At 48.3% G+C, this 57,671-nt stretch carries 51 protein-coding genes and 6 tRNA genes (1 of these 57 running past the window's edge); 12 read left to right on the top strand and 45 right to left on the bottom strand.

The genetic code is table 11. The features are described 5' to 3' along the window. Nucleotides 1-2,170, bottom strand: partial view of a glutamate synthase large subunit gene (gene gltB, locus FGB90_RS07425; RefSeq protein ID WP_138810191.1) — the start only. Its footprint begins 2,417 nt before the window's first position; the window shows 2,170 of its 4,587 coding nt (coding positions 1-2,170); the start codon lies at nt 2,168-2,170; the stop codon falls past the left edge of the window. 349 nt (nt 2,171-2,519) lie between these two features. Here gltB and FGB90_RS07420 point away from each other — a divergent pair, with 349 nt between their 5' ends. Continuing rightward, entirely contained in the window at nt 2,520-3,224 is a 705-nt protein-coding gene (locus tag FGB90_RS07420) for a DUF421 domain-containing protein (protein ID WP_138810189.1), read from the top strand. Between the two features lie 125 nt (nt 3,225-3,349). Here the strand turns inward: FGB90_RS07420 and FGB90_RS07415 are convergent, their stop codons facing one another. Further along, nucleotides 3,350-3,586, bottom strand: coding sequence for a glutaredoxin family protein (locus FGB90_RS07415; RefSeq protein ID WP_138810187.1), 237 nt, complete (start codon nt 3,584-3,586; stop codon nt 3,350-3,352). A gap of 217 nt (nt 3,587-3,803) precedes the next feature. Here FGB90_RS07415 and FGB90_RS07410 point away from each other — a divergent pair, with 217 nt between their 5' ends. Next, nucleotides 3,804-4,253, top strand: coding sequence for a hypothetical protein (locus FGB90_RS07410; protein WP_138810185.1), 450 nt, complete (start codon nt 3,804-3,806; stop codon nt 4,251-4,253). Nucleotides 4,254-4,291: 38 nt separating this feature from the next. Next, nucleotides 4,292-5,167: a nuclease-related domain-containing protein gene (locus FGB90_RS07405; RefSeq protein ID WP_171051750.1), complete on the top strand. Its 876-nt coding sequence runs from the start codon at nt 4,292-4,294 to the stop codon at nt 5,165-5,167. 1,299 nt (nt 5,168-6,466) lie between these two features. Here FGB90_RS07405 and FGB90_RS07400 read toward each other — a convergent pair. The 29 genes from FGB90_RS07400 to FGB90_RS07260 form a co-directional block, all read right to left on the bottom strand. Then, nucleotides 6,467-7,987, bottom strand: coding sequence for a malate:quinone oxidoreductase (locus FGB90_RS07400; RefSeq protein WP_138810182.1), 1,521 nt, complete (start codon nt 7,985-7,987; stop codon nt 6,467-6,469). A gap of 293 nt (nt 7,988-8,280) precedes the next feature. Further along, the gene (locus tag FGB90_RS07395) at nt 8,281-8,766 is read right to left on the bottom strand and encodes a peptide-methionine (S)-S-oxide reductase (protein WP_138810180.1); all 486 of its coding nucleotides are present in this window, start codon (nt 8,764-8,766) and stop codon (nt 8,281-8,283) included. 337 nt (nt 8,767-9,103) lie between these two features. Beyond that, the gene (rlmH, locus tag FGB90_RS07390) at nt 9,104-9,583 is read right to left on the bottom strand and encodes a 23S rRNA (pseudouridine(1915)-N(3))-methyltransferase RlmH (RefSeq protein ID WP_138810178.1); all 480 of its coding nucleotides are present in this window, start codon (nt 9,581-9,583) and stop codon (nt 9,104-9,106) included. 69 nt (nt 9,584-9,652) lie between these two features. Continuing rightward, nucleotides 9,653-9,811 carry a CxxH/CxxC protein gene (locus tag FGB90_RS20170; protein WP_138810176.1) on the bottom strand — a complete coding sequence of 53 codons (159 nt, stop codon included), beginning with the start codon at nt 9,809-9,811 and terminating at the stop codon, nt 9,653-9,655. Between the two features lie 492 nt (nt 9,812-10,303). Beyond that, nucleotides 10,304-11,539, bottom strand: a complete 1,236-nt coding sequence (locus tag FGB90_RS07380) for a S1C family serine protease (RefSeq protein WP_138810174.1) — start codon at nt 11,537-11,539, stop codon at nt 10,304-10,306. A 301-nt stretch (nt 11,540-11,840) separates the two neighbouring features. Continuing rightward, on the bottom strand, nt 11,841-12,641 hold the full coding sequence (locus tag FGB90_RS07375; protein ID WP_138810172.1) for an MBL fold metallo-hydrolase: 801 nt from the start codon (nt 12,639-12,641) through the stop codon (nt 11,841-11,843). Between the two features lie 16 nt (nt 12,642-12,657). Next, nucleotides 12,658-13,455, bottom strand: a complete 798-nt coding sequence (locus FGB90_RS07370; RefSeq protein WP_138810170.1) for a two-component system regulatory protein YycI — start codon at nt 13,453-13,455, stop codon at nt 12,658-12,660. Further along, a complete protein-coding gene (locus FGB90_RS07365) occupies nt 13,436-14,815 on the bottom strand; it encodes a YycH family regulatory protein (protein WP_138810169.1) in 1,380 nt (459 codons plus the stop codon). Before FGB90_RS07365 ends, FGB90_RS07370 begins: the two co-directional genes overlap by 20 nt. Further along, nucleotides 14,815-16,632: a cell wall metabolism sensor histidine kinase WalK gene (gene walK, locus FGB90_RS07360; protein ID WP_138810167.1), complete on the bottom strand. Its 1,818-nt coding sequence runs from the start codon at nt 16,630-16,632 to the stop codon at nt 14,815-14,817. Before walK ends, FGB90_RS07365 begins: the two co-directional genes overlap by 1 nt. A 4-nt stretch (nt 16,633-16,636) precedes the next feature. After that, nucleotides 16,637-17,347, bottom strand: coding sequence for a response regulator YycF (gene yycF / locus FGB90_RS07355; RefSeq protein WP_138810165.1), 711 nt, complete (start codon nt 17,345-17,347; stop codon nt 16,637-16,639). Between the two features lie 492 nt (nt 17,348-17,839). Next, entirely contained in the window at nt 17,840-19,282 is a 1,443-nt protein-coding gene (locus tag FGB90_RS07350; RefSeq protein ID WP_138810163.1) for a M23 family metallopeptidase, read from the bottom strand. A gap of 576 nt (nt 19,283-19,858) precedes the next feature. Further along, nucleotides 19,859-19,934: transfer RNA gene (locus FGB90_RS07345), tRNA-Thr, on the bottom strand. A gap of 11 nt (nt 19,935-19,945) precedes the next feature. Beyond that, nucleotides 19,946-20,021, bottom strand: a tRNA-Phe gene (locus FGB90_RS07340). A 4-nt stretch (nt 20,022-20,025) separates the two neighbouring features. Continuing rightward, nucleotides 20,026-20,101 (bottom strand) — tRNA-Asp (locus tag FGB90_RS07335). 85 nt (nt 20,102-20,186) lie between these two features. Further along, nucleotides 20,187-20,263 (bottom strand) — tRNA-Met (locus tag FGB90_RS07330). Nucleotides 20,264-20,389: 126 nt separating this feature from the next. Then, nucleotides 20,390-20,464 (bottom strand) — tRNA-Glu (locus FGB90_RS07325). 13 nt (nt 20,465-20,477) lie between these two features. After that, nucleotides 20,478-20,553: transfer RNA gene (locus FGB90_RS07320), tRNA-Lys, on the bottom strand. 259 nt (nt 20,554-20,812) lie between these two features. Then, entirely contained in the window at nt 20,813-22,099 is a 1,287-nt protein-coding gene (locus FGB90_RS07315) for an adenylosuccinate synthase (protein ID WP_138810161.1), read from the bottom strand. 253 nt (nt 22,100-22,352) lie between these two features. Then, nucleotides 22,353-23,717, bottom strand: coding sequence for a replicative DNA helicase (gene dnaB, locus FGB90_RS07310; protein ID WP_138810159.1), 1,365 nt, complete (start codon nt 23,715-23,717; stop codon nt 22,353-22,355). Nucleotides 23,718-23,828: 111 nt separating this feature from the next. Next, nucleotides 23,829-24,272, bottom strand: a complete 444-nt coding sequence (gene rplI, locus FGB90_RS07305) for a 50S ribosomal protein L9 (protein ID WP_138810157.1) — start codon at nt 24,270-24,272, stop codon at nt 23,829-23,831. Then, on the bottom strand, nt 24,269-26,239 hold the full coding sequence (locus tag FGB90_RS07300; RefSeq protein WP_138810155.1) for a DHH family phosphoesterase: 1,971 nt from the start codon (nt 26,237-26,239) through the stop codon (nt 24,269-24,271). The genes rplI and FGB90_RS07300 overlap by 4 nt, the downstream gene beginning before the upstream one ends. A 12-nt stretch (nt 26,240-26,251) precedes the next feature. Further along, nucleotides 26,252-27,184, bottom strand: a complete 933-nt coding sequence (locus tag FGB90_RS07295; RefSeq protein WP_138810153.1) for a YybS family protein — start codon at nt 27,182-27,184, stop codon at nt 26,252-26,254. 151 nt (nt 27,185-27,335) lie between these two features. Beyond that, the gene (locus tag FGB90_RS07290; protein ID WP_138810151.1) at nt 27,336-28,151 is read right to left on the bottom strand and encodes an undecaprenyl-diphosphate phosphatase; all 816 of its coding nucleotides are present in this window, start codon (nt 28,149-28,151) and stop codon (nt 27,336-27,338) included. A gap of 326 nt (nt 28,152-28,477) precedes the next feature. Continuing rightward, nucleotides 28,478-28,708 carry a 30S ribosomal protein S18 gene (gene rpsR / locus FGB90_RS07285; protein ID WP_138810149.1) on the bottom strand — a complete coding sequence of 77 codons (231 nt, stop codon included), beginning with the start codon at nt 28,706-28,708 and terminating at the stop codon, nt 28,478-28,480. A gap of 50 nt (nt 28,709-28,758) precedes the next feature. Further along, nucleotides 28,759-29,253, bottom strand: a complete 495-nt coding sequence (ssb, locus tag FGB90_RS07280) for a single-stranded DNA-binding protein (protein WP_138810147.1) — start codon at nt 29,251-29,253, stop codon at nt 28,759-28,761. A 28-nt stretch (nt 29,254-29,281) separates the two neighbouring features. Beyond that, the gene (gene rpsF, locus FGB90_RS07275; protein ID WP_138810145.1) at nt 29,282-29,569 is read right to left on the bottom strand and encodes a 30S ribosomal protein S6; all 288 of its coding nucleotides are present in this window, start codon (nt 29,567-29,569) and stop codon (nt 29,282-29,284) included. Between the two features lie 251 nt (nt 29,570-29,820). Then, a complete protein-coding gene (gene ychF, locus FGB90_RS07270; protein ID WP_138810143.1) occupies nt 29,821-30,921 on the bottom strand; it encodes a redox-regulated ATPase YchF in 1,101 nt (366 codons plus the stop codon). A 337-nt stretch (nt 30,922-31,258) separates the two neighbouring features. Then, nucleotides 31,259-31,456: a DUF951 domain-containing protein gene (locus FGB90_RS07265; RefSeq protein WP_138810141.1), complete on the bottom strand. Its 198-nt coding sequence runs from the start codon at nt 31,454-31,456 to the stop codon at nt 31,259-31,261. Nucleotides 31,457-31,548: 92 nt separating this feature from the next. Continuing rightward, nucleotides 31,549-32,577, bottom strand: a complete 1,029-nt coding sequence (locus FGB90_RS07260) for a YkvI family membrane protein (RefSeq protein ID WP_138810139.1) — start codon at nt 32,575-32,577, stop codon at nt 31,549-31,551. Between the two features lie 91 nt (nt 32,578-32,668). On the opposite strand from FGB90_RS07260, the gene yyaC reads away from it, so the two are divergent. Continuing rightward, on the top strand, nt 32,669-33,301 hold the full coding sequence (yyaC, locus tag FGB90_RS07255) for a spore protease YyaC (protein ID WP_138810137.1): 633 nt from the start codon (nt 32,669-32,671) through the stop codon (nt 33,299-33,301). 370 nt (nt 33,302-33,671) lie between these two features. Here the strand turns inward: yyaC and FGB90_RS07250 are convergent, their stop codons facing one another. The 4 genes from FGB90_RS07250 to FGB90_RS07235 form a co-directional block, all read right to left on the bottom strand. Continuing rightward, nucleotides 33,672-34,379 (bottom strand): DUF554 domain-containing protein, encoded by a 708-nt coding sequence (locus FGB90_RS07250; RefSeq protein WP_138810135.1) that lies wholly within the window; start codon nt 34,377-34,379, stop codon nt 33,672-33,674. 11 nt (nt 34,380-34,390) lie between these two features. Continuing rightward, nucleotides 34,391-35,542: an aminotransferase class V-fold PLP-dependent enzyme gene (locus FGB90_RS07245; protein WP_138810134.1), complete on the bottom strand. Its 1,152-nt coding sequence runs from the start codon at nt 35,540-35,542 to the stop codon at nt 34,391-34,393. A gap of 111 nt (nt 35,543-35,653) precedes the next feature. Then, complete coding sequence (locus FGB90_RS07240; RefSeq protein WP_138810132.1) at nt 35,654-36,505, bottom strand: ParB/RepB/Spo0J family partition protein; 852 nt, start codon at nt 36,503-36,505, stop codon at nt 35,654-35,656. After that, complete coding sequence (locus tag FGB90_RS07235) at nt 36,498-37,259, bottom strand: ParA family protein (RefSeq protein WP_138810130.1); 762 nt, start codon at nt 37,257-37,259, stop codon at nt 36,498-36,500. The genes FGB90_RS07240 and FGB90_RS07235 overlap by 8 nt, the downstream gene beginning before the upstream one ends. 167 nt (nt 37,260-37,426) lie before the next feature. On the opposite strand from FGB90_RS07235, the gene FGB90_RS07230 reads away from it, so the two are divergent. After that, the gene (locus tag FGB90_RS07230; protein ID WP_138810129.1) at nt 37,427-37,717 is read left to right on the top strand and encodes a hypothetical protein; all 291 of its coding nucleotides are present in this window, start codon (nt 37,427-37,429) and stop codon (nt 37,715-37,717) included. Nucleotides 37,718-37,763: 46 nt separating this feature from the next. On the opposite strand, the gene noc is transcribed toward FGB90_RS07230, so the two are convergent. From noc to FGB90_RS07180, 10 genes are all read right to left on the bottom strand, one after another. Beyond that, nucleotides 37,764-38,603, bottom strand: coding sequence for a nucleoid occlusion protein (gene noc / locus FGB90_RS07225; protein WP_138810127.1), 840 nt, complete (start codon nt 38,601-38,603; stop codon nt 37,764-37,766). Between the two features lie 147 nt (nt 38,604-38,750). Beyond that, complete coding sequence (gene rsmG, locus FGB90_RS07220) at nt 38,751-39,467, bottom strand: 16S rRNA (guanine(527)-N(7))-methyltransferase RsmG (protein WP_138810125.1); 717 nt, start codon at nt 39,465-39,467, stop codon at nt 38,751-38,753. Nucleotides 39,468-39,493: 26 nt separating this feature from the next. Continuing rightward, nucleotides 39,494-41,401: a tRNA uridine-5-carboxymethylaminomethyl(34) synthesis enzyme MnmG gene (gene mnmG, locus FGB90_RS07215; RefSeq protein ID WP_138810123.1), complete on the bottom strand. Its 1,908-nt coding sequence runs from the start codon at nt 41,399-41,401 to the stop codon at nt 39,494-39,496. Nucleotides 41,402-41,519: 118 nt separating this feature from the next. Further along, on the bottom strand, nt 41,520-42,896 hold the full coding sequence (gene mnmE / locus FGB90_RS07210; protein ID WP_138810122.1) for a tRNA uridine-5-carboxymethylaminomethyl(34) synthesis GTPase MnmE: 1,377 nt from the start codon (nt 42,894-42,896) through the stop codon (nt 41,520-41,522). Nucleotides 42,897-43,507: 611 nt separating this feature from the next. Next, nucleotides 43,508-44,125, bottom strand: coding sequence for an RNA-binding cell elongation regulator Jag/EloR (jag, locus tag FGB90_RS07205; RefSeq protein ID WP_138810120.1), 618 nt, complete (start codon nt 44,123-44,125; stop codon nt 43,508-43,510). Next, the gene (gene spoIIIJ / locus FGB90_RS07200; protein WP_138810118.1) at nt 44,122-44,928 is read right to left on the bottom strand and encodes a YidC family membrane integrase SpoIIIJ; all 807 of its coding nucleotides are present in this window, start codon (nt 44,926-44,928) and stop codon (nt 44,122-44,124) included. Before spoIIIJ ends, jag begins: the two co-directional genes overlap by 4 nt. A gap of 95 nt (nt 44,929-45,023) precedes the next feature. After that, nucleotides 45,024-45,263, bottom strand: a complete 240-nt coding sequence (gene yidD / locus FGB90_RS07195) for a membrane protein insertion efficiency factor YidD (RefSeq protein WP_138810116.1) — start codon at nt 45,261-45,263, stop codon at nt 45,024-45,026. A 33-nt stretch (nt 45,264-45,296) separates the two neighbouring features. Beyond that, complete coding sequence (gene rnpA / locus FGB90_RS07190; RefSeq protein ID WP_138810114.1) at nt 45,297-45,668, bottom strand: ribonuclease P protein component; 372 nt, start codon at nt 45,666-45,668, stop codon at nt 45,297-45,299. A gap of 281 nt (nt 45,669-45,949) precedes the next feature. After that, entirely contained in the window at nt 45,950-46,087 is a 138-nt protein-coding gene (rpmH, locus tag FGB90_RS07185; RefSeq protein ID WP_110521536.1) for a 50S ribosomal protein L34, read from the bottom strand. After that, nucleotides 46,080-46,370 (bottom strand): hypothetical protein, encoded by a 291-nt coding sequence (locus FGB90_RS07180; RefSeq protein WP_138810112.1) that lies wholly within the window; start codon nt 46,368-46,370, stop codon nt 46,080-46,082. The genes rpmH and FGB90_RS07180 overlap by 8 nt, the downstream gene beginning before the upstream one ends. 425 nt (nt 46,371-46,795) lie before the next feature. Between FGB90_RS07180 and dnaA the strand changes: the two genes are divergently transcribed. From dnaA to gyrA, 7 genes are all read left to right on the top strand, one after another. Beyond that, the gene (gene dnaA, locus FGB90_RS07175) at nt 46,796-48,151 is read left to right on the top strand and encodes a chromosomal replication initiator protein DnaA (RefSeq protein WP_138810110.1); all 1,356 of its coding nucleotides are present in this window, start codon (nt 46,796-46,798) and stop codon (nt 48,149-48,151) included. A 198-nt stretch (nt 48,152-48,349) separates the two neighbouring features. After that, the gene (gene dnaN / locus FGB90_RS07170) at nt 48,350-49,492 is read left to right on the top strand and encodes a DNA polymerase III subunit beta (protein WP_138810108.1); all 1,143 of its coding nucleotides are present in this window, start codon (nt 48,350-48,352) and stop codon (nt 49,490-49,492) included. 593 nt (nt 49,493-50,085) lie between these two features. Then, nucleotides 50,086-50,298, top strand: coding sequence for a S4 domain-containing protein YaaA (gene yaaA, locus FGB90_RS07165; protein ID WP_138810107.1), 213 nt, complete (start codon nt 50,086-50,088; stop codon nt 50,296-50,298). A gap of 23 nt (nt 50,299-50,321) precedes the next feature. After that, a complete protein-coding gene (recF, locus tag FGB90_RS07160; protein ID WP_138810105.1) occupies nt 50,322-51,443 on the top strand; it encodes a DNA replication/repair protein RecF in 1,122 nt (373 codons plus the stop codon). 9 nt (nt 51,444-51,452) lie between these two features. Next, nucleotides 51,453-51,737, top strand: coding sequence for an extracellular matrix regulator RemB (gene remB / locus FGB90_RS07155; protein WP_138810103.1), 285 nt, complete (start codon nt 51,453-51,455; stop codon nt 51,735-51,737). Nucleotides 51,738-51,825: 88 nt separating this feature from the next. Next, on the top strand, nt 51,826-53,736 hold the full coding sequence (gyrB, locus tag FGB90_RS07150; protein WP_171051771.1) for a DNA topoisomerase (ATP-hydrolyzing) subunit B: 1,911 nt from the start codon (nt 51,826-51,828) through the stop codon (nt 53,734-53,736). Between the two features lie 254 nt (nt 53,737-53,990). Next, a complete protein-coding gene (gene gyrA, locus FGB90_RS07145) occupies nt 53,991-56,540 on the top strand; it encodes a DNA gyrase subunit A (protein ID WP_138810099.1) in 2,550 nt (849 codons plus the stop codon). Nucleotides 56,541-57,671 lie beyond the last annotated feature (1,131 nt).

Below are 57,671 nucleotides of genomic sequence, written 5' to 3'. Positions count from 1 at the left end.
CTGTCACGGAACCGATGTACTTGTCTACGGCCTCGTCATAGGAGGCGGCTTTAACCTCGCCCCGCTCCCGAAGAGCCTCAAGTGAATCAAACGCAAGGTAAGGGTTCACGGCTTCTGCCCCGTAACCGAGGAGCGTGGCAAAATGGTGCACCTCCCGGGGTTCACCGGACTCAAGCAGGATGCTTACTTTCGTACGTGTCCCCTGACGGATCATGTGATGGTGCAGTCCTGATACGGCGAGAAGGGCCGGAATGGCGGCCTTTTTACGGTCCACGCCCCGGTCTGAAAGAACAATCAGGTTTACCCCGTCCTCATAAGCCTGGTCTGCTTCTTCAAACAGACTTTCGAGGGCTTTTTCCATGTTTGACTCCTTTTTCGCGTCAAACAGGATGGACAGTGTCCGGGAACGGAAACCCTCTCCGTCATAACCCCGCAGTGTTTCCAGCTGTCTGTTGGAAACGACAGGCGTCTTCAGACGGATATGCCGGCAGCTTTCAGGTGTCGGTTTCACCAGGTTGCCTTCAGAACCCAGGGTCGTCTCCGCCATCGTAATGATCTCTTCGCGGATCGCATCGATCGGCGGGTTCGTCACCTGGGCAAACAGCTGCTTAAAGTAGCTGTAAAGGAGCTGCGGTTTTTTGGACAGCACCGCCAGGGGGGAGTCGTAACCCATGGAACCGACCGGATCCTTTCCGTCGGAGACGAGAGGCTTAAGGATTTTACTGAGCTCTTCGTTTGTGTAGCCGAACGCCAGCTGCTGCTCAGCGAGGTTCTCCACCGGCGGTTCTGTCTGTGACGCTTCCGGCAGTTCATCCAGCTCACGGAGATTGTCATCGAGCCACTCCCGGTAAGGCTGTTCACCAGCAATCTCCATCTTAATTTCATCATCGGGAATTATGCGTCCTTTTTCAAGGTCAACAAGCAGCATTTTCCCCGGGTGCAGACGGTCTTTCACGGCAATATCATCGGCAAAAACATCAAGGGCCCCGACCTCTGAACCGAGTACGATCATGCCGTCTTTCGTTACGTAATAGCGGGCAGGTCTGAGACCGTTGCGGTCAAGACAGGCTCCGATCTGTTTGCCGTCTGTATAGACAAGGGCCGCAGGTCCGTCCCACGGCTCCATGAGCGTGCTGTGGTAGTCGTAGAAATCCCGTTTCGTCTCGTTGATGGAATCATCATTTGCCCACGGTTCCGGAACCATCATCATCGCCGTGTGGGCGAGTGACCGGCCGGATAAGTGAAGAAATTCGAAACAGTTATCAAACATCGACGAATCGCTTCCGTTCTTGTCGATGACCGGCAGTACCTTCTGCAGATCTTCTTCACTGAAGTACTCAGATGTGCACAAGGCCTGACGGGCGCGCATCCAGTTCACATTGCCCCGGAGCGTATTGAATTCACCGTTATGGATCGTGTACCTGTTCGGGTGCGACCGTTTCCAGCTTGGGAATGTATTCGTACTGAATCTGGAATGCACCAGCGCCAAAGCGGACTTGAACTCCGGATGGTTCAGGTCGATATAAAAAGAGTCAAGCTGTTCGGGAACAAGCATCCCCTTATAGACGATCGTTCTTGTCGAAAGGCTGCTGATATAAAAATCCGACTGGTCCTTCAAGCCTTTTGAGATGGCAATCTCTGTCCGTTTCCGGATAATGTAGAGGCGCCGTTCAAATTCATCCTGATCACTGATCGTCTGTGATTTGCGGATAAACACCTGGCGGATTGCAGGCTTTGTCTTTTTCGCCTCTTTTCCTACAAACGAGTCGTTTACAGGAACTGTACGCCATCCAAGAAACGACTGGCCTTCCTCTTTAATAATCTGCTCAAAGATCTTTTTGCAGCGGATTCTCGTTTCCTGGTCTTCCGGAAGAAAGACCATGCCGATTCCGTAGTCTCCTTCGTCAGGAAGAACAATGTCCTCCCTGTCGCACTGTTTCACAAAAAAACGGTGCGGAATCTGAGTCAGGATTCCTGCACCATCGCCCGTACTTACATCTGCGGACTGACCTCCCCGGTGTTCCAGGTTACTCAGTATATTAATCGCATTCTGGACGATAGCATGAGACTTGCTTCCATCTATATTCGCAATCATTCCAATTCCGCATGCTTCATGTTCGTTTGCCGGATCATATAATCCCTGTTTTACTGGCAATCCGTGCTTTCTCATGGTAACGCCCTCCTTCAGCATTTTTCATAAAAATTCAGTTAATTAAATATTTTGACTCAGTATATCACAGAATTCGAGAGGGAGAAAACTCAGAACACCGCAGTGACAGCAACGAAAAGGTTTTTGTAAGCGCTTAACCTATCGGTGTATTGGGATATTTTCTGACATATTTTTTTAGTGTAGTTTATGCAGTTTCCGCTCTGATTCGAGGATGTTTTTTCCTTTAATTGGAAGTTTAATCCTTATTCGGGAGATTTCGAAATCAGATATCGAAGATTTTTTGCTGTATGAAAGTTTCCTGCGGGGGCGACAATGGTAGAATACCAGATTCTGCAGGGAGGGGCGTATCGTGGAGCCGCAGTTTACCGATATGACAATAAAGCTGATCCTCGGCTTTTTTATGCTGTTTCTTATTACCCGGATGCTCGGTAAAACGACGATCAACCAGCTGACCCCTTTTGATTTCGTTTCAGCCATCGTGCTTTCCGAACTGCTCGGGAATGCAGTTTTCGAATCTAATGTACCAATCTCATTTATCATCTATTCCATTGTGATCTGGGGTCTGCTGCTCGTGTTAATGGAACGGATCCTCCTCAGGTTCAAAGGTCTCAGGAGTCTGTTTGAAGGCAAACCTTCCATTGTGATCAGGGACGGACAGATAGACAAAAATGAGCTGAAAAAGAACCGGATGAACCTGAATCAGCTGATGTCGCTGTTAAGGCAGAGTGAAACTTTCTCTGTCAGGGAGGTTGCCTATGCAATCCTGGAATCAAACGGTGGCATCAGCGTACTGAAGAAAGCATCATATAAGGAGGTTACACGTGGGGACATAGAGCTCAAGGACAAAAAAATTCACCTTCCGGTCAGCCTCATTCTGGACGGAGAAGTGCTGGTTGATAACCTTGGTGAAACGGGTCACGACCGGACCTGGCTGGATGAAAAGCTGCAGCAGTATGAAATCCACGACGCAAGCGAGATTATGTACGCTGACTATACGGAGGATGACGGGTTGTATATTGTGCCTTACAAACGGCGTGTGGTTCATGAAGGATAGGAGGTTCGGTCCTGTAGTGTGGAGTGTGAGACGTGGGCAGTCTGCGTGGTGTTTCACGTGGAACATCATTTTCCGTTTCATTAAAAAGAAGCCGCCGGTTTGGCAGCTTCTTCTTTTTAATACTTTTATTGCGCTTTTTCGATCAGTTTTTCAAGGTCGGGACTCATGCCTTTTACAGCTTCTCCGTCAACTACAGTTACAGGCACGCCCATAAAGCCGAACGTCTCCACTTCCTTCTGGTAGTCGCGGCTTGTCATCACGTCACGCACTTCATAATCGACCCCTTTGGAGTCGAGCATTTTTTTTACCAGATCGCATTCCACACAGTCCTTTGTAGAGTAGACAATGACCGGTTTTGACATTTGGATCACCTCATTGGTTGATATGGTGTATTTTATCATGTTCACCATAAGTAGTTCCAGAGAGGAATCAGGTGTTATTTCATGAACTCCCCGCCCTGCATAATTCCTTCTCTCTCCAAATGGAAGATTAGACGGGAGCAAACTTCACTATGGCTGTTTCCCTTTTTTCAGGACTAGTATTACGATGACCTTATTATGAACAAAGGAGTGAATGGACTTGGGATCAATTATCTATCATACCGAATGTAAACAGTGTGAAAAAATTGCAGTAAAGGACGATTATTACAAAGAAGATAAGGAAACGTATAATATCTACTGTCCTTACTGCGGCTATACTTATTTTCAGGGCCTTGTGTTCAATGAAGAAATCGAGATTAACGAGTGGAAAGTGAAAGAAGAAATGGGGTGCGGAGTATTCCAGATTTGTAAAACTGATGGAACAAGTACACTGACTCTGCTAAAAACTCCCATAACAGATAAAAGCCTCATCTCCTGCGAAGCGGACTTTCATGCCCCCGAAACAAATCAGAGTGAAAGTTACCTGATTGAATACAAGGAAGGCAAGTTCACGCAGTTCCTCGGCACAGCCAAGCCCCCTTACTTCGAATATTCCTATCAGCAGTATAAAAAAGAAAAGAACCTGACTGCGGAAGATTTCTGGTTTTAGATATGATCATTAAAAATCGTCAGGAATCTTACGATTTAATGGTTCTACGTATGTTAAATAACAGAATGGAACTTCACGAGAAAGAAAAAAATCTTCTGCGGTACCTTATAAAAGGGTATAAGGGTGAATTGCTCTTTGATGAATGGCTGACATTATTCTCAGGTGCCGGACTGATCCTTAACGACCTGCTCTTGGAACACAACAACACTATATTTCAAATTGACACTCTCCTTTTTACATCCAGTACTGTGTATCTGTTCGAAGTGAAAAACTATGAAGGAGATTATCTGATTGAGGGAGACCGATGGTATACAAAGGCAAGACATGAAATTAAGAATCCTCTTCTGCAGCTGAGGAAAAACGACTCTTTGCTGTCTCAGCTCCTGCATAAATCAGGATGCAATTTACCGGTCATAACAAATCTCATTTTTGTTAACCCCGGTTTTCACCTTTACAATGCTCCTTTCACTCTTCCCGCTGTTTTTTCATCTCAGAAAGAAAGATTCATATCAGATCTTTCTGTATTTTCTGACTCACTCTCCCCTTATCAAAAACAGCTTGCCGAAAGACTCTCATGCATGCATCTCAAGAAAAGCCCTTACTTTCGTCTTCCTGAATATAAATATGAGAAACTCAAAAAAGGGATTTGTTGTGCTGAGTGCGGGTCTATCCATACCAGTTTCGGAAATAGAATCTATTTACTTTGCGACTCATGCTCTTTCAGGGAATCTTATGAAAAAGGAATATTACGAAGTATTGGAGAGTTAAAAACACTCTTTCCAGATAAGAAACTGACAACTAATTTAATTCAGGAATGGTGTCAGGTGTTCTCAAAAGTGGCAGTTAGATCTGTACTCGGCAGGAACTTTACTAAATGTGGAAATAAGCGGGGTGCCTACTATGTGGTGAAGTAAATACTATTGTAATTGAGCTGATTTAATATTATCCAGCTTAAGTGTCTTTCTAAACTTACTGTAGTCTCGTAGTCACCATCTAACTGCCTTTTGAGCTCTTCTAATGTTTATACCCCTTTATCTCGTTCCGCTCTCTTTGACACCCTTTTGAGCGTCCTTACGCCCTTGTAATCTTGCTCCGCTCTCTTTGAGCGTCTTTTGAGCACTCCTTACGACCCTGTAATCTCGTTCCCCTCTCTTTGAGCGTCTTTTGAGCGCTCCTTATGACCCTGTAATCTCGTCCCCCTCTCTTGACCGCCTTTTAAGCGCTCCTTATGATCCTGTAATCTCGTTCCCCTCTATTTGACACCCTTTTAAGCGCTTCTTATGGCCCAGTAATCTTGCGCCCCTCTATTTGAGCGTCTTTTGAGCGTTCTTATGACCCTGTAATCTTGTTCCCCTCTATTTGACCGCCTTTTAAGCGCTCCTTACGCCCTTGTAATCTTGCTCCGATCTCTTTGACCGCCTTTTAAGCGCTCCTTATGCCCTTGTAATCTTGCTCCGATTTCTTTGACCGCCTTTTGAGCGTTCTTATGACCCTGTAATCTTGTTCCCCTCTATTTGAGCGTCTTTTGAGCGTTCTTATGACCCTGTAATCTTGTTCCGCTCTCTTTGACACCCTTTTGAGCGTCCTTACGCCCTTGTGATCTTGCTCCGCTCTCTTTGAGCGTCTTTTGAGCACTCCTTACGACCCTGTAATCTCGTTCCCCTCTATTTGACACCCTTTTGAGCGTCCTTACGCCCTTGTGATCTTGCTCCGCTCTCTTTGAGCGTCTTTTGAGCACTCCTTACGACCCTGTAATCTCGTTCCCCTCTATTTGACACCCTTTTGAGCGTCCTTACGCCCTTGTGATCTTGCTCCGCTCTCTTTGAGCGTCTTTTGAGCACTCCTTACGACCCTGTAATCTCGTTCCCCTCTCTTTGATACCCTTTTGAGCGTCCTTATTCCCTTGTAATCTTGCTCCGATCTCTTTGACCGCCTTTTAAGCGCTCCTTATGCCCTTGTAATCTTGCTCCGATTTTTTTGACCGCCTTTTGAGCGCTCCTTATGCCCTTGTAATCTTGCTCCGATTTCTTGGACCGCCTTTTAAGCGCTCCTTACGCCCCTGTAATCTCGTTCCCCTCTCTTTGACACCCTTTTAAGCGCTTTTTAGGCCCATTTAATCTCATCCCCCCTAATTGACCACAATTAAAATTGTAATTACAAAACTAACCCCCAATCCATCCAGGATTGAGGGCTCCAAAACTGACACACGCTATTTAAGTCAATACTTCTTCTCTCACTTCCAGTCCGAGAGTCTCGGATGTGGAGGTGTGAATCTCCTTAAACATTTCAGGGTTGTCCGACAGGTTCACACCGTACGACGGAATCATTTCCTTAATTCTCGGCTCCCACTCGAACATGCGTTCAGGGAAGCAGCGCTCCATCACGTCCAGCATGACGTGAACGGCTGTGGAGGCCCCAGGTGAAGCACCGAGCAGTGCTGCAATTGAGCCGTCCTCGGCGCTGACGACTTCGGTACCGAACTGAAGCGTGCCTTTACCGCCGGCTTCTGTATCCTTAATCACCTGCACACGCTGGCCGGCAGTGACAATCTTCCAGTCTTCGTTACGGGCATTAGGAATAAATTCGCGCAGATCATCCATGCGTTTTTCCTCGGACAGCATTACCTGCTGAATGAGGTATCTGGTCAGCGGCATTTCCTTCATCCCCGCTGCAAGCATGGTCATGACATTGTTCGGCTTAACCGTACCGATCAGATCCAGGTTTGAACCCGTTTTCAAAAACTTCGGCGAGAAGCCGGCAAACGGACCGAACAGCAGTGACTTTTTACCGTCAATGTAGCGTGTATCAAGGTGCGGAACCGACATTGGCGGCGCACCGGCCTTCGCTTTTCCGTAAACTTTTGCATGATGCTGTTCAACTACTTCAGGGTTGCTGCAGACAAGAAACAGCCCGCTTACCGGGAAACCACCGATGTTCCGTGACTCCGGGATCCCGGTTTTCTGAAGAATCGGCAGACTGCCGCCTCCTGCACCGATGAAGACAAATTTTGCCTTATGGTACTCGACATTTCCATTATCCATGTCATTCACTTTTACTTCCCAGCCGCCGTCACTTGTCCGTTTGAGATCCTCCACGCTGTGGCGGTAGTTAATCTCCACGTTTTCCCGCTTCAGGTGATCGAAAAGCGTGCAGGTAAGCGCACCGAAATTCACGTCCGTTCCTGAATCAATCTTTGTAGCCGCAATCGGTTCATTTAACTCGCGGCCATCCATCATAAGCGGCATCCATTCCCTCAGTTTTTCCGGATCATCGGAATATTCCATCTCCTGAAACAGAGGGTTTCCTGACAGCGCTTCCATTCTCCGCTTTAAAAAATCCACGTTCTTTTCGCCCTGGACATAACTCATATGCGGAATCGGCATAATGAAATCCTGAGGTCTGCGGATCAGTCCGCTGTCTACAAGGTAGGACCAGAACTGTCTGGAAATCTGAAAATGCTCATTTACTTTTACCGCTTTCGTAATATCGATGGATCCGTCAGGCTTTTCGGATGTATAGTTCATCTCGCACAGTGCCGCATGCCCCGTTCCTGCGTTGTTCCATACATTGGAGCTCTCTTCCCCTGCTTTGTCGAGCTTTTCAAAGACTTTAATTTCCCAATCCGGTGCCAGCTCCTTTAATAAAGAACCCAGTGTTGCACTCATGACTCCGGCACCGATCAAAATCACGTCTGTCTGTTTCTGTACGCTGCTCATAATACCCTTCCTTATCATCAAGTGTATTTTCCAAAGAAGCAGGCGCTCACTCCTGAACATAACAAAACGAATGGCGCCATCCGTGAACACAACTGCCTTCTATCTTCCAAGCATCATATGCGAGTCTGCCAGTATAGGAATCTATTAAAAAAACTTCTATTTATCTGATAATTATAACCTATTTAAGAGGAATAAAAAAGAGGCTGGCCCTCCTGGTGGATACGTTGACAGAAAATCAGCGGGACAATCCGTTAAGGTGAGCTCATACATCCCCCTGGAAGATTCACCTGCTCTCTAAAGAGAAATTGGGCTTACCTTTCTCCCTGAAACTTATATTTGGTTAACATTTCTGTTGGAATATGACAATAATCATCCGGATATCTGTTTAACCTGTCCTGATGTTCTTCTGCACTTCTTACATAGTTTGTAAGAGGCAGTACTTCAACAGCTATCCGGTCACAATCATTTCTTTTATTAATGAATGCCTTCGCCTCTATTAAATGTTCTGGATTTTCACTGTACACGCCGGTTCTGTATTTTTCCCCGACATCATTTCCCTGCTGATTCAAACTGTACGGATCAATGATTTCAAAGAAATATTCCATTAATCTTTCAAGTGAGACAACCCCTGGATCAAATTCTGTTTTAACACACTCCGCATAGCCGTCATACTCACTCTCAAGTGTATTGCCTGCTCCATTAGCTCTTCCTGCTTCTGTAAACGTCACACCAGGCAGGGTTTTAATAAATGCCTGTACTCCCCAAAGGCACCCGCCTGCAAAATAAACTACTTCCATTTTGCCACCCCTCTTTTGTGGATCAAAAGGAACTGGTGCGCAGAGCCGTCTATTCTTCTGTCGTTGTTAAATCCTGTTGCTGATTTACGCTCACTGCAAGCACTTTCCCCGGTGTTTGAGAACCTACTCGTGGATTGGCAGTCCCTTCTCCTCACCATCTTTTATTGATACGCTGTTAAGAACTGCTAATTACCATGCGTTTTTATCTGTTGTTAACTCATTTACTTAAGCTGTTTTCGGATAGATTGTTGTTTTATTGCGCTGCAGGCGGATGCTTTCCGCGGGCATTGCTTCATAATTAATTTGGTCATCAGCATCAATATTTACGATACAGCCTTTACTTATGGTACGGTTCGCCCCTGTTAATCTTAAACCCGCGGTAAATCTGCTCCACGAGAATCAGGCGCATGAGCTGATGGGGAAACGTCATGTCCGAAAAAGACAGCTTTCCGTCTGCCCGCTGCAGAACGGCATCGCTGAGACCGACCGATCCACCGATTACAAACGCCACCTTGCTTTTGCCGTAGGTCGCCAGCTGGTCCAGCTCACGGGCAAGACGTTCGGAAGACCATTTCCGGCCATCGATGGCGAGGGCAATGACGTGTGAATCGTGGCTGATTTTAGCGAGGATCCGCTCCCCTTCCTTTTCCTTAACCGCGGTCATTTCGGCACCGCTCATGTTTTCCGGTGCCTTTTCGTCAGGAACTTCAACGACTTCCACTTTTGCATAGGCGGAAAGACGCTTCAGATATTCGGCAATTCCCTGCTTTAAATATTTCTCCTTTAATTTACCGACTGTCACAACTGTAATATTCACAGGTGTAAAACTCCTTTTAGAATAGTTTTCCACAATAGTTATCCACATTTCCACAGAAAAGCTGTGGAGTTATTTGTCGACTCGATACAAAGCCTTGTCACTACAGTATTTACATGGTGTGGACAACTGTTCCTCGGCTGTGAGCTTGTCGATTTTTGGCGGAAGAGCGTAGAAATCGACAATATCCTCGATCGCCATATCTATGTGTTCGCTGCAGCAGTAATACATGATGTAGCCCCCCGTCCTGCCTCGTGTTTTTGCATACGTTTTCAGTTACCAACACCCTCGTGTGGATAACTTCACAACCTATTTCCCTTGTGGCTCTTGACCTCCGGCAATTATGGGAAACAATATCCATATAACTTATCCACAAGTGCGAATAATCAGCCACACTCTCCTTATTGTACCCTCAGTGGACTTCAGAACCAACCTTTGCACATAAAAAAGACTTTGTTAAAGTTCGTTGTTGATTTTCGCTCACTGCGCTCCCTTTCCGCGGGCACCACTGCAGCCTCCTCGGGAAAACCGCCCTGCGGGGTCTTCCGTTGCTGCTTCTTCCTCTGCAGGAAAAGCTCCGAAGCAGCCTGCGTCGAAGCAGATGTTCTTTGCTGTTCCCGCTGGAGTGTCGCGCGTTCTCTCCAATCAACTTTTAAAATCAACATTAAAATATAACAGAGCCTAAAAAAACAGGGGATAACTGCTCCCCTGTTTCAAAACCATCTACATCTGCTGTTCCTGAAGCGTCATTTCCACTGTTTCTTCGGTTCCTTCACGGTAAAAAGTAACCGAGACGGTATCACCTATTGATTTTTCCGTGAACAGATACTTCCGGAGATCATGAATATCACGCATTTCCTCACCGTCGAGGGCAGTTATGACATCTCCTTCACGCAGGCCCGCTTCTGCCGCAGGTGAACCCGGCTCGGTATCAGCTACATAAATTCCGCCTGCAATATCCTCTGGAAGTCCAAGCGTCTGGTGCCAGTGGTAGCTTGGAATTTCCTGAAGCGAGCGGATGAACACGCCGAGCTGCGGCCGTCTCACTTCCCCGTACTGCTCCAGGTCTTCAATTACCGGCATGGCAATGGCAGTCGGAATCGCAAAGCCGATTCCCTCCACGGCATTCTGTGCAATCTTCATGGAGTTAATTCCGATAACCTGCCCCTCAATGTTGACGAGGGCTCCGCCGCTGTTACCGGGATTGATCGCTGCATCGGTCTGAAGAACCTCCGCGTTCCAGTCCGGCCGTCCGTCACGGTTCGTGTCTACCGGAATACTCCGCTCAACGGCACTGATAATCCCCAGTGTCACGGACCCTTCAAAGGAGAGCGGATTTCCGATGGCAATCGCCGGTTCCCCTGCCCGGAGCGTATCTGAGTTACCGAATTCAGCAACGGTACCCACTTTTTCTGCATCCACTTCAATTACGGCTAGGTCTGTAAGGGCATCCTCACCTACAAGCTCGGCGGGAATCCGCGCACCGTCGCTTAAAGTCACATCTATGTCCTCTGCATTTTCAATTACGTGCTGGTTTGTCACAATAAAGGCCCTGTCGCCTTCAATCTTGTACACGACGCCGGAACCTGTCCCTTCACCGCCGCCTTCAAAAAGCCCTCCCGAAGCGCCACGGCTGTTCACAACCCCTACAACCGCGTCATTTACTCTCTCAACTGCTTCGATAACTTCGGATGTGACAGCGACGTTAACTCCCTGAAGCTCGGGAATGTCAGCTGCCTCTCCATCGGTGATCGCTTCAAGTGCCTCCTGCTCTGCATCCCCCGCTGATTTCGGGACAACATCATACGGAAGGAAGCCGTTTCCGGCAAGAAGCGGTATGGAAAAAACAACAATCAGCGCACCGATCACCGCTCCCGTAAAAGAGACTGCAGCAGTTTTCTTTGCTGATGACTTTCCTTTCCTGCTCCGCGTCTGAGTATGACTGTCATAATAACCCATTGATAGACCCTCCTTAAAAACAGAACTTTTATGTCTTTAAAAAGCGTTTCGCTGTCTTTCACAGAACGGTGAAAAACGAATCGGATTACAACTGGTTCAACTGATTATATTATAAAAAAACCGGGCTCTTCCGTCTATTTAAATTACTCGTTTTCGATAATTTTCCATATACCCTCCTCCCCCTATACAATGCCCTTTTCAGCTGTTTTTTAGTCAACTATGAACCTGTGAATTAAGCCGTTAATAGACAGAAAAACTCCCCCGGAACCGTCAGACGTTCCGGGAGAGTCCAATATCTGTTCTACACTTTAGTGAGCGGGGTCGGCACAGACGGGTCAGTATCATAAAGCTTCAGGCTGCCGCCGGTTTCGTACCCCCTGGAAGCCAGCGTCTGTTCCACTGTCATACGGGCAAGGTCTTTCATATTGTTATCCTTGCTCAGGTGAGCCAGGTAGATGTTTGCCGCTTTATCGTTTGTATCCAGGAGGTCAGCCATGGCATGGGCTGCATCTTCATTGGATACGTGGCCCACATCACTCAGGATACGCCGTTTGACACTCCACGGATAACGCCCCATCCGGAGCATGTCCATATCATGGTTTGATTCGAATACGTAGGCATCCGCTTCTCCCACAATGCCCTTCATGCGCCCGCTTACGTACCCGGTGTCTGTAATAACAGACAGTTTGCGTCCTCCATGGGTAAACGTATAGAACATAGGCTCCGCTGCATCATGTGAGACGCCGAACGACTGGACATCCATATCACCAAACGTCCTTGTTTCCTCCACTTCAAAGTGGAACTTCTGGTCTGTGGTCAGTGTTCCCAGAGCGCTGTCCATCGCCTTCCACGTCTTTTCGTTTGCATAGATGGGCAGATTGTAGCGCCGGGCGAAAATCCCGGCGCCTTTAATGTGATCACTGTGCTCGTGGGAAATGAGAAGTGCATCGAGCGAGGACGGATCAAGACCGTTCTTCGCGAACAGTTCATCCATCTTTTTGCCGCTCAGCCCCGCATCGATAAGCACTTTCTGACCCGCTGTTTCCACGTAGATCGCATTTCCCGTACTGCCGCTCGCCAGCACGCTGAATTTTAGGCTCATATTGCTGTCACTCCAGTTAATCTGTCCATACTTCGCTGTTGTGGGCATTTACATAAAAGTAATCCCCATCAACAGAAATCCTCCACATCGGCGCATAATATTCCGGTGCATCCATGTTCGCGGGCGTAATATTGTAATGGCCAAGTTCCGCCTCATCTATTACAGCATCAACAATTCCGTATTCGGTCACAACCACTCTCACCGCTTCAATCGGGGTAATGAGCTCAGGAGCAACCTGCGGTGAAAAATTCATATAACGCTGCCTGTATCCTGTTATCAGACCATCATCATTCAGCTCAAGAACCACATGTGCTTCATGATCACGATAGCGGAGCGTTTCACCTTCAAACGTCTGGTAGGCCCTGATGACGCCTCCCCCCTCCTCGTTATCCTCATAGGAGGCAAATTCGTATTCGTCTCCCATGTAGAGGTAATCGGACATGAAGGCTTCTGCGCTGAGTGCTGTATCCAGACCAGTAAGCTCATAGGGCTCATCGAGTTCTGACTCAATCAGCTGTCCGTTTCTTCTGAATTCCACAGTCTGATCATCCAGTTCCTCTGTGATCGCCTGCTGCTGTTCGTCCCCGAATTGTTGTCCGTTACCGCTGATGTAGCGGCTTTCCACGTTCACTTCAGGATCATCGAGCTGGAGTTCAATATTGCGGTGCCCAAGCTGCTGCTGAAAGGAATGGTCGTCCTGAGCCATCACGCTCATGTGATTAACATTTCTTTTTTCAATCAGCTGAAAAATGAGAAACGCGTTCAGACAGAGAAACGTAATAATCAGTATTGTCTTAGCTCTGCTCCAGTCCATCTTCCGATTCACCTCCGGACTCCTGGTCTTCTTCCTCTTCTTCCTTAAGATCACCGAGCATCCTCCACTGGTTGTTATACTCAATAAACCATTCCGGACTGAAGATAATAAGCGCGGCGGTGTCGCTGTCCATATGATAGCCGATCCGGATATCCGTCACTTCCCGCTCTGACATTCCTTCCGCGTTGTCGAGGAATTCCTGAACCTCATCAAGAGATGGGAGCTGAACGGCATCCCCGCCCTCATAACTGTCTTCCTCCAGCCTGAAAAGAGAACGGTCATACCGGGAAATCTGATCGCCGGACCTTTCAACAATTTTCGTGTAGTAAAGCGACTCATCTGATGTACCGCCAAGTACCGGCATCTCGTTCATTGCCAGACGGTAAACTGCTCGCTCACGGTTAAAGTACTCCGTTACGGAGTCGAGATAAAAATGATTGGTAAATCCGCCGTGGCTGTTGAGAAAGTTCAGGCTGTCCGCAGTCATACTTCTCCTGCTCTCACCGGCCTCTCCCGAGGAAGGATGTTCAAATCTCATAATGCCAATCCTCCCCTCGTCGGAAATGGAGAGGAAACGGTTTCCGTCCTGGTACTCCCCCCGCCGGTACAGCAGTACGGTGGAAAGATCGTTAAAGAGGAACTCCTTGAAATCCTCACCATTCACATCGGTATCCGCCGTAACAGTGAACCTCTCAAGCCCTGTCGGATCAACAGGGAGGTAGGTGTACTCTCCTCTGTTAATACTGCCAAACTCGATCGCTTCTGCCAGATGCAACGCATCCTCTTCACTTTCATACAGGGCACTGAAGGCAGACTCCGAGAGACCTGTCTCCGCCTTTAGCACCTCCTCATCCTCCGAAGAGACAAACCTTGCCACAACATCAGACTCAAACTCGTTTCCACTGTCAACGGAAAGGTGGATCCGGTCCACATTTTCAAGAGAAAAGGTTTCATCTTCTTCAAGCTCAAAATCAAACAGCTCTTCCATGAGCCCCGCTGGCATCGGGCTTGAGAAACGATATTCAACGGCTTGTTCATGGCTGTATATAGATGGAATGTTCGCCCGTGATTCGGCAGCCGGCTGGCCGAAGGAAATTTCCCTCAGTGCATTAAACAGGCTGGTGTAGCGCTCCTGTCCCGGCTCCATCCAGTAGCGCTCTGTGCCCTGGTGAACAGTTATGCTTTTTGGAAGCATAATTTCCGCCTGACTCTGCTCTTCGCCGATCTCAGGAAGTTCCACCGGGTCCGATGTGCCAAGAGTGGTGTACTCCGGCTGGTATGTCCAGATGGAGAAGGTAAGTCCTATACTGCTCAGAATCAGAACCCAGAGGCATGCTGTTTTAATATGCTCAATGATCATTATGCTTCTTTAGCCTCCTCAGGGACGGGCAGGCTGAAGGACATTTTTGTACCTTTGCCCCAGTCACTGCTGACCCAGATGTTTCCTCCGTGAGCCTCGATGATTTCCCTTGCAATGGCAAGACCAAGCCCTGTTCCCCCGAGACTCCGGGTTCTTGCCTTATCCACCCGGTAAAAGCGGTCAAATACATGCGGTATACTGTCTTTCGGTATACCGACACCTTCATCCTGAACGCTTATAATGACGCGGCCTTTCTCTTCTTTGATATTGCAGGTAATCGTTCCGCCCTGGGGCGAATACTTCACTGCATTGGAGACGATATTGTCAAGAAGCTGGGTAAGTTTGTCGCGGTCTCCGTAAACAAACAGCGGTTCATCGGGTATTTTTCTCTTAAACGTAATCGCCTGATTTTTTGTGGACATTTCAAAGCGGTCGATCACCTGGTCCACAAATGATGTCAGATTCATGGAGTTCATCGTCATCTGGTAGTCCTTACTGTCCATCTTGGACAGCTGCAGCAGATCATTTACAAGCCGGATCATCCGTTCTGTTTCAGTCTGGGTGACTTTTATAAACCGCGGTGCCACATCCGTATCCAGAGCGCCGTCCGCCAGTGCTTCCAGATAGCTTTTCATCGACGTAAGCGGCGTTCGGAGTTCGTGGGAGACGTTTGCTACGAACTCCCGGCGTTCCTGTTCAATTTTTTCCTGCTCTGTTACATCATGAAGGACGGCAATCAGACCGTTCTGTTCACCATTCTCCTTTGTAATAACGGAGAAATGAGCTTCAAGAAAAGCTTCCTGCTCGAGCCAGTCCAGATCCAGAAGAATTGAATCGCTGTAGCCGTACAGGTCATTCAGCTTCACTGATCCGCTCAGATTCAGCAATTCCGTAAGTTTTTCTCCAAGGGTTTCGCTCTGGCTGCGCTCCAGCATTTCCTCTGCCCGGCGGTTCATCAGAATGACGTGACCTTCTTTGTCTGTGGCCACAACCCCGTCTGTCATGTGCGTCAGGACGGAGGAAAGTTTCCGTCTCTCCCCTTCTGTCGTGGCGTTGGCGTCCTGCAGTTTAATCGTCAGGTCGTTAAAGGCACGGGCAAGCTCGCCGATCTCGTCTGTACCGTACACCGTTACGCTCCGGGTGAAATCCCCTTTCCCCATCGCTTTTGTCTGCTTGCGCATGTCAGCGATCGGCCGGGTGATCGTCTGGGAGAGAAGAACACCGAGAATAGCTGTAATGGCAAGGGCAATAGCTGCGCCGGTCATGAAAATCTGGTTGATCTGCTGCACCTGGGCATGGATGCCTTCCATCGACGCCTCTACATACAAAGCCCCGATCGTTTCTCCTTCTTCATCATTCACACGCTTTGTAATCACGCGGACACGTTCGTTTGTCTGTTCATCCACCATCGGCAGCGACTCTTCGATCCCGATAAAAGTCCGGTTTATATAAACATCTGTTGTGCGCTGGCCAACCAGCTCATTTTCCGTGTGATCGGAAACGCCGATAATCGTATTGTTTACGTCCACGACACGGGCTTTTGCATTTTCAATATCAACCAGGGCGGTAAGGACTTCACCTATTCCCTCGGAAAGCTCGGGATCTTCCTCTCCCCTGTCTGCCAGCATTTCCTGCTGTACATTGTAGCGAAGCAGCTCGGCACGTTCATCCAGCACGTCAACGTGATTATTCACCATCGTATCTTCAAGCTGCTGAGTAAAATATACGCCGATCACCTGCATCGCGATTAAAATCAACAGCACATAAATAATGACATTTTTTACGTGTATTGACTTGTAAAAGCGGATGTTTTTCATTCAATCAACTCTCCTGGTCGGATGCGTTGCGAAGATAATAACCTACTCCGCGACGTGTCACAATCCACACCGGGTGGCTCGGATTATCCTCCACTTTTTCACGCAGACGGCGGACCGTTACGTCAACCGTGCGCACGTCTCCAAAATAATCGTAGCCCCAGACAGCCTGAAGCAGATGCTCTCTTGTCATAACCTGCCCCAGATGCTTGGCAAGGTAATGAACAAGCTCAAATTCCCTGTGCGTCAGTTCAACCGGTTCTCCTCGTTTCGTTACGAGATACGCATCGGGCTGAACGAGGAGAGGTCCCACCTGAATATCCTTGGAATCCTGTGCCGGATCAGCGGATTTCTGGTTTCGGCGAAGGTTTGCCTTCACCCGGGCAATAAGCTCTCTCGTACTGAACGGCTTTGTAACATAATCATCAGCTCCAAGTTCCAGACCAAGTACCTTATCAATCTCGGAATCTTTCGCTGTCAGCATGATAATCGGCATATCGTATGTCTTTCTCACTTCCCTGCATACCTCCATACCGTCCTGATAAGGAAGCATAATATCGAGAAGAATGAGGTCGGGAACATGTTCCTTTACCTTCTCAACCGCCTCGTTGCCATCATAAGCGCAAATAACCTCAAAACCGTCTTTTTCAAGCCCGAACTGCAGAATATCCGCAATCGGCTGTTCATCATCTACAACAAGAATTTTCTGTTTATCCATTTACTCCACCAGCTTCCGTTTAAGAGTGTGTCTGTGTCACGGCGTTACATCATCAACTATGAAAATATCTTTCAGAGGCTCAATGCTTCACACCTTACCCCCCGCTTTTCCCGGCTGTATCTCCGGGTCGGCTGCAGATGTTACACTTCGTCGAATTTTATGGAAAAGCTCTCTTCGGATAGACTGCTGTTTTGTTCCGCTGCAGGCGGACGCTTTCCGCTCCATAGATTATTTTGTGGAAAGCAGCAATTCATCCGAAAACAGTTTATGGAAAATATGCATGCCATGCGGTCCTTCCGGGCGCATACTTGTCTATTCTGTGTAAATCTGTATTGTGCAGGCACTAGTTTACACGTACCTTCTTCTATTCTATCACAGTTGGAATCAGGGATAAAACTGCACAACACTGGTAATTCAGGACCTTTTTCCATAAAAAAGCCGCCCTTCCCCGGAAAGGGAAAAAGCGACTTGTACATTTCTTCTGTTCATAAATTAATAGTCCAGGTAATCCATCGGATCCTTCAGATCTCCATTTTCATAGACTTCAAAATGGAGGTGCACACCGGTAGCTGTACCTGTCTCACCCATAATACCGATTTCCTCCCCTCTGGAAACGGACTGACCGGTATTTACATCGATGCTTTCCAGGTGGGCATAGACAGTTTCCATCCCGCTCCCGTCTTTAATCCGTACCGTATTGCCGTATCCGTTCTCATACCCGGCAGACTCCACGGTACCCCCATGGGCTGCTTTAATTTCGTGACTGGACGGCCGGGCTATATCTATGCCTTTGTGCATTCGGCCCCAGCGCATTCCTTTGTGGCTTGAGATGTAACCTCCCACTGCCGGCCACTCGAGACTGCCACTGTTCGGCGAAGCGGTTCCTTCCAGCACAATCCGCTTTTCCGGCTCCGTAAGGGTCTCTTCATCCAGTGTTTCAGATTCCACTTCTTCTCCGTTCACAATAACAATTCTTTTTTCTTCCACTTTTTCTCCTTCAGTTCCGGCCTGTTCCACTTCGGTTGTGCCTTCCGTTAAGGAGCTGTCTTCTTTGGTTTCTGTGTCAAAGGGAATCTCGGACGTTTCTTTTACAAGCATTTCAACTTCCACTTCCAGCAGAGGCCCTGGTTCTTCCAGAGTGAGCTTCTGCCCCTTGTGAATGAATGAATCCTCATCTTCAAGACTGTCGTTCAGTTTGATGAGGCTGGCCAGGGACACCTCATGGGTACTCGCGATCCTGCCGGGCACATCCCCTTCCTGAACTTCGTATTCCACTTCTTCTGCAGCACCTGTCATCAGTAAGTCTGCAAGCTCCTCTTCATCCAGTACATCCCGGGGGTCAGCAAGGACCCGCTCTGTTTCGATGTCCCCTGAGAACCTGACCTTCTCAAGTGTCGTACTCCCGGAGCCGGTTTCATGCTCCCCTTCCAGATAAGCATCCACCGCTTCTTCATCGGCGATAGTTGAAAGAACGGCTCGTTTTACATCGGAAGGGTCGTCTCCCACATCCGCAAATCCCACTTTTTCCCCGTCCACTGACACTTTTACGGCTTCAGCTTTTATGTGAATTTCGTCCTCCAGCTTTTCCAGTGTCACCTGGTTCAGCGTCCGCACCTGGAATACCCGTTCCGGTATAATGTCAATGTCCTTATATGTAGTTAAAGAGAGATCTTCGTACTCTTCCTCTGCTTCCTCAAACTTATCGGCAATCAGTTTCTCCACCGCTTCCTGATTATCCGTGAAGCCGATGCGCTCATCACCGTAATTTACGTGATAAATCGTCTGAATTCCTTCGTTCTGATCGTCCTCCAGGCTATCATCGTGGTAGGCGCTCACACCGGTATCCGCACTCCTGAACAAAACAGCGGTGAATAAAAGTGCTGCTGCCAACATGACACGGTTACTGCTTTTATATCGTGAAGTTTTTTTCTGCATACTGTTCCTCCTGCTGCATAAATATGGCTGTATTGCTAAATGGTTCTATTGTCCTATTTCATACCGCGGCTATCTTACCATAGGAAAAAGAAGGCGTGTGGAGGGCAGGCACTTTGTAATGCAATTGTAGTAATCGTGGTACCTTCTGCCATGTTTATCGGTGATGAATCTATAAGTGGGAGAGGGCCGGGGGCAGAACTGGGGGAGAATTTCCGGGGCACCGTGCTGGCTGCAATACAGTCCAGTAAGTCCGGTGTAAATAAAAGGCTGTTTTCTGAAAGATTGTTGTTTTTCTACGCTGCAGACCGACGCTTGCCGCGGGGCAGTACCTCAGCCAACAGAGAGGTTATCGTGCTTCTTCCTCTCCCCGAAACGCACCGAAGCGTCTGCGTCGAAGCAGCTCGAAGCGAACTCACGATGTAAACGCTCGTCCCTGCAGGGTCTTCGGCTGTTGCTTTTCCCTCTGGAGTCGCGGCCTTTCGCTCTTAATAATTAATACCAATAGCAACAATCTTTACGAAAAAAGCTAAATAAAAAAACTGTCCTTCTTTTCGAAGAACAGTTTGTCTTTATGTATGGTGCTGGCCAGAGGACTTGAACCCCCAACCTACTGATTACAAGTCAGTTGCTCTACCAATTGAGCTAGGCCAGCGTATAAAAAAATGGTGGCTCGAGACGGAATCGAACCGCCGACACGAGGATTTTCAGTCCTCTGCTCTACCGACTGAGCTATCGAGCCACACTGGCGGTCCCGACCGGGATCGAACCGGCGATCTCCTGCGTGACAGGCAGGCATGTTAACCGCTACACCACGGGACCATACTATGTAAATTCATATTCTATTAAACGAGTGCCTGTCCAGTTTTTTGCAAAAAAAATAACAGGCGCGTCATTTTAAATTAATTGGTTGCGGGAGGAGGATTTGAACCTCCGACCTTCGGGTTATGAGCCCGACGAGCTACCAGACTGCTCCATCCCGCGCCGTTACATAGCATACGGACGATGCTATTCAATGATGTCGTGCAAACCACCGTTACCTCTACAGTATGTGAAGCAACAAAGATAATTATACCTCATGCTTTCTGGAAAAGCAAGTGTAAATTAAAATGGTGACCCGTACGGGATTCGAACCCGTGTTACCGCCGTGAAAGGGCGGTGTCTTAACCACTTGACCAACGGGCCAAAAAGATGAAAATGGTGAGCCATGAAGGACTCGAACCTTCGACCCTCTGATTAAAAGTCAGATGCTCTACCAACTGAGCTAATGGCTCATCTCTTGGCGACAAGGAATATAATATCACCGTTAGAATACATTTGCAATACCTTTTTGAAACTTTTTTTGAAAAACTGAAAGGTTTCTATTTCCTTAATAACCATAACGGATCCCTGCATGAAAATCAAGGCATTACTTCCTGATCTGCAGGTGTATAAAAATTTCATACCCGGAATGCAGACAGGCTAATCCTGAACGGGTCTGTAAATAACAGTACAACCCGGCCATGTCTGACCGGGTCGCAAAAAGTATCCTTATTAGGAAAATACGCCTCTGACAAGGTTCGTCTGGCTGCGGTCGGGACCGACAGAGAACACACTCAGTGGAATACCTGTCAGCTGGGAAATACGCTCTACGTAGTAAAGTGCGTTTTTCGGCAGCTCATGAAGGGATTTGACACCGGTAATGTCCTCATCCCAGCCATCGAGCTCCTCATAAACCGGTTCGCATTCAGCAAGCACTTTAAGAGAAGCCGGGAACTCGTCGATGATTTCCCCTTTGTATTTGTAAGCCACGCAGATCTTCAGCTTTTTAATGCCTGAAAGCACGTCAATGGAGTTAAGTGAAAGATCGGTAATCCCGCTCACCCTGCGTGCGTGGCGGACAACAACGCTGTCGAACCATCCTACACGGCGGGGACGCCCTGTTGTAGTACCGTATTCATTTCCTACGTCACGGATGCGGTCTCCAATTTCATCTGACAGCTCAGTTGGAAACGGGCCGTCACCCACCCGGGTTGTGTAGGCTTTGGACACACCGACCACGTGATTGATTTTTGATGGACCTACTCCGGAACCAATCGTAACGCCACCCGCAATCGGGTTTGAAGAGGTGACAAACGGGTATGTACCCTGATCGATATCGAGCATGACACCCTGGGCCCCTTCAAAAAGAACACGTTTCCCTGCATCAAGGGCATCGTTTAGAACCACAGACGTATCCGTTACATACTTGGCAATCTGCTGGCCGTATTCGTAGTATTCCTCAAGGATTTCCTCTTTTGTAAAACCATTTGTCTCATAGACTTTCTCCAGAAGACGATTTTTATCGCGGAGGTTGATCTCAAGTTTCTCCTCAAACGATTCCTTATCGAGAAGATCGGCAATACGGATCCCTGTCCGGGCCGCTTTATCCATATAGGCAGGGCCGATTCCCTTTTTCGTCGTTCCGATTTTGTTGGCACCTTTACTCTCTTCCTCCACCGCATCCAGCTTCAGGTGGTAGGGAAGGATAATGTGGGCACGGTTGCTGATCCGCAGGTTGCTCGTATCCACGCCCTTATCGTGAAGGTAGGCAAGTTCCTCCACGATGGCTTTTGGGTCAATCACCATTCCATTACCAATTACACACGTTTTGTCACTGTAAAAAATACCTGAAGGAATCAGATGCAGCTTGTATTTAACACCATCAAACACGATCGTGTGACCGGCGTTGTTTCCTCCCTGATAACGGGCAACAAGCTCCGCCTGCTCAGACAGATAATCCGTAATTTTTCCTTTTCCTTCGTCTCCCCATTGCGTTCCTACGACTACAACCGATGGCATGGTTGAGCACCTCCGCTTTTCGTTCGTTTATCATGTATTACATAACGTTCCCTGAACGCTTTTTTTCATGAAACCAGTGTAAGTTTATCAGCAGTTTTAATGAAGGTCAACTGAAAGACGAACATTTTCAAAATACATCATATTTTTCGTTCGTAATTGACACGCTCGGTAGAGCGAAACATGTGCATCTGCGATAAGTCTTTCCCGGACATTGAAAAAACCGCCCTTTCCGGAGAAAAGACGGCAGTCCTTATTATGCCCCCGGCGGAATATTATCCTCGTCATACCGCCGTTCAAGATTTACGAATTTGTTGTATTCCTTTACGAATGCAAGCTCCACCGTTCCCACCGGACCGTTACGCTGTTTGGCAATAATAATTTCAATGATGTCCTTGTTTTCGGATTCCTGATCGTAATAATCGTCCCGGTACAGGAAGGCAACGATATCGGCGTCCTGCTCGATACTTCCGGATTCACGGATATCACTCATCATCGGTCGTTTGTCCTGTCGGGATTCCACTCCACGGGACAGCTGGGAAAGAGCGATAACAGGCACTTCCAGCTCACGGGCAAGACCCTTGAGGGAACGGGAGATTTCACTGACCTCCTGCTGTCGTCCTTCCCCGCTCCGGGCATCTCCCTGAATGAGCTGAAGGTAGTCAATCATAATCATGCCGAGCCCTTTTTCCTGCTTAAGGCGCCGGCACTTGGCCCGGATATCGTTCACTCTTACACCAGGTGTGTCATCAATATAGATTCCGGCTTTGGAGAGGCTTCCCATGGCCATCGTCAGCTTCTGCCAGTCCTCATCGTCGAGTTTTCCCGTCCGGAGACGCTGGGCATCAATATTTCCCTCAGCACAGAGCATACGCATGATCAGCTGTTCTGCGCCCATCTCAAGGCTGAAAATCGCCACGTTTTCGTCTGTCCTGGTGGCGACGTTCTGGCTGATATTCAGGGCAAATGCCGTCTTACCTACGGATGGACGGGCAGCTACAATAATCAGGTCATTTCGCTGAAATCCGGCAGTCATCCGGTCCAGCTCGTTAAAGCCAGTCGGCACACCGGTAATTTCCCCGCTGTGATGCTGCAGATGCTCAATGTTATCATAAGCCTCCACAAGGACATCCTTAATGTCCTTGAAAGCACTTGTATTCTTTTTGTGTGAAACTTCGAGAATGGTCTTCTCAGCTTCGTTCAGGATGGCATCCACTTCATCTTCTGCCGCGTAGCCGTCAGCAGCGATGTTGGTGGCGACACGGATCAGGCGTCTCAGGAGAGACTTCTCCTCAACCATCTGGCTGTAGTACTCCACGTTGGCCGCAGTAGGAACTGCGTTGGCCAGATCACTTAAATACGACACACCGCCAATTTCCTCGAGCCATTTTCTCGTTTGCAGTTCGGACGTACACGTGACGAGGTCCACCGGCTCTCCTTTTTCGGAAAGTGCGAGCATGACGGTATAGATCCGCTGGTGCGCGGCACGGTAAAAATCGTCCGGAACAAGACGTTCAGAAGCCGTGACAATGGCTTCATCATCAATAAAGATGGCACCAAGCACGGCTTGTTCGGCTTCGATATTCTGAGGCGGGGTGCGGTCGGCAAATAAATCGCTCATACGTCACTCCCCCTTTATTACTATCCTGTTATTAGAGTTACTTTGAACAAAAAAAAGCTCCGTTAATTGTCATTCGCCCGCATTCCGCGGCGATGCCGGTTAACTTTCAACTTACTCTTCCGTCACATGCACTTTTACAGTGGCGGTTACTTTAGGGTGAACTTTAATGTCCACGTTTCTGTAACCGAGTGCGCGGATCGGCTCATCGAGCTCTATTTTGCGTTTATCGACTTTCATTTTCATCTTCTTGAGTGTTTCGGCAATCTGCTTGCTCGTAACAGCTCCGAACAGTCTGCCACCCTCACCGGCTTTGGCTTTCAGCTCCACCGTAGTATTTTCGAGCTTTTCCTTGAAAGCTTCGGCATCCTTTAATTCCTGTTCGGCTTTTTTGTTCTGGCTTTCCTTTTTCATTTCAAGATCTTTCATATTCCCCTTGCTGGCTTCCACGGCAAGATTGTTTTTCAGGAGGTAGTTGCGGGCGTAGCCTTCTGCCACGTTTTTTACTTCTCCTTTTTTACCTTTACCTTTTACGTCCTGCAGAAAAATTACTTTCATGACGTTTCTCCCCCTTCAAAATAATCATCGATTTTTTCCTTCAGCAGTTCTTCTGCTTCTGACAGGCTCATGCCGGTCAGCTGGGTGGCGGCGTTTGTCAGGTGGCCGCCGCCATTCATATTTTCCATAATCACCTGTACGTTTACATCACCGAGTGAGCGTGCACTGATACTGATCCGCCCGTCGTCCAGCTCGGAAATGACGAATGAGGCTACAACGTTATTCATTGTAAGCAGGGTGTCAGCAGCCTGGGCAATGAGAACCTGGTTGTAGGACTGGTTCTCTTCCCCTACCGCTATGGCTGTTCCTGCTGTATAAATACTGGCACTTTCCACAAGTTTCGCCCTGCGCACATAATGATCAAGATCCTCTTTCATGAGCCTCTGAACAAGCGTTGTATCCGCCCCCTGTGCTTTAAGGTAGCTCGCTGCATCAAAAGTACGGGATCCTGTACGGATCGCAAAACTTTTCGTATCCACTATAATTCCTGACAGAAGAGCTGTGGCTTCCAGCACATCCAGCTTCGGGTGGTTAGGCTGGTATTCCAGAAGCTCTGTTACAAGTTCCGCTGTTGAGGAAGCATAAGGCTCCATATACACGAGTACAGCGTCCTCAATGAACTCCTCGCCCCTTCTGTGATGGTCGATTACAATGACTCTCTCAACCCGGTCAAGAAGCTTGGCATCGATACAGAGGCTTGGCTTGTGTGTATCCACAACAACAAGGAGCGTATCCTCTGTCATCTCCTCCCTGGCTTCCTCGGGGGTAATAAAGTTGGCCCAGAGATCGTCATGATCCTGAATCGCCTCAAGAAGCTTATGAACACTGTGGTTAACGTTATCCGGATCCAGAACGATAAACGCATCCTTATTGTTCACCTGGGCAATCTTCAGCATGCCGATGGCCGCCCCGATGGCATCCATATCGGGATTTTTATGCCCCATCACAATGACACGGTCACTTTCCTTTACAAAATCACGGATGGCGTGGGAAATAACCCTGGCCCTGACGCGGGTCCGCTTTTCGACAGCATTGGATTTCCCACCGTAAAAACGGACTTTTCCGTTAGCCTGTTTGATGGCAACCTGGTCCCCTCCCCGGCCGAGGGCAAGATCAAGACTGGACTGGGCCAGTGCGCCCAGCTCCCGGGGGGACGAGTGTCCGCTCCCGATCCCTATACTGAGTGTCAGGGAGACTTTTTCACGGGCTGTCACGTCACGAACTTCATCAAGAAGGGTAAAACGGGACTGCTCCAGATTATACAGTGCATCTTCATTAAAAATGGCAATAAAACGATCCGAATTAATGCGCCTGAGGAAAATGTCCTGCTCCCTGGACCATGAGTTGAGTACGTCTGTCACTTTTGTTAGAAGACGGCTTCTCAGCTGATCTTCCATCCCCTGTGTGACTTCGTCGTAATTGTCGAGGAAAACGAGCCCGATTACGGTTTTATCCCGCTCGAAAAGCTCCTTTATTTCCTGTTCTTCCGTTGCATTGAAGAAGTAAAGCAGCCGCTCGTTCCTTTCACTTACAACGCGGTACTTCCTTGAACCGAGTGTAAGAAGGAATTCCTGCTCATCTTCCTCCATCATTTCGGACAGGTCTTCCGAAATAACACTCAGCGGCTCCCCCAGCGTTTCATTGGCCATTAGGGCCGCCATGTAGGGATTTACCCATTGTATAATTCCTTCTTCATTATAGAGAACCATCCCGATCGGCAGTCTGGTAACCGCCTCTTCTCCTGCTTTATTCACCCTGTAAGTCAGCGTATTCACATAGTCTGTGAGCTCTTTTTCAAACCGGGCTCTTGCCTGGACAGCATAAAAAACTGCTCCTCCGGTCAGGAGAAATCCGGCAGCACCGAGCTGCCACTGGTAATATGTCAGAATCCCCGATAACAGGATTGCTATTGCGAGCAGGACAACGGCATGATAGCCATACCACCGTCTTGTCAGGAAATTAGGCATTCGTCACAACTCCTACCTCTTTGAGTCCAGTCGTTTCCGCAGGTCAAATCCTAAATCAATTATACCTAAGATGCGTACGAGATACAGTATAAACGGAAAAACCAGGGCGCCAATAAGAATCATGACCGGCAGCGCCATCGTAATCTTTTTTGAGTGGAAAAAGTAAAATATAAAAGCAAATCCCTGGATAATCATTACCGTCTCAAGGATCGGACGCAGGTTCTGCAGCACGGTATCCACAGCCGTTCCTGCTTCAACTCCAATTAACGTGACGATAATCATAAGAAGATAATACCAGATAAAAGCCTTCGGAAAACTCCATTCCCTGAGTGGCGGGAACGTACTCACCTCTTCTTTCATTTTCCGGATCACGAGAGACCCGAGCCACTGAGTGGTAAAAGCGAGGCCAACCCCAATAAAAATAATAAGCGCCGGTGTAAGAAGAGGCAGATTTTCAATAACGGCCATCGCCTCACCAAGGGCATCCCCCTGATCGCCGAAAATCCCCATCATTTCTTCAGTTGTTTCCATGGACTCACGAAGGACATTCTGCAGGGCGTAAACAGGATGAATATCCAGGATCGTAACACTTCCGGCAAAATTCAGGAGCAGTGCTGCTGTAAACGTCAGTGAACCACCAAGAAGAACGGTAAAGGCGTCTTTCCCTCTCCTGTAAAGCTCACCAATCACCACCCCGGAAGCGGCAAATGTAATCGTGGTCACCACCGCAAGAGGCAGCGCCAGAATCAGCAGAATCACAAAACTGACAGTGAGCAGAAAAGTGCCTGCCCCAAGGCCGTGACGTTTCGTAAAAATAATAAAAGGAACCGGCAGCAGCACAAGACTGAGCAGCCCCATTACCGGTACAAAAAGTGAAATAAGAATCAGGCCAATGTAGATCCCCAGATATATCGATCCGTCCCTTAACGGATTTTTTTCTTTCATTACAATGTTCCCTCGTTTCAAGAATAGTTTCCATCAGTACCGAATCCTATTGTAGCACGACAAAAGTAAAGAACAAAGATGCCCGTATGCAGGAAGACCGCCCCCAAAAGCATATGGTGAGATACTTTCGGGAACGGCCTTTATAAAAATATCAGATCATCTGGCTGATAATAAGAATACCTGCCATTACAAAACAGTAGATTGCAAAATAAAGCAGTTTACCCCTGGTGACCATGTTAATCAGCAGTTTAATCGCAAAAATGGACACAATAAGCGCCACAGTGAACGCCACGATGTAGTATGCGACCATACCGGGAGTAGTGATCGCTTCATAAATCCTTCTCAGATCAAACACCAGACTTCCAATACTTACCGGAATGGAGAGGAAGAAGCTGAACTTCAGCGCTGTTTCCGGCTCAATTTTACGGGCCAGTGCGGCAACAATGGTTGCTCCGGAGCGGCTGATCCCCGGTGCCAGGGCCAGTGTCTGGGCAAGACCGATAATAATCGTATCAAACACCGTAATCTGCGGCTCTTTTTTGTGACCGCGAAGATTTCTGATGAGCCAGAGGGCCACACCGGTAATCAGGAGGGCAAAACCGACATTGCGGATGTGTGTAAGCTCCCCGCCGATAAAGTCATAAAGGAACAGTCCACCGATTACAGCCGGAATCGTACCGAGAATGAGAAGGAGCGTAAACCGGAACGGTTCCTTATCGTATTCCTTCGGCTTTCTCACATAGTTAATCGCACCCGCAGCAAGCTCGATCAGATCCTTACGGTAAATGATAAATACCGCCACGAGGGATGCGCCGTTCACAAAGATTTCAAAATGAAGATCCGGAACATCCAGACCGAAAAAGTAGGACACAATCCTTAAGTGCCCGCTCGATGAAACAGGAAGGGGCTCGGTTGCTCCCTGAATAATACCGAGAATAATATATTTAAGCAGTTCAAAAAACTCCATGTTACAGGACTCCTCATGTATGCAGATAAAATAGCCCACCACTGCAAGGCCAATAGTAGTAATTTTACCTTTCACCCATGAAACAAGCAACACGTATTTTGTAAAGTTCTGTTTAAAATTCTGATTTTTGTGCTGAAGAATGTCAAAAAGAGAGATGCCAGGCTGCCTGGTTTGCTTCCGGCGGAGAGGAAAGAACTGGATACCCGCGAGGCACCCCGCTCCTGTCCATCTGATTTCTGTTCTTTCGGCTTAAAAGCGGCTAAAATCAAAATACTCTTTAGGCAAAAAAAACCTGCAGCAACGGGCTGCAGGTTTTTTTGAGAGACTTATTCTCCTGTCACGTATGGCAGAAGAGCCATCTGACGGGAGCGCTTGATTGCGCGAGTCAGCTGACGCTGATACTTGGCAGATGTTCCAGTCACACGGCGAGGAAGGATTTTTCCACGCTCGGAGATGAAACGCTTAAGAAGATCAGTGTCTTTGTAGTCGATTTTCGTAATTTTGTTTACAGTGAAGAAACAAACCTTACGGCGTTTTGGACGTCCACGACGGGCCATTGAGATCACTCCTTATCATATATTTTTTATATCAGAACGTTTGTGTCAGTTTAGAACGGCAGATCGTCATCATTGATGTCGATCGGTTTGCCGTCGTTTGCAAATGGGTCATCTGAGAAGTCGGATTTACCGCGGCCGCTGCTCTGCTGCCCCGGATTATTCTGGTAACCGTCGTTTGGCTGACCGTAGTTTCCACCGGACTGTTCCCGGCTTCCGCCACCGCCGCCTCTCGTTTCGAGAAACTGCACGCTGTCTGCCACAACTTCTGTCATAAACACACGGCGTCCTTCATTATTTTCATAGCTGCGGCTCTGCAGTCGGCCGTCAATACCGGCCATACTTCCTTTTTTCAGGTAGTTGGCTACGTTTTCCGCCTGCTTTCTCCAGACCACAATGTTCAGAAAGTCCGCCTCACGGTTTCCCTGCTGATTTGAGAAAGGCCTGTTTACAGCGAGCGTGAACGTGGCTACTGCAATTCCGTTAGCTGTATATCGTAATTCAGGATCTTTTGTCAGTCTTCCCACGAGCACTGTACGGTTAATCATCCGAACTCCTCCCCATTTTTAAAAAGTTCTATTCGTCGTCGCGTACCGCGATGTTACGCATAACGTTTTCGTTGATCTTAACAAGACGATCAAACTCAGAAATGGCTTCAGGGTTTGAGTTTACGTTAAGAATCACGTAGTAACCCTCTGTGAAGTCATCGATTTCGTAAGCAAGACGCTTCTTACCTACTTCCTCAACCTTTTCCACTTCTGCGCCGTTATCAGTCAGTACCTTGTTGTAACGCTCAACGATCTCTTTTGTCTGAGCTTCTTCAAGGTTCGGACGTACAATGTACATAATTTCATACTTGCGCATGGTTTTCCACCTCCTTTTGGTCTAAGCGGCTCCCCGGTTTCAGGGAGCAAGGAGCAAGCAGATTTCTCTTTTGCTCGCAATTGTCAATTATAGCAGTAGAGCAGCAGAAACACAAGAGGGGTGCCGGAGAATTGTCCGACTGTCTGCTGAAGTCTTTCCCTGTGCTGCCCCGGCTGTCCCTGCGTTCAGGAGAACATGAACTTCTATCAACTGAAAAAGAGCCCCGTCCCCGGAGCTCTTTCAAACGGTTGTTATACGTTAAAACGGAAGTGGACAACGTCCCCGTCCTGCACGATGTAGTCTTTACCTTCCAGTCTCACTTTTCCTTTTTCCCTGGCGGTATTCATGCTTCCTGCCTCCGTAAGATCCTCGTAGGAAACCACTTCGGCGCGGATGAACCCTCGCTCAAAGTCCGTGTGAATAACGCCTGCCGCCTGGGGAGCCTTCGTACCGTGCTTGATTGTCCAGGCACGGACTTCCTGCTTCCCTGCTGTAAAGTACGTTTCAAGACCAAGAAGATTGTATGCTGCTTTAATAAGCTGATCCAGCCCGGATTCTTCAATGCCGAGGTCGTCGAGAAATTCCTGCTTCTCTTCACCTTCAAGCTCAGCAATCTCGGACTCAATCTTCGCACAGACTACGATTACTTCGGAATTCTCCTCTGCAGCAAACTCACGCACACGCTGGACGTTCGGGTTGCTGTCTGCATCGAGAATCTCCTCTTCACTCACGTTCGCCGCATAAAGAACCGGCTTCATTGTGAGAAGGTGCATGCCTTTTGCAAACTTTGCCTGCTCCTCTGTGAGAGAAACACTCCGTGCCGGCTTTTCATTTTCAAAAGCATCCTTGAATTTTTCCAGAATTTCAAGCTCATACATGGCTTCCTTGTCTTTCTGGCGTGCCATTTTCTCCACTTTTGCCAGGCGCTTTTCCACCGTTTCCATGTCTGCAAGAATCAGCTCAAGATTGATCACTTCAATGTCACGGATCGGATCGACGCTCCCGGACACATGGGTAATGTTGTCATCACTGAAACAGCGGACGACGTGAGAGATCGCATCCACCTGGCGGATGTGGGAAAGAAACTTGTTACCGAGTCCCTCCCCTTTGCTGGCACCTTCCACAATTCCTGCGATATCGGTAAATTCAAAGGCGGTCGGAACGGTTTTGTCCGGATCGACCATTTCTGTCAGTTTTGTGAGCCGCTCGTCAGGTACTTCAACAATCCCGACGTTCGGGTCAATCGTACAGAACGGATAGTTTGCAGATTCCGCACCTGCCTGTGTAATTGCATTAAAAAGAGTCGACTTCCCGACGTTTGGGAGTCCGACGATTCCGGTTGTTAATGCCATATTGCATACCCCTTTATTTAAGGTGTTTCCGGTCTTCCGGATCCACTGATATTAGTCCAAACTTCATCCTTCACAATTATAGTGATTTCATGCGGAAAAGACAAGCGCTCCCCGTCACTCACAGACATCCCTGTAAAAGATGTGAGTGGTGATTGACGATGCTGCAGGCGGACGCTTTCCGCAGGCAGCGCCTCAGCATCCTCGGGAAAACCACCCTGCGGGGTCCCCGATTGCTGCTTTTCCTGTCGGAGTTTTCGCCTTTCGTGAAAAAAACCGCAGCAATCAGCCAAAACAAAAAGTGCTCCGGACCTGGCCGCAGCCCTCCCGGAACACTCCTTTATTCCCCGCTGTGCTCAAGCACTTTTTTCAATTTCTTCGCAAATTCCCTGCGTGGAAGCATAACGCTGTGATCACATCCAAGGCATTTGATCCGAATATCCATTCCCATCCGGATGATTTTCCATCTGTTTTCCCCGCATGGATGAGGCTTTTTCATTTCCACGACATCATGCAGGCCAAACTGTTTCTTTTCCACTCCTGTCACCTCACCGTTACACGTTTTCCTTATCCCATTATACATGAGCCGGCTGTCCAGCGTAAATGCCGGCTGCGGACTGGAAAACAGGTTTACCTGATCGGAGCTTCGTCAAATTTGTTCAGAATCGGGTAAAGAAGGATCGCAGCGAGAATGTACAGATTCAGAATACCGTATAGCGGATAAAGAACCGAAATCAGAGTTGAAAATCCGATTGTGGTCAGCGGGATCATCGTCAGCGCCAGCAGGAGGGAGATGAGCCAGAACGGCATCCCAATGTACTCTCTGAGTCTTGTACATAATCCGAGCATACCTGAAGCAGCTGTCGTATAGATCGCTGCCCAGAGAAGTCCTGACATTACAAGCACCATGAAGTACGGATAATGCTTCAAAATTGCAAATAAGGGTATTTCATATAACATTACTTCGTGCGCCACGACGAGAAGAGACTCGTTGTAGAGATAGGAAATGACCCCCATGATGAGGGCACTCCCACCGCTTGCGATCCAGATTTCGCCCTGGTGCCTGATTTTACTTCCGATTGCTGCAAGGACCGCCACAAGAGGCAGAATGTTCAGCGCAGTAAACGTAAAAGCCGTCGGCCAGTTGTGCTGGGCTTCGAGATTAAATGTAACTTCAAAGCCTGCTGTCCACTGAAACGTAATCAGCGTACCTACGAGAAAAACAATCAGAACAGGGATGATAACCGCATTCATGGAAGTCATTCCTGATATCCCCCAGATAAAGAGCATAACCAGCAGAACAGAAATGATCAGTACTCCGTACCAGTACGGGATATGCAGCACCTCCAGCGTTGCACCGCCCCCGGCAATCATAACTACAGTTACGGAAAACAGATAAAGAATAATCATTCCGTCGTAGAGTCTGGTGAGCTTTTTACCCATAAGTGCCTGAAGCACCGGAAGGTAGTGGCCGCTTTTCTGCTCATGACTGATCGTCATCAGCACGTAGGTGCAGATGAAAAACAGGATGGCAAACAGGAGGATGGCCAGACCGCTTTCATTTCCGAAAAACTCCCACAGTTCCCTGCCTGATGCGTATCCTGCTCCGATAATCGTACCGATAATAAGAAACATCCACTTTAAACCTGATAGCCACATGGTCTCTTTCCCCATTTCTTTCCGTTTTCGGGCGTATAGATCTGCGAAAGATTCCGTATACTGTTAATACTATTTGGGAACAGGGGGTTGTATGATGTTTCGTGGACAACTTTTTAAAAACCGCCGCCAGACCCCATACCGCATCCATGTTAAAGAAACTCATGCAGCAAAGGAACTGGCAGCGCAGGTCAGACAGACTCTCACCACTGCAAAACCGAAGGAACTGATTGTGGTCTGCATCGGATCGGACAGGTCCACCGGTGACAGCCTCGGCCCGCTGATCGGATCCAGGCTGGAGGAAAGCGGACTGGATAAATGGACTGTTTACGGCACGCTATCAAGTCCCGTGCACGCCGTTAACCTCGAAGAAACACTCGAGTTTATTGAGCTGAACCATAAAAATCCATACATCATCGCTGTAGATGCGTGTCTCGGCCGTTCTACCAGTGTCGGCTATATCTGCCTCGGCGAGGGCCCTTTGAAACCGGGATCGGCTGTTAATAAAAAGCTTCCTCCGGTAGGTGACATCCATCTGACAGGGATCGTCAATGTGGGCGGTGTCATGGAAATGATGGTGCTTCAGAACACTCGGCTGTCTGTTGTGATGGAGATGGCAGGTATTATGAGTGAGGCGATCGTGGAAGCTTCGCGGGGTATCCCCTCCCCGCGAAAACGATTCAGCTGGTCGCCTCTTCCACCCCCGGCACCAAAACAGCAGGGATAAAAAAAGCGTCTCCACGTGGAGGCGCTTTTTTTTAAGGCTCAGTTAAATCTTAATGTTGATATTTAAAAGTTGATTGGAGCGAACGCGCGACACTCCTGCGGGAACAGCAAAGAACATCAGCTTCATGAGTATGCTGTGATCTGCTTCGACGCAGGCTGCTTCGGAGCTTTTCCTGCAGAGGAAGAAGCAAGGCAACTACTCTGCAGGCTGCAGTGGTGCCCGCGGAAAGGGAGCGCAGTGACCGAAAATCAACAACGAACTTTAACAGAGCCTTTTTTAAAAGTCTAATATTCAGCGGAGCTGCAGTGGATACCAACCGGTAAGTGCGATCCATGCATGTAAGTGTCCGCCTGAACCGGTTTATCTGCTTTTACTGCAGAAGAGTGAGCCCCCAGACAAACAGAACTGCAAGGGGAATGGCAGGCAGAAGGTTGGCCACCCTGACCGGCTTGATTCCCAGTATGTTCAGACCAATTGCAAGAATCATAATACCGCCAACAGCCGTTATCTCTGCAATGAACAGATTCATCATGTCGTCCGGCACATAAGTGACAATGAGCGCGGCTGCAAGGGCGATGGATCCCTGGTAAAGAATTACCGGCACAGCGGAAAACATTACTCCGATCCCCATCGTTGCTGCAAAAATCATCGAGGAAAATCCGTCCAGCAGGCTTTTCGTATACAGCACCGCGTGGTCATTTCGAAGGCCACTGTCAAGAGCCCCGATGACAGCCATGGCACCAACTACAAAAAGCAGCGTGGCTGCTACAAAACCGCCCGCAAAGTTCCCTTCAGAGGAAGGACGCTTCAGCTTGCGTTCCAGTATCGCCCCGGCCCGGTTTAATTTCCCTTCAATGTCCAGCCATTCTCCCAGGATGCCTCCCAGAGCAAGGCTGAAAATAGCCAGAAGGAACTGCTGGCCTTCAAGGGCCATGGAAATACCAAGAATGATAACTGCAAGGCCGATTGCTTTCATAACTGTATCTTTCATGCCTGCAGGGATTTTCTGAAGCTTCACTCCGATACCGGCGCCGATTATGATCGCCAGTCCATTTACGATTGTTCCCGTTAATACCATCTGTCTGTCTCCTATTCTGCCAGTCCTTCCCTGATCTCTCTCAGGGCATTCAGGAAAGTATCGATCTCTTCTTCTGTGTTATATGGCCCTGTACTGACACGCATGAGCCCTGAATCCTCCGTTTTCAGTTCCCGGTGTGCAAGCGGCGCACAGTGAAAACCTGCTCTGACGGCAATATCATAGTGTTCATCCAGAATCATCGCCACTTCATGCACATCCGTCCCCCGCAGGGAAAATGATACGACACCAAGCCTCTCCGGGGTGCCTGCATAATAAACGCTCACATCTGGTATATCCGACAGGCCTGCAAGAAGCCTTGCTGTCAGTTTCTCTTCATGCTGCCTGATTTCGGCCATACCGATCCGCTTCACCTCCTGAAGTCCTGCAAGAAGGCCTGCGATCCCCGGAGTGTTCAAGGTACCGCTTTGAAACCCTTCCGGCCACACATCCGGCTGCAGAGGGTCCGCTGAGTGACTGCCGGTGCCTCCAAACAGAATAGGCTGAAGTCTCACTCCGATCCCTGTCATCAGCACACCTGTCCCCTGCGGGCCAAGCAGCCCTTTATGACCGGGAAAAGCAAGGAGGTCAATGTGCCAGTCTTTCATTTGAATATCAAGAACGCCTGCCGTCTGGGATGCGTCCACCAGGAAGAACAGCTCCTGATCCTTCAGATACCTCCCCCACTCGTTCACGGGGATGACAGCCCCTGTCACATTTGACCCGTGTGTAACCGCCACAAGGCGCGTTTCAGGTCTGACTGCTTCTTTAAGACTGCCGATGGAAAAGTTCCCTTTATCATCCGGTCTCAGGTAGGTAACCTCGATGTTTTTCTCGGCTTTCAGCCACTCAAGCGGGCGTCTTACAGCATTGTGTTCGTATACCGTCGCCACTACGTGATCCCCTTCCGAGAGACCAAGACCAAAAATAGCCTGATTAATTGCCTGTGTCGCGTTCTGAAAAAACAGGACACGCTCTGCCGGAGGACCCTGAACGAAATCGGACAGCTCCCTCCTGGCAAGATCGACTGTTTCGGAAGCCTGCCTTGCCAGACGGTGACCGCTCCTTCCCGGGTTGGCTCCGTATTCATTTATGGCTTTACCGACAGCCTCTGCAACCGCATTCGGCTTCGGAAAACTGGATGCTGCCTGATCGAGATAAATCATGATGTGTTCCTCCTCTGCCTCTATTTTACTACCAAAAAAAAGGAGTGTCCTGAAAAAGGCTTCCCGCCTCCTCCACACTCCTTTTTTCATCATTCTGCAGCTGTCTGCCGGCTAGGCTTCTTCACGGTCAAGCAGCGTAAGAATGCGTTCCAGGTCATCCTCGGAAAAGAAATCAATTTCAATTTTACCTTTCTTCTTTCCCTGTCTGATCTGTACATTTGTACCAAAGTACTTTTTCAGTGAAGCTTCCCGTTCCCGTATAAAAGGAGAATTCTGCGTCTTGTCCTCCTTTGTTTCACGTGAAACCTCCCTGTTCAGCTTCTGCACATATTCTTCAAGCTGACGTACACTCAGTTTTTCTTTTACCGTTTTCTGAAGAGTGCCTGTAACATGCTCTTTATTTTTCAAACCAAGAAGCGCACGGCCGTGGCCCATAGTGAGCTTCCCTTCTTCAAGAAATTCCTGCGCCATCTGCGGAAGCTGGAGGAGCCTTAAATGGTTGGCAATATGCGGTCTGCTTTTCCCGAGTTTCCCCGCCAGTTCATCCTGTGTAACCTGCAGGTGCTCGAGGAGTTTCTGGTATGCTCTCGCTTCCTCCAGCGCATTAAGGTCTTCTCTTTGAAGATTTTCAATGAGGGCAATTTCCATCATTTCATCTTCGCTGAGTTCCCGGACCACGGCAGGAATTTCCCTGAGTCCTGCTGCTTTGGATGCACGGAAGCGCCGTTCTCCTACTACAAGCTCGTATCCTTTAATACTTTTCCGAAGGATGATGGGCTGCAGTACACCATGCTGCTCGATGGATGTTTTCAGCTCTTCGATCGCCTCTTCACTGAACCGCTTCCGAGGCTGATAAGGATTCGGACGAATATCCCTTACGGACACTTCTTCCACTTTTTCCGTTCCCTGGTCCACCTGTTCGGGGAAAAGAGCCTGAATACCCTTTCCAAGACCTTTACCCATTGGAAACCACTTCCTTCGCTAGTTCTGTATATACTTCTGCCCCTTTTGACCGGGGATCGTAAGTAATGATCGGTTCACCATGACTCGGTGCTTCTCCGAGGCGTACGTTTCTCGGGATAATTGTCCGGAACACTTTTTCTCTAAAATACTTCTTCACTTCCTCAATTACCTGTATGCCCAAGTTGGTTCTGGCATCAAGCATAGTCAGCAGTACACCTTCGATGGCAAGATTCTGATTCAGGTGCTTCTGAACAAGGCGTACTGTGTTCAGAAGCTGACTGAGCCCCTCCAGTGCGTAATATTCACACTGCACCGGGATGAGAACCGAATCGGCTGCCGTGAGGGAATTGATCGTCAGCAGACCGAGCGATGGCGGACAGTCAATGACGATATAGTCATACTCCCCTTCGATCTGGTCAATGGCTTTTTTCAGCCTCACTTCCCGGGAAATAGTAGGAACCAGTTCGATTTCTGCTCCCGCAAGCTGTATTGTGGAAGGGAGTATCGACAGGTTTTCCGTTGCCGTCCGCCGGATTACCTTTGAGGGAGGTGTATCCTCCACCAGGACATTATAAACACATTCGTCGATATCTCCTTTATCCACTCCAACCCCGCTCGTTGTGTTCCCCTGGGGATCTATATCGATTATGAGCACACGCTGGCCTTCGTTGGCCAGACAAGCACTTAAATTGACGGCTGTCGTCGTTTTTCCGACGCCGCCTTTCTGATTTGCGATGGCAATGACTTTTCCCATCCTCTCACCTGCCTGCTCTGACTTTCTGTATGGTGCCTTCCGTCAACTATTGAAATATTCTGTATCTGGCATTTATTTTATCATGAAATTTGCCGGAAAACGGTTGGTCCCTCTTAAAAAATGATAAAATACCTATGATTTATTCCGATTCCGAAAGGCTGATTTTAATGATCTGTTTATGTGAAAACCCGCTTCAATCCATTCATCTCCAGCTGTCGGATGAGGAGAGTCCGCTGGCCTGCTCCCTCTGCGGCAGCTATATCGATATGAGTGAGCTTCCTGTCGGAGATCTAATTAAAAAGTCGATAAATTCCTGGTTTCACGGGACCCTTGAGCAGGAACTGACAACTGCACAGGCAAATGAGCAGGGCCATGCCCTCGTTTACAGACTGCAGGCTGCACTGCACGGCAGAACTATCGTCTATTTTCTTCCGCTGACAGAAGATCAAAATATGTAAAAAAGAAGGTGATTCCGGAGCCATTCACTCAGGGATCACCTTTGTTTTATGATTTCGGTATACGAATTGTGAACTGGTAATAATCGTCGTTTTCCTCTTCGTCCGTATCCAGTTCCATGCCTGACTGGGCGACCATGTCCAGAGACTGGCGAATCGTGTTCATGGCGAGACGCATATCCTTGGAATAGCCTTTTCTGATCGGCTTTTTCTTTTCCGGCTTCGGTTCGAGCATCCGTTTTACCTGCTCTTCCGTCTGCTTGACGTTCAGCTCCTCGGCGATCACTTTCTCCAGCAGCTGCGTCTGTTTCTCTTCATTTCTGAGGGAAATAAGCGCTCTTGCATGACGCTCGGTAATCTCACGGTTTAACAGAGCCTCCTGGACTGGCTGAGGAAGCTGAAGCAGCCTCAGTTTATTGGCAACTGTTGACTGTCCCTTTCCAAGCCGCTGTGCAAGGCTTTCCTGGGTGAGTCCGTGAATATCAATCAGTTTGGCGTAGGCAGTCGCCTCCTCAATTGATGTCAGTCCCTCACGCTGGAGATTTTCAATCAGTGCAACTGAGGCTGTCTGTGAATCATTGAAATTCTTAATCACTGCCGGAATCGTTTCCCAGCCCAGTTTTGTGACGGCCCTCCAGCGGCGTTCCCCGGCGATAATTTCATACCTGCCGTCTTTTTCACGGACTACAATCGGCTGGATAATGCCGTGGGTTTTAATTGTCTGGGCCAGCTCATCTATTCGTTCGTCCTGAAATACGGTTCGCGGCTGGTACCGGTTTGGTACGATTTCTGAGACCGGAAGCTGGTGAACCTCTTCTCTGTCACTCACTTCCACTTCTTCCTGCTGCTTTTCGCTTAAGCCAAACAAGCGCGAAAACGACTGCTTCATGGCGACACCACCTTCTCAAAACTACCTTACTCCATTTCTTGATTCAGTGAAAGAAATCCTGCTGATACGTCCCAAAACAAATAGTTCAAATTCCTACTTAATTCGTCAACTGCACCATAATGAAATCCATGCAGCGGGGACTGCAGCCTACACGAGGGGCTGCCTGTTCGGCGTGCCCGGTTTACGGGGATATTTTTTGGGAGTCGGCTTCATTTTCTTTACCTGTATGATTACCCGTTCACTCTCTTCTTCGGGAAGTTTGAAATGATCGGCCTGAAGGAGCTTTCCGCCGAGTATGCCGAATGCTTTTTCGGATTCGGTCAGCTCCTCATCCCCTCCTGCCCCCTTCATGGCGAGAAACGTCCCCTGTTCTTTTACAAGGGGGAGACAGAGCTCGCTCAGAACGGGAAGTCTTGCCACTGCACGGGCCATGACTACATCATAATGTTCCCTGTGTTCACGCTTCTTCGCAAACTGTTCCGCACGGTCGTGGAAAAACGACACTCCGGTCAAATCAAGTTCTTCTGCGAGGGCATTAAGAAATGTAATCCGCTTGTTCAGGGAGTCCACAATGGTGATATCCAGATGCGGAAAGCAGATTTTCAGGGGCAGACTTGGGAAACCTGCACCTGCCCCGATATCAGCCACTCTCGTTACGCCTGTAAAGTCAAAATGAAATGCAGCTGATACCGAATCGAAAAAGTGTTTCAGGTAAACACCTTCCCGATCTGTTATTGCCGTAAGGTTCATTCTTTCATTCCAGTCCACGAGTACCTGGTAATACGTTTCAAAACGGTCCATCTGCTCCTGATTCAGAACAATGTCTCTTTTTTCAAGTTCCTGCCGGAATTGATCCCGATTCATCGTCTCACCTTTTCCTGTTCGCTGTTTTATGCCTCTTCGGCCTGTTTTGACTCGTCTACTCTTTTCAGGCGCCCCTGCTCCAGATAAACGAGGAGCACCGATACGTCAGCAGGGGTAACACCGGAGACGCGTGAAGCCTGTGCAACGGAAAGCGGGCGTACCTCTGCCAGTTTCTGTCTGGCTTCCATTGCCAGGCCGTGGATGGCGGAATAATCGAGGTCTTCAGGAAGTTTTTTATTCTCCATTCGTTTCAGCTTATCCACCTGTTCCAGCTGCTTGGCGATATATCCCTGGTACTTGATCTGGATTTCCACCTGCTCGGCTACATCCTCATCGAGTGCTGTCTCAGGCGGGGCCAGCTTCGCTACGTGGGCATACGTAATTTCCGGCCGCTTTAAAAGATGTGTTGCACTTGCTGCATCTTTCATTGGTGCCGATGAAGCCTCAGCCATCACTTCCTGTGCTTCATCGTCAGCTTTAACTATAGCCTTTTCAAGACGTTTAATTTCCCCGGCAATGGCCGCTTTCTTGTCTTCAAAACGGGCAAAACGCTCGTCTGAAATCAGACCGATCTCATGTCCTCGTTCCGTCAGACGAAGATCTGCATTGTCATGACGCAGAAGCAGACGATACTCGGCACGTGACGTAAGAAGACGGTAAGGTTCATTCGTGCCTTTTGTGATCAGGTCATCAATAAGCACGCCGATATAGGCTTCGGAACGGTCAAGAACAAGAGGTTCTTTCCCCTGTACCTTCAGGGCTGCGTTAATTCCCGCCATGAGCCCCTGTCCCGCTGCTTCCTCATACCCGCTCGTGCCATTGATCTGGCCTGCGGTAAAGAGGGAATCGATTTTCTTTGTTTCAAGAGAGGGCCACAGCTGTGTCGGTACGATTGCATCGTACTCTATCGCGTAGCCCGGACGCATCATCCGGACCGCTTCAAGTCCTGGAATAGTCTTCAGCATGTTCAGCTGAATATCTTCCGGAAGACTTGTGGAAAGGCCCTGGACATAAACTTCTGACGTATTTCGGCCCTCCGGCTCCAGGAAAATCTGGTGACGGGGCTTGTCACTGAAACGGACAATTTTGTCTTCTATGGAAGGACAGTAACGGGGGCCTGTTCCTTCAATCATACCTGAATACATAGGAGACCGGTTCAGATTTCCGTTAATAATTTCGTGTGTTTCATCATTAGTATAGGTGAGCCAGCACGGCAGCTGGTCGGTAATATACTTCGTTGTTTCATATGAGAATGCCCGCGGAACATCGTCTCCGGGCTGTATCTCCGTTTTTGAATAATCGATCGTCTGACTGTTGACCCGGGGAGGCGTACCGGTTTTAAACCGGACCATTTCAAACCCGAGATCCTGCAGATGATAGGACAGATTAACAGATGGCTGCATATTGTTCGGCCCGCTGTCGTAGGCAAGATCACCGAGAATGACTTTGCCGCGCAGATAAGTACCGGTCGTAACGACAACCGCTTTTGCACGGTACTCGGCACCTGTCTGCGTCACCACGCCGCGGCAGACGCCGTCCTCAATGATCAGCTCCTCCACCATTCCCTGGCGCAGTAGGAGATTTTCCGTTTCTTCGATCGTTTTTTTCATTTCATGCTGATAGAGAAATTTGTCTGCCTGCGCCCGCAGTGCACGGACTGCAGGTCCTTTTCCTGTGTTCAGCATCCGCATCTGAATGTGGGTTTTGTCGATATTACGGGCCATTTCCCCGCCTAGGGCGTCAATTTCCCGAACGACAATCCCTTTTGCCGGCCCGCCTACAGACGGATTACACGGCATGTATGCCACAGCATCCAGGTTCAGTGTCAGCATCAGGGTGTCTGCTCCCATACGGGCAGAAGCAAGTCCTGCTTCCACGCCGGCATGTCCGGCACCGATGACGATTACATCAAATTCTCCGCCCTGGTAATTCATGCTGATGACCTCCTTTAGTTGTTGTCGTGGTAACACGACTGATTTCCTTCGTAAAACACTTCGTTATCGGCGTATCGCCGGGCGATACGCGTTATCAGTGGCAGCTGTGTACGGGCTATTATTTGCCCAGACAGAACTGGGAAAAAAGCTGATCGATCAGGCTCTCGCTTACGCTGTCCCCGATCACTTCCCCAAGCAGCTCCCACGCTTTTGTAATATCAATCTGAACCATGTCCACCGGCATCCCTGCTTCTGCAGAAGAAAGAGCATCATCAATGGTACCGCTTGCTTCCTTCAGCAGAGCGATGTGTCTGGAGTTGGATACGTAGGTAAGATCACCGGATTCCAGTCCGCCTTCAAAGAACATTTCCCGTATCGCTTCCTCCAGTTCATCAATGCCTTCGTCCTCAAGGAGAGATGTCGTAATAACAGGACGATCTCCGGCCAGTTCGTAAACGCGATCCATGTCTATTTCCCGGGAAAGGTCCGTTTTATTGACGATAATAATCGAATCCCGCCCCTTACTTACGGCAAAGAGCTTTTCATCTTCTTCTGTAAGAGCTTCATTGTAGTTGACAACAAGCAGAGCAAGCTCAGCCTCGGCAACGAGCTTTCTTGACCTTTCAACTCCAATCCGCTCTACAACATCTTCTGTTTCACGGATCCCTGCGGTGTCCAGCAGGCGAAGCGGAACTCCGCGTACATTTACATACTCTTCAATCACATCCCGGGTTGTACCTGGAACATCGGTTACAATCGCTTTATTTTCGTGCACAAGACTGTTCAAAAGTGAAGATTTGCCGACATTCGGACGTCCGATGATAACTGTGGAAAGGCCTTCGCGGAGAATTTTTCCCTGCCCTGCAGTCTGCAGCAGGCGGTCGATTTCTTTCTTCACAGAACCTGCTTTATCTTTCAGGATGCCAAGTGTCACTTCCTCCGCGTCATATTCAGGGTAGTCGATGTTCACTTCCACATGAGCCACTGTTTCCAGAAGATCCTGCCTCAGCTTCTGAATGCGTTCCGACAGCCGTCCTTCAACCTGGCTCATGGCCACATTCATGGCACGGTCCGTTTTTGCACGGATCAGGTCAATAACACCTTCCGCCTGGGAAAGGTCAATTCTGCCGTTAAGGAATGCACGTTTTGTGAACTCCCCGGGTTCTGCAAGGCGAACTCCCTGGCTGAGAACAAGCTGCAGTACACGGTTCACAGCGACGAGGCCCCCATGGCAGTTAATCTCAATCATATCTTCCTTTGTAAAGGTCCGTGGTCCGCGCAGCACACTGACCATTACTTCCTCTGCTGTTTCACCTGTTTCAGGATCCACAATATGGCCGTAATTAATCGTGTGGGAATCCACTTCTGCCAGCTTCTTTTTCCCTTTATACAGACTGTCTGCTGCGTCAATGGCTTTGTCACCGGTTATTCTGACAATGCCGATCGCCCCCTCTCCCATTGGAGTGGAGATTGCGGCAATAGTATCTAAATCCATCTGTGTCACCTCTTTTCGTTCGGTTTTTTTATCGTTCCGGAAGTCCTCCGGATGCAAGTGCATCTATTTCAGCGTTTGTGTGCAAAAATAACTGTATCCAAAATATTAGAATACCACAAAAGTGCGATTTAAAAAAACTTCTCATCTTCATCATAGACCATTTTTATATTGTTCATCCACTGCTGTGCGCGGGAAAATCAGTCACTGGAAACATACGTCCGGCTTCCATGAATCCAGGCTGTACTGAGGCTCCGCTTCACGGCGCAAGCCCGCTTCCCGCGGAGGTGCCGTTAAGTCTGTCTCCCATGCTTACCTGCTGTGCGTTTAGCCGGGAATAAAAAAAGCTGGGACAGAATTATTTTATAGACGAAAATCCGAACAGCCAATATGCGGTGCAGGAAGCGGCTGAACCTCCTCGCGCTTCGCCCTTCGGGGTCTCACCCGCGCTGTTCCTCCCGCAGGAGTCGGCGAATATTTCATCTGCTGACCAGTTTATTATTCGGATTATCACCTGAACGCTTTCCTTATGTGCCAGTCTCATATAAAAAGAGCCGCTGCACTGCAGCGGCTCCTCTCTATCTGTTCTGTGACAATCTCAGGTGACTGTGAAGTTATTTCGGTCTGACTACAATCCGGCGGTTTGGTTCTTCGCCGTCGGAATAGGTGCCTACTCCCTTTACAGACTGAAGGGCTGTATGAATGATTTTGCGTTCATGGGCGTTCATCGGCTCCAGGCGGACTTCCTGGCCTGTTTTAACGGCCTTATTACCAAGGCGCAGAGCGAGTTTCTCAAGCGACTCCCTGCGTCGCTCACGGTACCCCTCCGCATCCAGGACGATGCGCAGGTAATCCTCGGAATACCGGTTGGCAACCAGGTTCACAAGATACTGAAGGGAATCAAGAGTCTGGCCTCTTTTTCCGATAAGAATTCCGATTTCGTCCCCGGCAATTTCAAATCGGGCCCCCTCCTTCGTCTTCTCCTCACTCACGCTGGCTGTAACTCCCATATGGTGGATGGTTTCCCGGAGAAATGCGAGGCCTTCCTTCAGCGGATCGGGCTTGATCTCAGCTTCCACCACTGCAGGCTTCCCTCCGATAATACCGAGAAAACCTTTCTGGGGTTCCTCCAGGACACGGACATCAGCCCGGTCCTTTGGCACATTCAGTTTTTCGAGAGCCTGTTCAATCGCTTCTTCAACAGTTTTACCTGAAACAGTCACTTTTTTCACTTCGTTTTCGCTCCCCCTGTATCCGGCGCGCCATCTTTATCTTTTCCGACATTCGGGCCGGTAATAAAGTACGTTTGTACAATCATAAAGATATTTCCGATTACCCAGTAGAGGGCAAGAGCTGCCGGGAAGAAGGCGGCAAAGGCCATAATCATGACCGGCATGATATACATCAGCATTTTCATCTGCGGATTATCCGTTACCATCATCATCTTCTGCTGAAGGAACGTTGTCGCACCTGCAATAAGCGGAAGAATGAAATACGGATCAGCCTGTCCCAGTTCAAACCAGAGGAACAGCTGCGGATCGTAACCGACAGTCGGATCCACTCCCGGGTTGATCTGCGGAGTACGCATAATTGCATGGTAAAAGGCAATAAGAATCGGCATCTGAATAATAATCGGGAAACACCCGGCAAGCGGGTTTACATTATGCTTCTGGAACAGCTGCATCATTTCCTGCTGAAGTTTTTGCTGAGTCTGCTGATCCTTGGCACTGTATTTTTCGCGAAGCTTTGTCATTTCAGGCTGAAGCGCCTGCATGGCCTTCGTACTTCTCGTCTGTTTGATCATCAGAGGCAGAATAAGAATACGAAGCAGAATCGTTACGATAATAATGGCAAGACCAAAACTGTTATTTAAGACTTCGGCAATATTAACCATAAGCCATGACAGCGGATAGACAAAAAACGGGTCCCAGATTCCTGATGCGTCCGAGTCGATCGGTTCATTAATATTGAAACAGCCCGTCATAATAACCATCAGGCCAATCAGGACCGACGTTAAACCTAATTTTTTTAACACGATGGATCCTCCTTGATTTCCTCGAGCTTCATCACATTCATGATGAGAATCTATTCACATCACATGTCAGACCGGTATTGACCGGGTCAGCTGTGTCAGTCGGTAAGTTTTTTCCTGTCCTTAACTTCGGGTACAGGGTCGTACCCTCCTGGATGAAAGGGTTGACATTTAACGATTCTTTTAACCGTCAGCCACGTTCCCTTTACTACACCGAAACGGCGGTAGGCCTCGATGCCGTAATGGGAGCATGTGGGATAAAACCTGCATGAAGGCGGTGTGAAACGGGAAATGTATTTCTGATAAAAACGGATAAGTACAATAAATACCTGACGCATCCCGGAACCCACTCCTTTTCCCTGTGCAGCAGGCTAACGCTTTACGGGCCCGGCAGACTGCTTCGAAGAACCGATGATCCTTCCCCTTTTCATCACATGCAGCAGACTCTGCTTTACCTCGTGAAAGCCCATGTCAGCTGCAGGCTTTCGGGCAATGATGATATAATCCTGCTTTTTTTTCATCCGCGGTTCAAGTTCCCGGACCGCCTCCCTGATGAGGCGCTTTATCCGGTTCCTTGTAACGGCGTTTCCGACTTTTTTGCTCACGGAAAGGCCGATCCGGTAACGGGACTCGGATTCACTCTGACGGTGGTAAATTACAAACTGTCTGTTGGCAGCAGATTTCCCCTGCTTAAAAACAAGCTGAAAATCTTCATTCCTTTTTAGACGGTATTTTTTGTTCAACCGTACCCACCTCAGTTCCTCGTCTGCCGCTAAGCAGGAAATAACTAAATTACATTATATACAATGGCATTTCAAAAAACCAGATTTCCTTTTGGCTCTAAACTCTTCTTTATAACTGCACCTTACTCAGCATGACCCCCTGAAAAGTCGCACCGGGTTAAACGGGAACAGAGGACAAATGGTCCTGTGTTCCCTGGTTAAACCGGTATAATTTCCAAAAAGCCCTCTGCCTTGCAGACGGGCTCCGGAAAAAAAGACCACTGAGCGGTCAGTGGCCTTTTTTAAGCAGATAGTACTTTTCTTCCTTTACGACGGCGGCTCGCAAGAACTCTGCGTCCGTTCTTCGTGCTCATCCGAGTACGGAAACCGTGTACTTTTTTACGCTTACGGTTGTTTGGATTAAATGTTGGTTTACCCATCTATTAACACCTCCTGGGACATATCCATATAAACAGTCTTGTAAAGTATAAAAAGGAAGAAGCCGATTGTCAAGGCTTCGTCTAAAACATCCTCTTCAGCCTCCCCTGATTTCCTTCCATGCAGATTCCGGATCCCGGCATATCCATTGGTGCACCAAAAGGCCGAAACCAATTTTTGACCTGCAGCGACCGGGGCATAATTGCACATTATTTCCGGAAGACTGACATTAAACACCTCCTGCACAAACCGGAGGTTCTTCCATCTGTGGACAATTTTCGCCATATTTTATTTTTCCACACACCTTTTTCGACAACTTTTACACATGATCTTGTGCTGTGGACAAAAACAGCACACAACCCCTTGGATATTGTGGATAACGCGCAGCAGTTCCCGCAGACAGAAGAAAGAGAGGAAAATATATTCTTGTTTTTTCAGTGGAGAACCTGTGTTAAAATGAAATCTATCCACAGCTGTGTACAACTGTGTGGATAGTTATTCACGCTCACTGGACTGTCTTATCCACATGACTGTGTATGGGGTGAATGACCTGATTTCTACTATATAATTGTTTTTCCACAATGCATACCCATTCATATATATTCGACACGAGCGAACAGCATTATACAAATATTGTACAAGCCGGCGGGCACACAGGACAGCCGGCTCCTCTGTTGTGGAACAGACTGAGCGCTGAAGGAGGTAAACGGTTGGAGAATTTAAACGATCTCTGGAAACAGGCACTGAAAAGTATTGAGGAAAAAGTCAGTAAGCCAAGTTTTGAGACATGGCTTAAGTCAACAAAAGCAGAAGCCATTGGCCAGGACAGCATAACAATTATTGCACCCAATGAATTCGCCAGGGACTGGCTTGAAAACAGGTATTCCGGACTTATTGCAGAAACGCTCCAGGAGATTACAGGTGCTGAACTGCAGGTTAAGTTTGTGATCCCGAAGGATGAGCAGGAAGAAAATCTCGAGCTGATTGAAAAAATGAAGCAGCCTAAAAAATCGGATGTTAAAAACGAGGAAGAAACATCAAAGCATATGCTGAACCCGAAATATACATTCGACACGTTTGTCATCGGGAGCGGCAACCGCTTTGCCCATGCTGCATCACTTGCAGTGGCTGAAGCTCCGGCGAAAGCTTACAATCCACTGTTTATCTATGGGGGAGTGGGGCTTGGCAAAACCCACCTTATGCACGCGATCGGCCACTATGTGATTGATCACAATCCGGATGCCAAAGTCGTTTATTTGTCATCGGAAAAATTTACAAACGAATTTATTAATTCCATCCGTGATAATAAAGCCGTCAATTTCCGCAACAAGTACCGGAACGTGGACGTGCTTTTAATCGATGATATTCAGTTTCTTGCCGGCAAGGAACAGACCCAGGAGGAATTTTTCCATACATTTAACGCACTGCACGAGGAACGAAAGCAGATTGTCATTTCAAGTGACCGTCCGCCAAAAGAAATACCGACACTGGAGGACAGACTCCGCTCAAGGTTTGAGTGGGGCCTCATTACCGATATTACGCCGCCGGATCTCGAGACAAGGATTGCCATCCTGAGAAAAAAGGCGAAAGCTGAAAACCTCGATATTCCAAATGAGGTCATGCTCTACATCGCAAACCAGATCGATACCAACATCCGGGAACTTGAAGGGGCCCTTATTCGTGTGGTCGCCTACTCATCACTTATTAATCAGGACATGAATGCCGATCTGGCAGCTGTTGCGCTGAAAGACATTATTCCGAACTCAAAACCTAAAACCATTACAATCCAGGACGTACAGAAGCTTGTAGCAGAAACGTTCGAAGTGAGAATTGAGGAAATGAAAGCGAAAAAGAGGACAAAAACCGTGGCATTCCCAAGACAGATTGCCATGTACCTCTCCAGGGAACTTACCGAGAGCTCTCTGCCTAAAATAGGCGGGGAATTCGGGGGACGTGATCACACAACAGTGATCCACGCCCACGAAAAGATATCAAGGCTGCTTTCAACCGACCAGGACCTTCAGAAACAGGTCCAGGAAATTACCGAACAGCTCAAATCCCTGTAAACCGGCTGTGGGCACTGTGTATAAAACGGCTCAGGTTATCAACAGGTTGTCCACAGGTGGATAACTCGTCCTTCAAGGCGCCGCCCGGGGTTATCCACATCTTCACAGGCCCTAATACGATTACTACGTCATTTCTGTAAACTATTAATACTATTCATGGGTGCATGAACTTATGAATGAAAGTGAGGAAAAACGACGATGAAATTTACGATTCAGAGAGATCAGTTTGTACAGAGCGTCCAGCACGTAAGCAAGGCGATCTCCTCAAGAACTACCCATCCAATACTCACGGGGATAAAAATTGACGCATCTGAAGAAGGGGTTACACTCACAGGAAGTGACTCTGATATTTCAATTGAGTGTTTTATTCCAAAAGAAGATGATGAGAACGAATATGTGGAAGTTACCGAGGAAGGAAGCATTGTCCTTCAGGCAAAGGTTTTTGCGGACATTGTGAAAAAGCTTCCCGAAAACGAAGTGGAAGTAACTGTCCAGGATCAGTTTGCCACGACCCTGAAATCCGGTGCCTCGGTTTTTAATCTGAACGGGCTGGACCCGGAAGAGTATCCGCGTCTTCCGCAGATTGAAGAGGACAGTGTATTCAAACTTCCGACAGACCTTCTGAAAAATATTATCCGCCAGACCGGATTTGCAGTGTCGACAGTTGAAACAAGACCTGTACTTACGGGCGTGCACTGGCAGGTTGAAAACCAGGAGCTGTCCTGCACTGCAACAGACAGCCACCGTCTTGCCATGCGAAAAGCAAAAGTTGACACCAGTTCCGATGATTTTTCCTTTTCCAATGTAATTATTCCAGGGAGAAGTCTTGGCGAACTCAATAAGATCCTCGACGATACTGAAGAATGGATCGATATTATTGTGACGGAAAATCAGATTCTGTTTAAAGCAAAGAATATCCTTTTCTTCTCCCGTCTCCTTGATGGCAACTATCCGGCTACGCAGAATATGATTCCAACCACTTCTAAAACCGGGGTTAAGCTCGATACGAAACAGTTCCTCCAGGCGATCGAACGGGCGCTGCTTCTTTCCAGAGACGGCAAGAACAACGTCGTCAATTTAAAGACAATGGAGAACGGCCATGTGGAAATCACGTCCGTTACACCGGAAGTGGGTAAAGTAACGGAAGACCTCCAGAGTCTGGAACTTACAGGAGAGGAACTCCGGATTTCGTTTAACGGAAAAAATCTTATTGATGCCCTGAAAGTTGTGGATTCATCTGAAATTCATGTTGATTTTACAGGTGCCATGAGCCCCTTCGTTCTTAAACCGGTGGATCATGACTATACGCTCCATTTATTTTCACCAGTCAGAACGTACTAGAATACGGGAAACTGCCGGATCGTCCGGCAGTTTTTCTGTTTTATTAAGGCTCTGTTAAATCTTAATGCTGATTTTAAAAAAGTTGATTGGAGCGAACGCGCGACACTCCTGCGGGAACAGCAAAGAACATCTGTTCACGAGTATGCTGTGATCTGCTTCGACGCAGGCTGCGTCGGAGCTTTTCCTGCAGAGGAAGAAGCACGGCAACTACTCTGCTGGCTGCAGTGGTGCCCGCGGAAAGGGAGCGCAGTGAGCGAAATCAACAACGAACTTTAACAGAGCCTTTATTAAAAGAGTTGGTGTTAAAAACAGAAACGCCAAGGGACAAGCGGATTAACCTGCGGCCATGCACTGCATGGCTGCAGCAGAGGTAAAAGAATTTATTCAGCATATTTTTTCGACACAGTTTCAGCAGACTATGCCGGCTTTTAGCAATATGTGTCGACTGAAGCTCTGCGGCTGCCATGGGAAATTCCATGGACAGTTGGCTAATTCACGCATTTTTTAGTACAATATAGTTTGAGACATTTGCGCTTTTATTCAGGAAACAGGTGAAAAAGCAAATTATGATGTCAGGAAAGTGAGTGACCCTGATGAAGGAAACAGTGAAAATCGAAGGTGAGTACCTGACGCTTGGACAGCTGCTTAAGGAAACCGGGACGATTGATACCGGCGGAATGGCCAAGTGGTTTCTTCAGGAATATACCGTATACGTCAATGATGAGGCTGATGAACGCAGGGGCAGAAAACTTTACCCCGGAGATGTTGTCAGACTGGAAGGCGGAGAAACATTTGTACTGGAATAGCCTGTTCGGAATGAGTGACGGCTGTGCACATTAATGAACTGGCAATCAAAGACTATCGGAATTATGCTGAAGCAACACTTACCTTTGAAAACGAAGTAAATGTGATTATCGGCGAGAATGCCCAGGGCAAAACAAACCTCATGGAAGCCATCTATGTGCTTGCACTGGCTAAATCCCACAGAACACCGCGGGATAAGGAACTCATTCGCTGGGATCAGGATTTTGCGCGGATACGGGGGAAGCTCACGAAGAAGACAGGGCCACTTCAGATGGAAGTGGTGTTTTCTAATAAAGGGAAAAAAGTAAAGCTTAATCACCTGGAAAAAAAGCGGCTCAGTGACTATATAGGTACGTGCAACATTGTTATGTTTGCCCCGGAAGATCTGAATCTTGTAAAAGGCAGCCCCCAGGTGCGAAGGCGGTTCCTGGATATGGAACTGGGCCAGATCAACAGCATCTATCTTTATCACCTGGCGCGCTATCATAAAATACTTAAGCAGCGTAATCAGCTCCTGAAGAATCTGCAGAAGTCGGGAAAGGACTTCGACAGAACCATGCTGGATGTTCTCACCGACCAGCTGATTGATTCCGGAGTGGAAGTCACGGCGAAGCGCTATTCATTTCTCTCGAGACTCCAGGAATGGGCGGAAGGCATTCACAGTGAGATCAGCCGAAGTCTGGAAAAACTGGAGATCAGATATATTCCATCCTGTAACGTATCAGAAGACATGGACTTGTCGACAATGAAAGACAGGATGAAAGAAGCCTTTGAAAATACCGGCGACCGGGAAATTCAGCGGGGAACGACACTCGTCGGACCTCACCGCGATGATCTTCGGTTTGATGTAAACGGCCGGGACATTCAGACCTACGGCTCTCAGGGCCAGCAGCGGACAACGGCGCTGTCACTTAAACTGGCAGAAATCGAATTAATCTATGAAAAAGTCGGGGAATACCCGATTCTTCTTCTTGATGACGTTCTCTCGGAACTGGATGATTACCGTCAGTCCCACCTTCTGAGTGCCATTCAGGGGAAAGTACAGACTTTTGTCACCACCACCAGTGTGGAAGGAATCCACCATGAAACGCTGCAGAATGCACGGATTTATTATGTGGACCAGGGTATGGCAAAACGAAAGGATTGAGGTGTCCGAATGTTTATCCATTTAGGCGGTGATACCGTCATCCGTTCAAAAGACGTAGTGGCGATCCTCGACCACCAGAGCCGGGGGATGTCACAGGACAACCAGGAATTTCTGTCGGAAAACAGCAGCAGGAAAAAGGTAACCGAGATCTCTGCAGACACGATTAAATCCGTGGTTGTAACGGAAGAGCAGATTTATCTCTCACCGATATCCTCCCTCACGCTGAAACGCAGGGCAAACGCCACAGTGGATTTAGAGGAAGAGGATACCGGAGGACAGACAGGCGTCGAATAAAACTGAACTATTGTTTTTATATACTGATTTTTTATAACTATTCATGCAGCCCGGGTGCTGCAGAGAATTGCAGGTGAAGAGTGTGACGATCGATCAGCAGCAATCGTATGATGAAAGTCAGATTCAGGTATTGGAAGGTTTGGAAGCCGTTCGTAAACGGCCGGGTATGTACATCGGCTCCACAAGTGGAAGGGGCCTTCACCACCTTGTGTGGGAAATTGTCGATAACAGCATTGACGAAGCGATGGGCGGACACTGCGATACCATCCGTGTAACGATTGAAAAAGATAACAGCATCACCGTAGAGGACAATGGACGCGGGATCCCTGTCGGTATCCATGAAAAAATGGGACGTCCGGCTGTTGAGGTCATTATGACCGTGCTCCATGCCGGAGGTAAATTCGGCGGCGGCGGATATAAAGTATCCGGGGGGCTCCACGGAGTGGGGGCATCGGTCGTAAACGCACTGTCGAACCTTCTGGAAGTGGAAGTTCATAAAGACGGAAAAGTGTACTACCAGGCATTCGAGCGCGGTATTCCAAAAGAAGATCTGAAAGTAACAGGTGAGACGGAAAAGCAGGGAACGATCATAAGCTTCAAGCCGGATCCGGAGATTTTCACGGAAACGACTGTGTTTGAATACGACATCCTGGCCAATCGCCTTCGTGAGCTTGCTTTCCTCAACCGCGGTCTCAGAATTTTTATTACAGATGAGCGCGAGAATGGAAAAGAAGCTGAATACTACTATGAGGGTGGAATTGCCTCATTCGTTGAACACCTGAACCGTACCAAGGATCCGATCCATGAACCGCCGATTTTCCTCGAAGGGGAACGGGATGGAATAGCCATTGAAATTGCGATTCAGTACAACGAGGGGTTTGCCAGCAACCTGTATTCGTTTGCCAATAATATTAATACGCACGAGGGCGGAACCCACGAATCGGGATTTAAGACAGCCCTGACCCGTGTGATCAATGACTATGCCCGGAAAAACAATATGTTTAAGGAAAATGATCCGAACCTGGTGGGGGATGATGTCAGGGAAGGACTGACAGCCATCATTTCGGTTAAGATTCCGGATCCCCAGTTTGAGGGACAGACCAAAACAAAGCTTGGAAACAGTGAAGCGCGGACGATTACCGATTCGCTTTTCTCCGAGCATCTGACAAAATTCATGGCTGAGAACCCATCTGTAGCCCGAAAGCTTGTGGAAAAAGGAATCCTCGCATCGCGTGCACGGGATGCAGCCAAAAAAGCCCGGGAACTTACCCGGCGTAAATCGGCCCTTGAAGTAAGTTCATTACCCGGGAAATTGGCTGACTGCTCCACAAAGGATGCATCCATCAGTGAGATTTATATTGTAGAGGGTGACTCAGCAGGGGGCTCGGCCAAGCAGGGGCGTGACCGCCACTTCCAGGCGATTCTTCCGCTGCGTGGTAAAATTATCAACGTTGAAAAAGCGAGACTCGATAAAATTCTTTCCAATAATGAAGTCCGGGCGATTATTACAGCTCTCGGAACAGGTATCGGCGAGGACTTTGATATCAGCAAGGCGCGCTACCATAAAATAATTATCATGACGGATGCCGACGTGGACGGGGCTCATATCCGCACCCTTCTGCTTACGTTCCTGTATCGTTATATGCGTCCGCTAATTGAAGAGGGGTATGTGTATATTGCACAGCCGCCGCTCTACAAAATCCAGCAGGGCAAGCAGGTTCATTACGCCTACAACGAAAAGGAAATGGACCGGATTATGGCGGAAATACCGGAATCACCAAAACCGGGACTCCAGCGTTATAAAGGTCTTGGGGAAATGAATCCGACACAGCTCTGGGAAACAACGATGGATCCGGCAAACCGTACGGTACTGCAGGTGGCCCTTGAGGACGCCATGCTCGCAGACGAGATATTTGAAACACTGATGGGAGACCGGGTGGAACCGCGCCGCGATTTCATTCAGGAAAACGCCCATTATGTTAAAAACCTTGATGTTTAAAGCCTGAGACGGCATCCCGAACACCTGGATGCAGGCGCTGTGCAGTGGCATGTTCTGCACTGTTTTCGAATCCTTACTGTAATTCGTAACACAGGAATTGAGGGCAGTGGATCCGTGAAAAAGCATCCCGTTGTGCAGCCGCCGGCTTTTACATACTCGACATTCAGATCCACTATGAAATCTGAATAACTAGTGAGAAACTGAACGGATCATACCGACCCGTTTTGACTCAGGAGAAAACGGAGGTACAAGAAATGTCTGAGCAAGATTTTTCCAGAGTAAAAGAAATAAATATCGGTCAGGAAATGAAAACGTCCTTTATGGACTATGCCATGAGTGTAATTGTCAGCCGTGCACTTCCGGATGTCCGGGATGGTCTGAAGCCCGTTCACCGCAGAATCCTGTACGCCATGAACGAACTGGGCATGACGCCTGACAAAGCATACAAAAAATCAGCCCGTATTGTCGGCGAAGTTATCGGTAAGTATCACCCGCACGGGGACTCAGCTGTTTATGAAACGATGGTACGGATGGCACAGGATTTCAGCTACCGGAACATGCTCGTTGACGGCCATGGAAACTTCGGTTCCGTGGACGGGGACGCAGCCGCTGCGATGCGTTATACCGAAGCCAAACTTGCCAAGATTTCCATGGAGGTCGTACGTGATATAAATAAAGACACCATCGACTATCAGGATAACTATGACGGGAGCGAGCGGGAACCGATCGTTCTCCCTGCAAGGTTTCCAAACCTTCTGGTTAACGGTGCATCGGGTATTGCAGTGGGGATGGCAACCAACATTCCGCCTCACAACCTGGGTGAAGTCATTGACGGTGTACTTGCCCTCAGTAAGAATAAGGACCTGACGAATCAGGATCTCATGGAGTACATTCCCGGTCCTGACTTCCCGACAGCAGCTGAAATTGTCGGTATTTCGGGCATACGCAAAGCCTATGAAACAGGGAAAGGCTCGATTATTGTAAGAGCCAAGGCGGAAATCGATGAAGTAAAAGGAAAACCCCGCATTATTGTTACGGAACTCCCGTACCAGGTGAACAAAGCTAAACTCATTGAAAAGATTGCCGAACTTGTCCGTGACAAAAAGGTCGACGGCATCACTGATCTTAGGGATGAATCAGACCGTACAGGGATGCGGATCGTTATTGAACTGCGTAAAGATGCAAACGCCAATGTTCTTCTCAATAACCTTTACAAGCATACGGCACTTCAGACAAGCTTCGGTATTAATACCCTTGCTCTTGTTGACGGGCAGCCGAAGGTTCTTGATCTCCGTTCCGTACTGATTCATTACATCAACCACCAGATTGAAGTTATCCGCCGCCGTACTGCATTTGAACTGAAAAAAGCAGAGGCACGGGCCCATATTCTCGAAGGGCTGCGCATTGCCCTTGATCACATCGATGAAATCATCGCTCTGATTCGCGGCTCCCAGACAACAGATATTGCCCGTACCGGACTCATGGAAAACTTTGAGCTGAGCTACGAGCAGGCCCAGGCGATTCTGGACATGCGCCTCCAGCGTCTTACAGGTCTGGAAAGAGATAAGATTGAATCCGAGTACCAGGAACTTCTCGCTAAAATCGAGGAATATAAAGCTATTCTGGCAGACGAGGAAAAAGTACTCGATATTATCCGCGAGGAACTTACGGATATTAAGGAGCGTTACGGGGATGACCGCCGGACAGTCATTTCCGTGGGCGAGGACAGCTTCGAAGATGAGGACCTTATCCCGCGTCAGAATGTAGTTATCACGCTCAGCCACAATGGCTACATTAAACGGATGCCTGTTTCCACCTACCGCAGTCAAAAGCGCGGAGGCCGGGGAATTCAGGCAATGGGAACACACGATGATGACTTTGTGCAGCATCTGTTCATTACGAACTCCCATAACGTGCTGCTTTTCTTTACGAACAAAGGAAAGGTATACCGTCTGAAAGGGTATGAAATCCCTGATCTGGGACGGACTGCAAAAGGGATTCCGATCATAAATCTTCTTCAGATCGACAATGACGAATACATCAGTACAGTTATTCCGATTGAATCGTTCGAGGAAGATCACTATCTGTTCTTCATGACCAAGCACGGTGTAGCCAAGCGGACAGCCTTATCCAGCTTTGCCAACATCCGCCGGGTAGGTCTTTTCGCCATCAACCTAAGAGAGCAGGATGAGCTCCACGGCGTTCGTCTGACCGATGGTGACTGCGAAATGATTGCCGGGACGAAAAAAGGGATGTCCATCAGATTTCATGAAACGGATGTCCGCCTCATGGGCCGAACTGCTGCAGGTGTAAAAGGTGTAACGCTGCAGGAAGAGGACCAGGTTGTAGGAATGGATATAATAGAAAAAGACCAGGATGTTCTGATCGTAACCGAGAAAGGGTTCGGCAAGCGGACCACAATCGAGGAATACCGCGTTCAGAGCCGTGGCGGTAAAGGAATTAAAACATGTAACATTACCGATAAAAACGGAGACCTTATATCCCTCAAGGTTGTATCCGATGATGATGACCTGATGATCATTACCAACTCCGGTGTTATTATCAGAATGCACGTGAATGAAATTTCCAAGACCAGCCGGAATACGCAGGGAGTACGTCTGATCCGGGTCGGTGATGAGTCGCATGTATCCACTGTCGCACGCGTAAATATTGAAGATGAAGATATCGACGATCCGGAAGAGCTGACAGGGGAGTCTGAGACAGGTGAAGAAAATGAATCTGTTCAGGAGCCTGAGTCGGGTGAGGAACCTGACACGGATTCCGAGCCGAAAGAAGACGAATAAAAAGCTGTAAAAACCGGCGTTTTACTTGGTGGGCCTCCTGTACAGGGTACAGGGGGCTCTTTTTTTAGTGCTTTTCGGAAAAATTGTTGTTCTGCAGAAGGACTATCCCCTAGGAGCGCCGCCTTTTGCTCCGTGCCTTCGCATGTAAAAGCAGCATACAGCCTTTACTTATAGGAAAGCTCTGTTAAATCTTAATGATGATTTTTTAAATGTTGATTGGAGCGAACGCGCGACACTCCTGCGGGTACAGCAAAGAACATCTGCTTCACGAGTATGCTGTGATCTGCTTCGACGCAGGCTGCGTCGGAGCTTTTCCTGCAGAGGAAGAAGCACCGACGGAAGCCCCCACAGGGACGAGCGTTTACATCGTGAGTCCACTTCGAGCTGCTTCGACGCTGACACTTCGAAGCGATACTGGAAGAGGAAGAAGCACGCTAACATCTGCGCAGGCTGCAGTGGTGCCCGCGGAAAGGGAGCGCAGTGACCGAAAATCAACAACGAACTTTAACAGATTCTATAGGAAAGAAGAAGGAAATTTCCTCTGCTTGCTGACGGTGAAGTTATATTTAATTATTCGGTAGAAAAAGATTGTAATTGGAGGTTTAGCTTTTTGCAGGGTGGGGTAAAAGATCTTTACGTTCTAACTATATAAACATTCTCACGAGGATTTCTTCTAATGAACATTTGCCGATCCTGCAGGCATCCTTCCTTTTAAACAGCTCAGTAACAGCCGCAGCTGTCAGACCATCCACGCTCCCTGGTTCTAAATCAGACCCGTTAAAATTATTTCTATATATTAATTAAAAATGTATTGCACGCTGCTTTTCCCTGTGGTATATTTATTTCTGTTGCCGCAAAAACGGCATGAAACACTTTCACGTTAAAATATCTCAGCCGGAAAACAAGAAAAACTTTTTCGATAAAACAGTTGACCTTGCGCTCCGATGATGGTATGATAATTAAGTCGCTTCAAACAGCGGCCTTCTGACCTTTGAAAACTAAACAGAAGCCAAGCGAAACGTGGGATATTATAAATATCCCGTCAATAAATTTTCATTTTGATGTCAGAGACATCGAACTTTCTACGGAGAGTTTGATCCTGGCTCAGGACGAACGCTGGCGGCGTGCCTA

This window comes from Alteribacter natronophilus (assembly GCF_006007885.1).
In the GTDB taxonomy this organism is placed as follows: Bacteria; Bacillota; Bacilli; order Bacillales; family Salisediminibacteriaceae; genus Alteribacter; species Alteribacter natronophilus.
The sequence above is the reverse complement of the archived record's forward strand: the minus strand, read 5'-3'. Positions and strand labels throughout refer to the sequence as shown.

What these genes read in the sequence shown, in the direction of transcription:
- rsmG (WP_138810125.1), bottom strand. Translation starts at nt 39,467, where the DNA reads ATGAATCGGGATCAATTCCGGCAGGAACTTGAAAAAAGAGACATTGTT.
- yaaA (WP_138810107.1), top strand. Translation starts at nt 50,086, where the DNA reads ATGAAGGAAACAGTGAAAATCGAAGGTGAGTACCTGACGCTTGGACAG.
- FGB90_RS07295 (WP_138810153.1), bottom strand. Translation starts at nt 27,184, where the DNA reads ATGAAAGAAAAAAATCCGTTAAGGGACGGATCGATATATCTGGGGATC.
- FGB90_RS07370 (WP_138810170.1), bottom strand. Translation starts at nt 13,455, where the DNA reads ATGGACTGGAGCAGAGCTAAGACAATACTGATTATTACGTTTCTCTGT.
- FGB90_RS07290 (WP_138810151.1), bottom strand. Translation starts at nt 28,151, where the DNA reads ATGGAGTTTTTTGAACTGCTTAAATATATTATTCTCGGTATTATTCAG.
- FGB90_RS07250 (WP_138810135.1), bottom strand. Translation starts at nt 34,379, where the DNA reads ATGGTATTAACGGGAACAATCGTAAATGGACTGGCGATCATAATCGGC.
- noc (WP_138810127.1), bottom strand. Translation starts at nt 38,603, where the DNA reads ATGAAGCAGTCGTTTTCGCGCTTGTTTGGCTTAAGCGAAAAGCAGCAG.
- yyaC (WP_138810137.1), top strand. Translation starts at nt 32,669, where the DNA reads ATGATGTTTCGTGGACAACTTTTTAAAAACCGCCGCCAGACCCCATAC.
- FGB90_RS07230 (WP_138810129.1), top strand. Translation starts at nt 37,427, where the DNA reads ATGATCTGTTTATGTGAAAACCCGCTTCAATCCATTCATCTCCAGCTG.
- FGB90_RS07240 (WP_138810132.1), bottom strand. Translation starts at nt 36,505, where the DNA reads ATGGGTAAAGGTCTTGGAAAGGGTATTCAGGCTCTTTTCCCCGAACAG.
- FGB90_RS07315 (WP_138810161.1), bottom strand. Translation starts at nt 22,099, where the DNA reads ATGCCATCGGTTGTAGTCGTAGGAACGCAATGGGGAGACGAAGGAAAA.
- FGB90_RS07350 (WP_138810163.1), bottom strand. Translation starts at nt 19,282, where the DNA reads ATGCAGAAAAAAACTTCACGATATAAAAGCAGTAACCGTGTCATGTTG.
- FGB90_RS07380 (WP_138810174.1), bottom strand. Translation starts at nt 11,539, where the DNA reads ATGGGTTATTATGACAGTCATACTCAGACGCGGAGCAGGAAAGGAAAG.
- yycF (WP_138810165.1), bottom strand. Translation starts at nt 17,347, where the DNA reads ATGGATAAACAGAAAATTCTTGTTGTAGATGATGAACAGCCGATTGCG.
- rplI (WP_138810157.1), bottom strand. Translation starts at nt 24,272, where the DNA reads ATGAAAGTAATTTTTCTGCAGGACGTAAAAGGTAAAGGTAAAAAAGGA.
- walK (WP_138810167.1), bottom strand. Translation starts at nt 16,632, where the DNA reads ATGAAAAACATCCGCTTTTACAAGTCAATACACGTAAAAAATGTCATT.
- FGB90_RS07300 (WP_138810155.1), bottom strand. Translation starts at nt 26,239, where the DNA reads ATGCCTAATTTCCTGACAAGACGGTGGTATGGCTATCATGCCGTTGTC.
- remB (WP_138810103.1), top strand. Translation starts at nt 51,453, where the DNA reads ATGTTTATCCATTTAGGCGGTGATACCGTCATCCGTTCAAAAGACGTA.
- dnaB (WP_138810159.1), bottom strand. Translation starts at nt 23,717, where the DNA reads ATGAGCGATTTATTTGCCGACCGCACCCCGCCTCAGAATATCGAAGCC.
- rpmH (WP_110521536.1), bottom strand. Translation starts at nt 46,087, where the DNA reads ATGGGTAAACCAACATTTAATCCAAACAACCGTAAGCGTAAAAAAGTA.
- FGB90_RS07260 (WP_138810139.1), bottom strand. Translation starts at nt 32,577, where the DNA reads ATGTGGCTATCAGGTTTAAAGTGGATGTTTCTTATTATCGGTACGATT.
- FGB90_RS07245 (WP_138810134.1), bottom strand. Translation starts at nt 35,542, where the DNA reads ATGATTTATCTCGATCAGGCAGCATCCAGTTTTCCGAAGCCGAATGCG.
- FGB90_RS07365 (WP_138810169.1), bottom strand. Translation starts at nt 14,815, where the DNA reads ATGATCATTGAGCATATTAAAACAGCATGCCTCTGGGTTCTGATTCTG.
- FGB90_RS07180 (WP_138810112.1), bottom strand. Translation starts at nt 46,370, where the DNA reads ATGGCGAAAATTGTCCACAGATGGAAGAACCTCCGGTTTGTGCAGGAG.
- FGB90_RS07400 (WP_138810182.1), bottom strand. Translation starts at nt 7,987, where the DNA reads ATGATAAGGAAGGGTATTATGAGCAGCGTACAGAAACAGACAGACGTG.
- mnmG (WP_138810123.1), bottom strand. Translation starts at nt 41,401, where the DNA reads ATGAATTACCAGGGCGGAGAATTTGATGTAATCGTCATCGGTGCCGGA.
- FGB90_RS07235 (WP_138810130.1), bottom strand. Translation starts at nt 37,259, where the DNA reads ATGGGAAAAGTCATTGCCATCGCAAATCAGAAAGGCGGCGTCGGAAAA.
- FGB90_RS07375 (WP_138810172.1), bottom strand. Translation starts at nt 12,641, where the DNA reads ATGAGCCTAAAATTCAGCGTGCTGGCGAGCGGCAGTACGGGAAATGCG.
- ychF (WP_138810143.1), bottom strand. Translation starts at nt 30,921, where the DNA reads ATGGCATTAACAACCGGAATCGTCGGACTCCCAAACGTCGGGAAGTCG.
- yidD (WP_138810116.1), bottom strand. Translation starts at nt 45,263, where the DNA reads ATGCGTCAGGTATTTATTGTACTTATCCGTTTTTATCAGAAATACATT.
- dnaN (WP_138810108.1), top strand. Translation starts at nt 48,350, where the DNA reads ATGAAATTTACGATTCAGAGAGATCAGTTTGTACAGAGCGTCCAGCAC.
- gyrA (WP_138810099.1), top strand. Translation starts at nt 53,991, where the DNA reads ATGTCTGAGCAAGATTTTTCCAGAGTAAAAGAAATAAATATCGGTCAG.
- FGB90_RS07415 (WP_138810187.1), bottom strand. Translation starts at nt 3,586, where the DNA reads ATGTCAAAACCGGTCATTGTCTACTCTACAAAGGACTGTGTGGAATGC.
- FGB90_RS20170 (WP_138810176.1), bottom strand. Translation starts at nt 9,811, where the DNA reads ATGTATTACTGCTGCAGCGAACACATAGATATGGCGATCGAGGATATT.
- mnmE (WP_138810122.1), bottom strand. Translation starts at nt 42,896, where the DNA reads ATGGATTTAGATACTATTGCCGCAATCTCCACTCCAATGGGAGAGGGG.
- ssb (WP_138810147.1), bottom strand. Translation starts at nt 29,253, where the DNA reads ATGATTAACCGTACAGTGCTCGTGGGAAGACTGACAAAAGATCCTGAA.
- rpsF (WP_138810145.1), bottom strand. Translation starts at nt 29,569, where the DNA reads ATGCGCAAGTATGAAATTATGTACATTGTACGTCCGAACCTTGAAGAA.
- FGB90_RS07405 (WP_171051750.1), top strand. Translation starts at nt 4,292, where the DNA reads ATGGTTCTACGTATGTTAAATAACAGAATGGAACTTCACGAGAAAGAA.
- FGB90_RS07395 (WP_138810180.1), bottom strand. Translation starts at nt 8,766, where the DNA reads ATGGAAGTAGTTTATTTTGCAGGCGGGTGCCTTTGGGGAGTACAGGCA.
- rpsR (WP_138810149.1), bottom strand. Translation starts at nt 28,708, where the DNA reads ATGGCCCGTCGTGGACGTCCAAAACGCCGTAAGGTTTGTTTCTTCACT.